Below are 48,701 nucleotides of genomic sequence, written 5' to 3'. Positions count from 1 at the left end.
CGGCTCCCGCGCCCGGCTGGACACCGGCGCCGGCCGGGCCGCCGCCCCCGCCCCGGCGGGGCCGTTCGCCGCGCTGACCGCGCGGGAGCGGGAGGTGCTGAAACTTGTCGCCGAGGGACGCAACAACAAGGAGATCGCGGCGGCGCTGTTCATCTCCCCGAAGACCGCGAGCGTGCACGTCTCCAACATCCTCGCGAAACTGAACGTCAGCGGCCGCACCCAGGCCGCCGCGCTCGTCCTCCGCGAAGGACTGTGAAAAAGGGGCCGGGAAACCGCACTTGAGAAATGCGCGCGGTTTGAGTAGGTTCGTTTCCGTGACTGCCGGGTCGGCCATGGGCCACGAGCGAGTGAGGCACCCGGCCTCCGAGTGAGCCGGAGGCGGGCGCGCGGCCCGCCCTGCCCTTCCCCTCCTTTCTCCTTCTCCGCATAGCGCGATGTCAGCGGCGTGCCCGCTGGGCGCCGCCGCCCGCGGACGCCTTCCCCTTTTCTCCACACGCCGTTCGGCGCGCTATTCCCTGCGCCGTTCCGCGTGCCGTTTCGCATGCCGTTCGACGGCCTGCGCGCATTCCCTTTCGATAGTCGATTCGCCATGCCCGGAAACAGAGAGGACGACCACCGCAGAATGGATTTCAACGAGCAGGTCATCGCGGAGTTCCGCGCGAACGGCGGCCGGGTCGGCGGCCCCTTCGAGGGCGGCCGGCTGCTCCTGCTGACCACCACCGGGGCGCGGACGGGCGCCCCGCACACCACGCCGCTCGGCTACCTGCCGGACGGCATCGGGCGCGTCCTCGTCATCGCGTCCGCGGGCGGCTCACCGAAGCACCCAGCATGGTTCCACAACCTCGTCGCGAACCCGCGCGTGACCGTGGAGAGCGGCGCGTTCAGGTACGAGGCGGAGGCGGTCGTCCTGGAGGGCGACGAGCGCGACCGGGCGTTCGCGCGGGCCGCGGAGAGCGACCCCGGCTGGGCCGAGTACGAGGCGAAGTCGGGCCGGACGCTGCCGGTCGTCGCGCTGGTGCAGACGGCCGAGGGCCCGCCGCCCGGGCCGGAGCGCCCCGGCGACATGCTCGTCGCGGTGCACGACGCGTTCCGCGACGAGCTGCGCCGGATCCGCGCGGAGGTCGCCGCGTCCGGTCCGGGGCTCGGCGCGCAGCTCCGCGTGAACTGCCTGGTGCTGTGCCAGGGGCTCGGCAACCACCACGCGGGCGAGGACCTGATGCTGTTCCCCGGCGTCGAGCGGGACCACCCCGGGCTGGCGCCGGCGCTGGCGCGGATGCGCGCGGAGCACGAGGCGATCAAGACGATCGTGGACCGGCTGCGCGACCTCGTCACCGACGGCGCGCCGGACCGCGCGGCCCTCGCCGCCGACGTGGACCGGCTCACCGCCGACCTGGAGGCGCACCTGGACCGGGAGGAGGACGTGCTCGTCCCGGTCCTGAACGCCGCCCCGGCCCCGCGCTAGAGCAGGCCGCGCTAGAGCAGGCCGCGGCCGGTGATCGGCGGCAGGTCGAGCGCGGTGAGCAGGCCGGGCGGCGCCGCGACGACCGCGGGGACCGCGTTGACCAGCCGCATCGCGGTCGCCTTCAGCCCCGCGGTGTTGTGGTCGCCGTCGCCGCCGAGGAGCTGGAGGTCGACGGTGTAGTCCGGCTCGCCGCGCACCTCGACCCGGTAGCAGCCGGCGCCGGCGGGCTGCGGCCAGTCGGGGGCGAGGTCGTCGCGCAGCCGCGTGACGTGCTCCAGGACGATCACGGGTTCGCCGCCGCGCATCCCGCGCACCTCGAAGCGGAGCGCGGCGGCGGTGCCCTTCTCGATCGTCCCGGAGGACACCTCGAAGGTCTCGGGGGCGGGCAGCCGGGTGTGGTGCTCGGTGACCTCGTCCAGCTCCACGCCGAGCCCGGCGGCGAGCTGGCGGACGACGCTGCCCCACGCCATCGTCAGGACGCCCGGCTGCAGCAGCATCGGCGTGTCGTCGAGGGACCGGCCGAACCCCATGATGTCGAACAGGACGGTGCCCTGGTCGTAGGTGGCGTAGTTGAGGATCTCCATGCAGCGGACCTGGTCGATCCGCTCGCTGATGCCGGTGACGGCGAGCGGCAGCGCGTCGTTGGCGAAGCCGGGGTCGATGCCGTTGACGAACAGCGACGCGCCGCCCGCCTCCGCCGCCTCCCGCACCGGATCGGACATCTCCGGCGGGACGACGCCGTCCGGGAACTGCAGGAACACCGGGCTGCTGGACACGACGTTGACCCCGGCGCGCAGGATGCGGCACAGGTCGTCGATCGCCTCCATCAGCCGGACGTCGGCCATCGAGGTGTAGACGACGCAGTCGGGGCGCAGCGCGAGCAGCTCCTCCTCCGACCCGGTCGCGGTCACGCCGAGGGTGCGGCCGAGCCCGGCGAGCTCCCCGGCGTCCTTGCCGATCTTGGCGGGGTTGGACACCCACACCCCGGCCAGTTCCAGGTCGGGGCGGGCGTCGATGCCCGCGATCGCGTGCCGGCCGACGTTGCCGGTGCTCCACTGGACGACGCGGTACGTCACAGGTCCTCCAGGCCGAGGTCGAGGTTCGGGACGTCGATGCCGCCGTCGACGCGCAGTACGGTGCCGGTGGTGTAGGCGGCCGCGGGCGAGGCGAGGTACAGCACGGCCGCCGCGACGTCCTCGGGGTCGCCGATGCGGCCGAGCGGGGTGCCCCGCTCCATCTGCGTGCGCAGCTCGTCGTTGGTCATGACGATGTCGAGCGCGGACGTCGCGACGGAGCCGACGGCGACCGCGTTGACGCGGATCCGCGGCGCGAGGTCGGTGGCGGCGAGCCGGGTGTAGTGGGCGAGGGCGGCCTTGGCCGTGCCGTAGGCGAGGTAGCCGCGGCCGGCGACCCGTCCCATCACCGAGGAGATGTTGACGACGGTGCCCGGCGCGGACGCGGTGGCGGACTCCAGGAGGTGCGGGACGGCGGCGCGGGTCAGCGCGTGCGCGGTGCTCACATTGAACTGGAACGCGTTCTCGAGGTATTCGGGCGTGGTGTCCAGGAAGGCGTTCGGGATCGTGCCGCCCATGTTGTTGACCACGATGTCGAGGCGGCCGAGGCCCTCGGCGGCGCGCGCGGCGAGCTCGGCCGCCGCGTCCGGCCGGCTCAGGTCGGCGGGCACGACCAGGGCGCGCCGGCCGGCCGCCTCGATCTCCGCGGCCACCTTGCGCAGCTGCTCCTCGGTGCGGGCGGAGATCGCCACGTCCGCGCCGGCCTGGGCGAGCGCCACCGCGGCGGCCGCGCCGATCCCGCGGCCCGCGCCGGTCACCACCGCGACCCTGCCCTCGATTCGGAACCGGTCCTGGATCACCGGCGTCACCTCCCGGTCGTTCGCCCGTGACCGCCCAGCCTAGACAGGAACTAGAACCTGTTTCAATACGCTGCGCGGGGCGGTGCGGTCACGCCAGGAAGTCGGTCTCCCGGCCCGTCCCCGCGGCGCGGGCGGCCCGGTAGGCCGTCCAGCTCAGCGCGAGGTCCTGCCAGGGCAGGCCGACCGGCGCGTACACCGTCACCTCGCCGTCCTTCACCCGGCCCGGCACCTCGCCGAGCAGCAGGTCGCGCAGCGTCCCGGCCGCGTGCTTGACGTCCAGGCCCGCGCCCGCGAGCACCCCCATCTCGACCGCGAGCGGCACGTCGTCGACCACCACCCGGGCGCCCTCCAGCAGGTCGGCCGCCAGCTCGGCCTTCCCGGGCTCGTCCGCGCCGAGCGAGGTGACGTGGGTGCCCGGCGCGACGTCGGCGGCGTGCAGCAGCGGGCGGCGCGCCCACGTCGCCACGACGACGATCCCGGCGCCCCGGACGGCGTCGCGCGGATCGGCCGCGACCGACGCCCGCGCGCCGAGCCGCTCGCCGTGCCGCTCCGCGAACGCGGCGGCGCGGTCGGCGTCCAGGTCGCAGACGGTCAGCCCGCGCACCGGCCGCAGCTCCGCCAGCCCCCGCATCACCAGCTCGGCCTGCGCGCCCGCGCCGATGACCGCGACCGTGTCGGCGGCGGGCCGGGCCAGGGCGTGCGTGCCGAGCGCGGCGGCGAGGCCGGTGCGCCACGCGGTGACGGTCGCCGAGTCCAGCAGCGCGAGCAGCTCGCCGGTGCCGAGGTCGTGCAGGCACACCACGCCGCGCAGCGCGGGCCGCGATCCCGGGAACTTGGCGTTCACCTTCACCGTGTAGGCGGGGATGTCCTCCACCACGCCGGGCAGCAGCGCCGTGGCGGTGCCCTGGCCCGGCACTTTCGCCACGACGCGCCGCGGCACCGTGCCGTCCTCGGCGGCGGTGAAGCCGCGGCGCAGCGCCTCGAGGCACGCGGCGGGGACGAGCAGCGATTCCAGCTCGGAACGGGACAGAAGCAATGTCACCGGATCATTCTCCCGTCCCCGCCGTCAGGTGTCACGTGCGTCGCGCCCGTCCCGGGCGTCACTCCGGACGGCGCCGGGCCGCGGTCAGCCGGTCCCAGTCCGCCAGCCAGTCGTTCCCCTGCCCGTCGATGAACGACCCGGGCGGCGGCGTCACGCCGTGCTGCCGCAGCCAGGCGCCGGGGCGGCGCATCGCGGGCCGGACGCTGCCGTCGCTCGGCATCAGCTGCGGCGGGATCGGCCCCGGCATCGCCTGCGGGACGTGCGCCTCGCTCTCCACGCCCGCCAGGTCCTTCTCCTCGGCCATCCCGATCGGGCCCTCGCGGCGCGCGTTGAAGAACTGGTTGACCGCCGGGTGCGTGCTGGACAGCACCATCTCGCGCGGGCCGAACATCACCAGCCCGCGGCGGAACAGCAGGCCGAGGTTGTCGGGCAGCACGCGGGCGGTGCCGATGTCGTGCGTGACGATCAGGAACGTCGCGCCCATCTCGGCGTTGAGGTCGACGAACAGCTGGTTCAGGTAGGCGGTGCGGACCGGGTCCAGGCCGGAGTCCGGCTCGTCCGCCAGGATGATGTCGGGGTCGAGGACGAGCGCGCGGGCCAGCCCGGCGCGCTTCTTCATCCCGCCGGAGATCTCGCCGGGCAGCTTGTGCTCGGAGCCGGAGAGCCCCACCATCTCCATCTTCTCCAGCACGATCCGGCGGATCTCCGACTCGCCCTTCCGGGTGTGCTCGCGCAGCGGGAACGCGATGTTGTCGAAGATGTTCATCGAGCCGAACAGGGCGCCGTCCTGGAACAGCACGCCGAAATGGCGGCGCATCTCGTACAGCCGGCCCTCGGCGAGCCGGGGGACGTCGCCGCCGCCGACGTAGACGTGGCCGCGGTCGGGGCGCAGCAGCCCGACGAGGTTCTTCAGGAACACCGACTTGCCGGTGCCGGACGGCCCGAGCAGCGCGGAGATCTCGCCCGCCGGGACGGTGAGCGACACGTCCTCCCAGATGACCTGCCGCCCGAACGACTTCCTCAGCCCTTCCACCCGGATCTCGACTCCCATGGGCACTCCCGTGCCGGGGAACCGGGGGCGGGGGATCCGCGTCATATGTCCGGTCCCCCGCCGCCTCGACCATACGACGCGGAGCGCCGCGCGGGGAGGCCCATTGGACTCCGCGTCCAGCCGCGCCCGCTCCCCCGCCCGCGACCGGGGGCGCGCACCCATGGTGACAAGACGATCACCAGCACTTAGGCACTTTCTTCCCTTTCGTCCCGGATGACGCTTCTTCCACGATGTGCGGAACCTCCGGTGCACCACACGGGTGTGCCCGCTCCCCCCTGGAGGCACAGTGAAGATCCGTCACGCACGCGTCGGCGGCGCCGTCACCCTGACGGCGACCGGCCTGCTGGCGACCGCCCTCGCCGGCGTCCCCGCGCACGCGGCGTCCCCGTCCGCCGCGTCCGCCGCCGGCACCGTGTTCGCCGCGAGCACCGCGGCCGGGCAGGAAGCCGTGGGCGCGGCGCTCGCGCAGCGGCTCGGCTCGCACACCGCCGGCTCCTACCTGAAGGGAGACCGGCTGGTCGTCACGGTGACCGACGCCGCGTCCGCGCGGGCCGTCCGCGCCGCCGGCGCGGTGCCGCAGACCGTCGCGCGCAGCGGCGCCGACCTGAAGAAGGTCATGGCCGCGCTCAAGCGCGACGCGACCGTCCCCGGCACCGCCTGGGCCGCGGACCCCGCCACCGACCAGGTCGTCCTGACCATGGACGGCAGCGTCAAGGGCGCCGCGCTGAAGAAGGTGAAGGCCGCCGCCGCCAAGCAGGGCGCGGCCGTCCGCACCGAGCGCGTCGCCGGGACGTTCCGCACGTTCACCCGAGGCGGCGAGGCCATCTACACGAGCGGCGCCCGCTGCTCGCTCGGCTTCAACGTCCGCAGCGGCAGCACCTACTACTTCCTCACCGCCGGGCACTGCACCAACATCGGCACGACGTGGACCGACTCGTCCGGCCGCACGCTCGGCCGCACCGTCCGCAGCGTGTTCCCCGGCCACGACTACGGGCTCGTCCAGTACACCTCCACCCCCGCCGACACCCAGGGGTCCGTGAGCCTCTACAGCAGCGGCACCCGCGACATCACCGGCGCCGCGAACGCCACGGTCGGGCAGACCGTGTACCGCAGCGGCAGCACCACCGGCCTGCACAGCGGCCGCGTCACCGCCCTCAACCAGACGGTGAACTACCAGGAGGGCAGCGTCAGCGGCCTGATCCGCACCACGGTGTGCGCCGAGCCGGGCGACAGCGGCGGCTCACTGTTCGCCGGGTCGAGCGCGCTCGGCCTCACCTCCGGCGGCAGCGGCAACTGCACCTCCGGCGGCACGACGTTCTTCCAGCCCGTCACAGCCGCGCTGAGCGCCTTCGGCGTCTCGATCTACTGAGTTGAACCACGGTCGGCGGCGGGGCGGTGTCCAGGGCCTCCTGGACGCCATTCCGCCGCCGGCCCGTGTCAGGCCGGGACTTCGAGCGTCCGGTGGATCTCCTTGATGACCTGCGGCTGGCGGGGCGTCAGGTAGAAGTGGTCGCCCGGCAGGACCGTCAGCGCGAAGCGGCCGCCGGTGACCGTCCCCCAGCCCTTCGCCTGCTCCTCGGTCACGTGCGGGTCGGCGTCCCCGATGATCGCGGTGATCGGGACGGTGAGGCGCGTCCCGTCCCGGTGCTCGTACGCCTCGATGAGCGCGAAGTCGTTGCGCACGTACGGCAGGACCAGCTCGCGCAGCTCCGGGTCCTGCAGCGCCTCGGCGTCGGTGCCGCCGAGCTCCACCATCGCCTCGACCACGCCGTCGTCGTCGCGGTCCGCCACCCGCTCGCCGCCCCGGTCGTGCGGGGGACGGGCGCCGGACGCGAACACGTGCACCGGCGGGGTGCCCCGCTCCTGGAGCAGCCGCGCCACCTCGTAGGCCAGCACGGCGCCCATACTGTGCCCGAACAGCGCCGCGGGGCGGTCCATCAGCGGCGCCATCGCGCCGGCGATCAGCCGGGCGAGCTGGTGCGCGTCGGTGACGAACGCGTCCGCCATCCGGTCGGCGCGGCCCGGGTACTGGACGGCCTGCACCTCGACGGCCGGGCTGACCGCCTGCGCCCACGGCCGGTAGAACACCGCGGACCCGCCCGCGTGCGGGAGGCAGAACAGCCGCATCGACGCCCACGGCCGGGTCTCCGGGCAGCGGAACCAGCTCACGTGATCAGCTCCTCCTCCTGGAACCGGCGGGACGCGGACCGCGGGTCGTGCGGCAGCGGCCACGGCGCGACCCGCGGGTCCGGGACCAGCTTCGGCCCGGTCGTCTCGGCCGCCACCTTGAAGCCGCGGCGCCGGTAGTTGGCCATCGCGTTCGGATGATCGAGCGTACTGGTGCGCAGCCAGACCCGCGAGGCGGGGCCGCTGCCGGCGGCCCACAGCTCGCCGCGCTGCCACGCCCGCCGGGTGCACTGCTCGACGAGGTAGCCGCCGTAGCCGCGGCCGACGAACGCGGGGGTCAGCCCGACGAGGTGGATCTCGGTGTCGCCGCCCGGCTGGGCCTCCAGCTCGAAGAACCCGGCGATCGTCCCCTCGGCCATCGCGAGCCAGGTGGACAGCTCGGGGCGCTCCACCCAGGCGCGCCAGTCGGCGTGCGTCCAGGGGAAGCGGTCCGTCCAGCAGACGCGGGCGCCGACCATCGCGTACAGGGCCCGGTTGACGTCCGCGGACGGCACCCCGGCCAGGGTGAAGGTCATCTCGACGCCGGGCAGCGGCGCGGGCCGCAGGTCGGCGGCGTCGAGCATCTCCATCGCCCACTCGGTGACCGCGGGGATCTCCAGGGCGCGCCCCGCCGCCGGGTCACTCACCCATGGCCTCGACGAGGCTCTTCGGCCGCATGTCGGTCCAGTTCTCCTCGATGTACTCCAGGCAGGCCTGCCGGGTGTCCTCGGCCTTGGCGACCGTCCACCCGTCGGGGACCTCGGCGAACGACGGCCACAGCGAGTGCTGGCCCTCGTCGTTGACGAGGACGACGTACGTGCCGTCGGCGTCCTCGAAGGGGTTCGTCATCGGCGTCCCTTTCCAGTGTTTCCAGGTATCTGGTCGTTGACGTGCAGTTTGTCGAGCTTGGCGGCGAGCACGGCGCCCATCTCGGCGGCCGGGCCGGGCTCCAGCAGGAAGTGGTGCTCGACGTCCAGGGGGTAGTCCTCGATCTGCCCCTCGACGAGCGGCCCCCAGTTGGACGGCCCGGTCGGCGAGTCCGCGGTGCGGCCCTGGAGGGCGGTGAAGAAGACGACGTCGCCGCGGTACCGGCCGGGCCGGTACCGCTCGGCCTGGCGCAGCCCGTTCTCGTAGTTGCGGTAGACGTTGACGAGGTCGTCCTCTTGGAGGGTGGCGAGGGCGTCGTCGCGTTCGGCGAGCACCGCCATGATCTGGGCCATGTCGGGGTTGCCGTCGTCGGCGACCATCTTCGCGTCGATCCCGATGGACTCCAGCAGCTCGGGCAGGATCTCCCGCTTCTCCGCCTCCAGGTCCTGCGTGTGGTAGGCGTCGATGAGCCCGAGCAGCCCGACGCGCTCCCCGGCCTCCTGGAGCCGGGCGGCCATCTCGTAGGCGATGAGGCCGCCGAGCGACCAGCCCACCAGGTGGTAGGGGCCGGACGGCCGCACGGCGCGGATCTGCTCGATGTAGTCCCGCGCCATCTCCTCGACGGAGCCGGGCAGGTCCTCGCGGGTGAACGCGCTGCCCTGGAGGCCGTAGATCGGCTGGTCGGGGCCGAGGTGGCGCTGGAACTGCAGGTAGCTCCAGGCGAGCCCGCCGGCGGGGTGGACGAAGAAGACCGGCGGCCGCGTCCCCGTGGTGCGGATCGGCAGGAGCATCTCGAAGCCGAGCCGGTCCTCCGGCTCCCCGGCGCGCAGGAGCCCCTCGACGGTCTGGTGGGTGAACACGTCGCGGGGCGTCAGCTCGATCCCGGCCTGGCGGGCGCGGGTGACGAGCTTCAGCGCGGCGATGCTGTCGCCGCCGAGGTCGAAGAAGCTGACGTCGGCGCCGACCCGGTCGAGGCCGAGGACGCCGGCGACGATCCCGCAGAGCGCCTCCTCCTCGGGGGTCGCGGGGTCGCGCCCGGCGGCGGCCTCGGCGTAGTCGGGGGCGGGCAGGGCGCGCCGGTCGAGCTTGCCGTTCGGGCCGACGGGGAAGGTGTCGAGCCGGACGAACGCGGGCACCATGTACTCCGGCAGCCGCTCGGTCAGGAACTCCTTGAGGCCGCCGGTCGCGGGCGCGATGACGTAGGCGACGATGGTCTTGACGCCGGGCGCGTCCTGGCGGGCGACGACGGCGGCGTTCGCGACGTCCGGGTGCGCGGTGAGGGCGGCCTCGATCTCGCCGAGCTCGATGCGGAACCCGCGGACCTTCACCTGCTGGTCGGCGCGGTCGACGTATTCGAGGGCGCCGTCGGGGCGGTGCCGGACGAGGTCGCCCGTCCGGTACATGCGGTACCCGGGCGGGCCGTACGGGTCGGGGACGAACCGCTCCCCCGTCAGGGACGCGCGCCGCAGGTAGCCGCGGCCGACGCCCGGCCCCGCGATGTAGGCCTCGCCGACGACGCCGGGCGGGACGGGCCGCAGCGCCGGGTCGAGGACGTACGTCCGCCGGTCGTCCATGGGGTGCCCGAGCAGCGCGGACGTCTCGCCGGGGGCGGCGAGCAGCCGGGGCCGCTGCCGGTCGATGGTGGTGTAGGTGGTCGCCTCGGTGGGCCCGTAGACGTTGCCGACCTCGGTGTCCGGGCAGGCGGCGAGGACCCGGCGGACCGCCGCCATCGAGCCGGACTCGCCGCCGGTGAGCACCTCGCGGAGCCCCGCGAACGCCTGCGGCCGCTCGTCGGCGATCAGGTTGAACAGCGTCGTGGTGAGGAACAGGCCGGTGACGCCGTGCGCGCGGGCCAGGTCCTCGACGGCCTCGCCGGTGAGGTGGCCGGGCGGCGCGACGACTGTGGCGCCGCCGTGCAGCAGCGGCGTCCAGATCTCGTAGATGTGCGCGTCGAAGGCGTGCGGCGAGTGGAACAGCACGCGGTCGTGGGCGCCGCCGCGCAGCTCGCCGTCGGTGGCGAGGCTGACGGCGTCCTGGTGGCGGAGCATGACGCCCTTCGGCACGCCGGTCGAGCCGGACGTGAACAGCACGCAGGCGAGCTGCTCGGGGTGGCACGGGACGTCCGGGGCGGTGGCGGGCTGCGCGGCCGTCTCCGGGTCGTCGTCCACGACGAGGACGTGCGCGGAGGTGTCGAGGCGGGCGACGCGGCCGCGCATGGCGGTGTCGACGAGCAGGACGGGCGCGTCGACCTCGTCGATCGCCCACGCCGTCCGCTCGGGCGGGTAGGCGTGGTGGATCGGCGCGTAGGTGCCGCCCGCCTTGAGGACGGCCAGGGACGCCACGACGCTTGCGGCCGACCGTTCGAGCAGGACGGCGACGGGCGTCTCGCGGCGGACGCCGAGCCCGATGAGGCGGTGCGCCAGCCGGTTCGCGCGCTCGTCCAGCTCCGCGTAGGTGAGCGACTCGGCGCCCGCGACGACGGCCTCCGCGTCCGGGGTCTGCGCGAGCTGCTCGGCGAAGCGGCCGGTCAGCGTGCCGGCCCGCCGCTGCGTATCGGCTCCCTGCCAGGCGCGCAGCACGAGGTCGCGCTCGTCGTCCTCCAGCACGTCAATGCGGCCGAGCGGCAGGTCGGGACGGTGCGCGACGGACTCCAGGATCCGCACGAACCGCCGCATCAGCCGCTGCGCCTCGTCCTCGCCGTACAGGTCCGTCCGGTAGTCCAGCCGCAACGACAGGCCCCGGCCGGGGACGGCGGCGAGCGTCAGCGGGTAGTGGGTGGCGTCGTGCCCGTCGACGTTGTGGAGGGTGAGGCCGCCGAGGTCGGTGCCTGCGGCGTCAGGGTCGAACGGGTAGTTCTCCAGGACGGTCATCGTGTCGAACAGCGGCCCGGTCCCGGCGAGCCGCTGCACGTCCGACAGGCCGAGGTGGTGGTGCTGCATCAGCGCGGCCTGCTCGTCCTGCAGGCGGGTGAGCGCGGCGGCGACGGTGTCGGCGGGCCGGACCCGCACGCGGATCGGCAGCGTGTTGATGAACAGGCCGATCATCTGCTCGACGCCGGGCAGCTCGGGCGGTCGCCCGGACACGGCGGCGCCGAACACCACGTCCGTCGCGCCGGTGAGGCGGCCGAGCAGGACGCCCCAGCCGAGCTGGAGCACCGTGTTGAGGGTGACGCCCTGGGCGCGGGCGCGCGCGGACAGCGCCGAGGTGAGGTCCTCGGTGAGCCGGATCCGGACGCGTCCGGGCGCCTCCGTGCCGGGTTCCGGGGCGGCGGGCGCGACGAGGGTCGGCCCGTCGACGCCGTCGAGCGCGCGGCGCCAGGCGGCCTCGGCGGCGGCGCGGTCCTGCGCGGCGAGCCACGCGAGGTAGTTCTTGTACGGGGCGACGCGCGGCATGCCGGTGTCGTCGCCCTTGGCGAGGTACAGCGCGAACAGCTCGGTCTGCAGGACGGGCGTCGACCAGCCGTCCAGCAGGATGTGGTGGTTGGTGAACACCATCCGGTGCAGGCCGTCCGCCAGCTTGATCAGCAGGAAGCGCAGCAGCGGCGGCCGGGTCATGTCGAACGGCCGGGTCCGCTCGGCCTCGGCCAGCTCCCGCGCCCGCGCGTCCCGCTCGGCCTCGGGCAGGCCGGTCAGGTCGGCGTCCTCCCACGGCAGCCGGGCCTCCCGGTGCACGACCTGGACGGGCGAGCCCTCCTTGCGCTGCCGGAACCCGGCGCGCAGGTTCGCGTGCCGTCGCAGCAGGGTCGCGGCGGCGGCGCGCAGCGCGTCCACGTCCAGGGGGCCGCGCAGGTCGAACACGATCTGCGCGGTGTAGACGTCGTGCCCCGAGTCGTAGAGGGCGTGGAAGAACAGGCCCTGCTGCAACGGGGACAGCGGGAGGATGTCCTCAAGCTGCGACTTGCTCAATCCAGCTCCCATTCACCGTCGAGTTCGGCGGCGAGCTCGTCGATCTCGTCCTGGCTGACGTCGACCAGGGACAGGTCGGAGGGGGTGAAGCCGCCCACGGGCCCGTCGGCGGGCGCGTCCACGACGTGCGCGACGAGGCCGCGCAGCGCGGCGAACCAGCGGTCGGCGAGGTCGCGGACGGCGTGCTCGTCGAACAGGCCGCCCGCGTAGGTCCAGGTGGCGGACAGTTCGGGGCCGTCCGGCAGGTCGCGGGTGTGCGCGTTGACCTCGACGGCGTGGACGAGGCCGAGCGCGCCGTCCTGCCCGCCGCCGAGCGCCTCGGCGTCGGCCTGCCCGGCGGGCCCCCAGTCGGTGGCCTCGGGGACCGCGGACCGGCCGAGGTAGTTGAACGCGATCTGCGGGTGCGGGCGCCCGGCGAGGCGCTTCCCGGTGGCCGGGTTGAGGTGGCGGAGCAGCCCGTACCCGATCCCGTTGTCGGGGATCTCGCGCAGCTGCTCCTTGACCCGCTTCAGCGCGGTGCCGACGGCCTGCCCGCCCTCGCGGACGTCGCCGGGCTCGACCCAGCCGGCGTCGAGCCGGACCGGGTAGATCGCGGTGAACCAGCCGGCGGTGCGGGACAGGTCGACGCCCGGCACGACCTCCTCGCGGCCGTGCCCCTCCAGGTCGATGAGGACGGCGGTGTCGTCGGACACGCCCCGGTCGCGGCGCCACTCGGCGACGGCGAGGGCGAGGCCGGTGAGCAGGACGTCGTTGGCGCGGCCGTGGAACGCGGCCGGGACGTCGGTGAGCAGCGGCCCGGTGACGTCGGCGGGCAGGTCGACGGTGAGGTGCCGGGCCGTCCCGAACGTGTCGGTCCCCGCGTCCAGGGCGCGTGCGCCCAGGGCGGGGTCGGGGGTGGCGAGGACGTCCTCCCACAGCGGCAGCTCGGCGGTGCGGGACGGGTCGGACGCCTCCGCGACCAGGCGCTGCGCCCAGCGGCGGAACGAGGTCGGGACGGGGTCGAGCGCCCCGCCCGCCCAGGCGGTGACGAGGTCGGGCAGCAGGATCCGCCAGGACACGCCGTCCACGACGAGGTGGTGCAGGGTCAGCAGGAGGCGGCCGGAGCGGTCGGGGCCCGCGTCGAACCAGACGAGCTGCGCCACCGTCCCGGCCTCGGGGTCGAGGCGGTCGCGGGCGGCGCGGGCCTGCTCGGCGAGGACGGCGCGCAGCGCGTCGCCGTCGAGGCCGGTCACGTCGACCCGGTGGACGAGCGGCGCCGCGTCGACGGTGCCCGGCTCGGCGACCTCGAACTCGCCGTCGCGCACGCGGAGCCGCAGCATGTCGTGGTGGTCGAGGACGGTCCGCAGCGCCGCCGTCAGCTTCTCGACGCCGAGGCCGGGCGGGACCTGGAGCAGCATCCGCTGGCTGTAGCCGGCGGTCGGGCCGTCCAGCTCCTGGAACCAGCGCATGATCGGCGTGGCCGGGACCTGCCCGACGCCCGCGCCGGGCGCCTCCGCCTCGACGCGCTCGCCCTCGCCGACGGGGCGCGACGCCGCCGCCAGCTCCTCGACCGTCTGGTGCTGGAACACCTCGCGAGGCGTGATGACCAGGCCGGACTGCCGGGCCCGGGACACCAGCTGGATCGCGATGATCGAGTCGCCGCCGAGGTCGAAGAACCCGTCGTCGATCCCGACCCGCTCCAGGTTGAGCACCTCGGCGAACAGCCCGGCGAGCGTCTCCTCCTCGGCGGTGCGGGGCGCGCGCGACGACGCCTTCGCGGCGAAGTCGGGCGCGGGCAGTGCGTTGCGGTCGAGCTTGCCGTTCGTGGTCAGCGGCAGCGCGTCCAGCATGACCACGGCGGCCGGGACCATGTAGTCGGGCAGTCCGCGGCCGGCGAACGCGCGCAGCTCCGCCGGGTCGACCTCGCCGGTGGCCACGACGTAGCCGATCAGGCGGTCGTCGCGGACGATCACCGCCGCGTCCGCCACGGCGTCGTGCCTGGTCAGCGCGGACTGGACCTCGCCCAGCTCGATCCGGAAGCCGCGCAGCTGCACCTGCTGGTCGGCGCGGCCGAGGTATTCGAGCGTCCCGTCCGCGCGCCAGCGGCCGAGGTCGCCGGTGCGGTACATGCGGGTGCCCGGCCTGCCGTGCGGGTCGGCGACGAACCGCTCGGCGGACAGCCCGGGACGGTTGAGGTAGCCGCGCGCCAGTCCCGGACCGGCGACGTACATCTCCCCCGCCACGCCGGGCGGGACGGGCTGCAGGCGATCGTCCAGGACGTAGACGCGCAGGTCGGGGATGCCGGCGCCGATGAGGCTGCCCGGCGCCGTCGCCGCGGTGACCCGGTCGAGCGCGACGTACGACACGTGGACGGTCGTCTCGGTGATCCCGTACATGTTGACGAGGGTCGGCGCGTCCTCGGCGTGCCGGGAGTACCAGTCTTCGAGGCGTCCGAGGTCGAGGGCCTCGCCGCCGAACACGACGTACCGCAGCGCCAGGTCGGCGCCCGGGTTCGCCTTGTCGGCGGCCATGAGCTGGTAGAACGCCGACGGCGTCTGGTTCAGGACGGTCACGCGCTCGTCCGCGAGGAGCTTCAGGAACTCGTCCGGCGACCGCGACGTCAGGTACGGCACCACCACGAGCCGCCCGCCGTGCAGCAGCGGCCCCCACAGCTCCCAGACCGAGAAGTCGAACGCGTAGGAGTGGAACAGCGTCCAGACGTCGTCGGGGCCGAAGTGGAACCACTCTTCGGTGGAGCGCAGCAGCCGGACGACGTTCTGGTGCGGGATGACCACGCCCTTGGGACGTCCGGTCGACCCCGACGTGTAGATGACGTACGCCGGGTTGTCGGGCGAGATCTCGACGCTCGGGTTCGCGTCGTCGTAGCCGGACGCGTCCAGGTCGTCCGGACGCAAGGTCAGGACGGGCTTGGCGTCCTCGACCATGTACGCGATGCGGTCCTCGGGGTAGTCGGGGTCGATCGGGACGTACGCCGCCCCGGCCTTCAAAACGGCGAGGATCGCGACGACGAGATCGGCGGAACGCGGCAGCGCGAGCGCGACGAACTGCTCGGGCCCGACGCCCTGGTCGGCCAGGCGGCGCGCCAGCCGGTTCGCCCGCGCGTTCACCTCGCCATAGGTCAGCGACGCGCCCTCGAACGACACCGCCACCGCGTCCGGACGCGCCGCCGCCTGCGCCTCGAACAGCGCCGGGATCGTCGACCGCTCCACCTCGGGCGCCTTGCCGCCGGCCCACCTGCGCAGGATGGTGCGGCGTTCGGCGCGTTCCAGGATCTCGGCGGTGCCGATGGGGGCGTCCGGGTCGGCGACGAGGTTGCGGACGAGCCGCTCGAACCGGCCGGCGATCGCGGCGGCGGTCGCCGGGTCGAACAGGTCGAGGGCGTATTCGAGGCCGGCCTCGATCCCGCCGGGCGCGCCGTCGCCGCCGTGCCGCTCCTCCAGGTAGAGGGACAGGTCGTACTTCGCCGTCCCGGCGGTGAGCGGTTCGGCGCCGCCGGTGAGGCCGTCCATCTCCAGCCGCGCCTCGGGGTTGTTCTGGAACGACAGCGCGACCTGGAACAGCGGGTGCCGGGCCATCGACCGCGCCGGGTTCAGCACCTCGACGAGCCGCTCGAACGGCAGGTCCTGGTGGGCGTAGGCGGCGAGGTCGGTCTCCTTCACCCGCGCGACCAGCTCGCGGAACGTCGGGTCGCCGGAGGTGTCGGTGCGCAGGACGAGCATGTTGACGAACATGCCGACGAGGTCGTCCAGGGCCTCGTCCGTGCGGCCCGCGATCGGCGACCCGACCGGCACGTCCGTGCCCGCACCGAGCCGCGTCAGCAGCGCGGCGAACGCGGCCTGCATGACCATGAACAGGCTCGCGCCGCTCTCGCGGGCGAGGCGCAGCAGGCCCGCGTGCAGCTCGGCGTCCAACTCGAAGGCGTGCGTGCCGCCCCGGTAGGACGCCTCCGCTGGGCGGGGCCGGTCGGTGGGGAGCCGCAGCTCCTCCGGCAGCCCGGCGAGCGCGTCCCGCCAGTACGCGATCTGCTTGGAGATCAAGCTGTCCGGGTTGTCCTCGGACCCGAACAGCTCGCGCTGCCAGAGCGTGTAGTCGGCGTACTGGACGGGCAGCGGCTCCCACTGCGGCGCCCGGCCCTCCGCGCGGGCCGCGTAGGCGAGGATCACGTCGCGGGCCAGCGGCGCCATCGACCAGCCGTCCGCCGCGATGTGGTGCAGCACCAGCACCAGGACGTGCGCGCCCCTGTCGTGCGTGTCACCGTCGAGGGCGAAGAGCCGGGCCCGCAGCGGCGGCTCCACGGAGAGGTCGAAGCCGCGCCCGACCTCGGCGGCGAGCGCCGCCGGCAGCGCCGCCTCGGTGACCGGGGCGACGTCGACGCGCGGCCGGGCGGCGGCCGGGTCCAGGACGAGCTGGCGGGCGCTGCCGGACCCGTCCGGGAAGATCGTCCGCAGCGACTCGTGCCGCTCCACGACGTCGGCGAGGGCGGCGCGCAGCGCGTCCAGGTCGAGCGCGCCGTCCAGCCGCAGCGCGACCGGCATGTTGAACGTCGCGGACGCGCCCTCGAACCGGTTGAGGAACCAGAGCCGCTGCTGCGCGTACGACAGCGGCACGACCTCGGGGCGGTCGGCGCGCCGCAGCGGCGGCCGCACGTCGCCGCCGGCCTCGGCGAGGCGTTCGGCGAGGCCCGCGACCGTCGGGGCCTCGAACAGGGCCCGGACAGGCAGCTCGGCGCGCAGCGCGGTGCGGATCCGGCCGACGAGGCGGGTGGCGGTGAGCGAGTCGCCGCCGAGGTCGAAGAACCCGTCGTCGACGCCGACGCGCGGCACGCCGAGGATCTCCGCGAACAGCCCGCAGAGGATCTCCTCCTGCGGGGAGCGCGGCGCGCGGCTCACCGGCGCGCCGGTGTCGGGCGCGGGCAGCGCGGACCGGTCCAGCTTCCCGTTCACGGTCAGCGGCAGCGCGTCCAGCGCGGTGAACGCCGGGACCATGTAGTCGGGCAGCCGCTCGGCCGCGAACCGCCGCAGCGCGGCGATATCGACGGTGGCGGGAACGACGTAGGCGGCGAGGCGCCTGTCGCCGGGCCGGTCCTCGCGGACGACCACGGCGGCGCGCGCGACGCCCTCGAACCCGGCGACCACGTTCTCGATCTCGCCGGGCTCGACCCGGAACCCGCGGATCTTGACCTGGTCGTCGGCGCGGCCGAGGTACTCGATGGTGCCGTCCGGGAGCCAGCGGGCGAGGTCGCCGGTCCGGTACATGCGGTCGCCGGGCGCGCCGAACGGGTCGGCGACGAACCGCTCGGCGGACAGGCCCGGCCGCCCGAGGTAGCCGCGGGCGAGCTGCGCGCCCGCGAGGTACAGCTCGCCGGGGACGCCGGGGGGCGCGGGCTGGAGCGCGGCGTCCAGCACGTAGGCGCGGGTGTTGCGGTGCGGCCCGCCGATGGAGACCCGCTCGGCCCGCGCGACGACCTGGTTCATCGTGTCGATGGTCGACTCGGTCGGGCCGTAGAGGTTCCGGGTGGTCAGGCCCGGGATCGCGCGCAGTTCCGCCCAGAGGGCGTCGCTGACGGCCTCGCCGCCGAGGAGCAGATGCGAGGGCAGGTGGCGGCCGTCGCCGCTGAGCAGGCCCGCTTCGCGGAGCGACGCGAAGTGCGACGGGGTGGTGTTGACCAGGTCGATCCGCGCGCGCGCCACGTACGCGGTGTACGCCTCGACGTCGCGGCGGGTCGCGTCGTCGATGAGGTGCAGCTCGTGGCCGTGCATCATCCACAGCAGGCCGTGGAACGAGGTGTCGAATGAGAACGACGCGAGGTGCGCGAACCGCATCCGCCTCCCGCCGGCGGCCTCGATCGCGGGGTCCATGAACGCGTCCCGGTGCGCCTCGAAGTAGTTCAGGACGCCGGTGTGCGGGATCGTCACGCCCTTGGGGCGTCCCGTCGATCCGGAGGTGTAGATGACGTAGGCGGCGTTGCCCTGCCGCAGCGGCCGGACGCGGTCGGCGTCGCCCGGGTCGTGCGCGGGCCCGTCCTCGCCCAGGGGCAGGTTGCCGGTGGTGATGGTGAAGGCGGGGCGGCAGTCGTCCAGCATGTACGCGATGCGGTCCGCCGGGTATTCGGGGTCGATCGGCACGTACGCGGCGCCCGCCTTGAGGACGCCGAGGATCGCCACGACGATCTCGGGCGTGCGCGGCAGGACGATCGCGACGCGGTCCTCGGCGCCGATCCCCCGCGCGATCAGCTCGTGCGCGAGGCGGTTGGCGCGCTCGTTCAGCTCGGCGTAGGTGAGGGACGTGTCACCGCAGACGAGGGCGGTCTCGCCGGGGGTGCGGGCGGCCTGGGCCTCGAACAGCGCGGGAAGGGTGCCGGCGGGGAGGTCGGCGGCGGTGTCGTTCCAGCGCGCCAGGGCCTCGCGTTCCTCGTCGCTCGCCAGCGCAACGGCGCCGATGAGCTGGGACGAGTCCTCCGCGAACGCTTCGAGGAAGCGGCGGACGCGGGCCAGCAGCGCCTCGACGACGTCGCGCTCGAACACGTCGGGCCGGTAGTGCAGGCGCAGCGACAGCCGGTCGTCCGGTACCGCGACGAACGACAGCGGGAAGTGCGTCGCGTCGTAGGAGTCGGCGGCGGCGATGCGGACCCCGTTCAGCGAGCCGTCCAGCATCGCCGGGTCGAACGGGTAGTTCTCCAGCACCGTCATCGTGTCGAACAGCGCGCCGCCGTGGCCCGCGACCCGCTGGATGTCGGTGAGGCCGAGATGGTGGTGCGCCAGCAGCGCGGTCTGCTCCTCCTGGAGCCGCTCCATCAGCGCGGCGAGCGACTCGTCCGGGCGGTGCCGGACGCGGATCGGCAGCGTGTTGATGAACAGGCCGATCATCTGCTCGATGCCGGGCAGCTCCGGCGGGCGGCCCGAGACGGTCGCGCCGAAAACCACGTCGTCGCTGCCGAGGAACCGGCCGAGGACCAGGCCCCACGCGCCTTGCAGGACGGTGCTGAGCGTGACGCCGTGCCGCCGGGCGGCGCGGGAGAGGCGGCGGGTGGTGCGCTCGTCCAGTTCGGCGATGGTGCGTTCCGGCGGGCGCGGCGCGCGCGCGGCCGCCTCCGGCGCGACGAGGCTCGGCTCCTCCACCCCGTCGAGGGCGCGGCGCCACGCCTCCTCGGCCGCGGCGCGGTCCTGCTGCGCCAGCCACGCCAGGTAGTTCTTGTACGGGGTGACGCGCGGGAACCCCGCGTCGTGGCCGCCCTGCACGTACAGCATGAACAGCTCGGTCGCCAGGATCGGCGTGGACCAGCCGTCCAGCAGGATGTGGTGGTTGGTGAATATCAGCCGGTACCGCTCCGGGCCCGTCCGGACGAGGACGAACCGCAGCAGCGGCGGCGCCGTCATGTCGAAGCCGCGCGCCCGCTCCCGCGCCACGATCGCGTCGGCCTCGGCGGCGTCCGCCGCCTCGGTCTCCTCCCACGGCAGCTCGACGGTGCGCGGGATCACCTGCACGGGCCGCGACAGGTCCTCGTGCCAGAACGCGGCGCGCAGGTTGGAGTGCCGGCGCAGCAGCGTCTCGGCGGCCGCCCGCAGCGCCCCGGCGTCCACCGGCCCTTCGAGGTCGAGCACGATCTGCGCGGTGTAGACGTCCCGGCCGTCAGCGCCGTCGCCGGTGCCGCCGTCGGCGTCGAAGAGCGCGTGGAAGAAGAAGCCCTGCTGCAAGGGAGACAGCGGCAGGATGTCCTCGAGGTCCCCCCGGTTCACGACTGGCCCCTCCACGCGTTCTGCAGCTTGTCGATCTCGCTCTGGTCCAGGTCCACGAGCAGGTCGGACGGAGTGAACCCGCCGGCGGGCGCGGCGTCGCCGCCGGCCGCGACGTGCGCGACGAGGCCGCGCAGCGCGGTGGACCAGCCGTCGGCCAGCTCCCGGACCGCGGCCTCCTCCAGCAGCCCGCCGGGCCACGTCCACGTCGCCGACAGCACCGGGCCGCCGGGCACGTCGCGGGTGATCGCGTTGATCTCCAGGACGTGCGCGACCGGCATCCGCGGGTCCTCGCCCGCGGGCGTCTCCTCGGGCGCGATCGTCCAGTCGCCGTCCCCGTCGCCGGGCGCGACGCGGCCGAGGTAGTTGAACGCGATCGGCGCGGCGGGCGGCTCGGCGAGCTCCTCGGCGGCCTCGCCGCCGCCGTAGCGCAGCAGCCCGTAGCCGATGCCGCCGTCCGGGACGGCGCGGAGCTGCTCCTTCACCTTCTTGATGGCGGTGCCGACGACCGCGCCGCCGTCGCGGACCGCGGCCCAGTCGGCGGTGCCGGCGTCGAGCCGGACGGGGTGGATGGAGGTGAACCAGCCGGCGGTGCGGGACAGGTCCACGCCGGGCACGACGTCCTCGCGGCCGTGGCCTTCGAGGTCGATGAGCACGTCGGTGCCGCGCCCCGCGCCGTGGTGGCGGCGCCACTGCGCGACGGCGAGGGCGAGGCCGGTGAGCAGGACGTCGTTGGCGCGGCCGTGGAACGCGGCCGGGACGTCGGTGAGCAGCGGGCCGGTGACGTCGGCGGGCAGCTCGACGGTCAGCGACCGGGCGCGGGCCGCGATGTCCACGCGCGGGTCGAGCGCGCGTGCGGCGAGCCGCTGCGGCGGGCCGTCCACGATGTCGAGCCAGTCCTCCAGCTCGTCCTCGCGGTCGGCGGCGGTCGCGGTGAGCCGCTGCGCCCACCGGCGGAACGAGGTCGGGACCGGGTCGAGGGCCCCGCCCGCCCAGGCGGTGACGAGGTCGGGCAGCAGGATCCGCCAGGTGACGCCGTCCACGACGAGGTGGTGCAGGACGACGAGGAGTCGGCCCTGGTCGCGGCCCGCGTCGAACCAGACGAGCTGCGCCGTCGTGCCGGCCTCGGGGTCGAGGCGGTCGCGGGCGGCGGCGGCCTGCTCGCCGATGACCACGGCGAGCTTGTCGGCGTCCAGGCCCGCGACGTCCACCCGGGTGACGAGGGCGGCGGCGTCCACGGCGCCGGGCTGCCGGACGACCGGCTGCCACCGGTCGCCGTCGGCGTCCAGGCGGAGCCGCAGGACGTCGTGGTGGTCCACGACGGTCTGGAACGCGGCCGCCAGCTCGTCGGCGCCGAGCGCGGGCGGGGTGCGCAGCAGCATCGACTGGTGGAAGCCCCTGATCAGGGACGCGTCGCCGCCGGCCCGCTCGCGGAGCCACGCGACGATCGGGGTGACCGGGACCGGTCCGACGCCCGCGCCGGGCGCCTCCGCCTCGACGCGCTCGTCCTCGCCGACCGGCCGGGCGACCGCGGCGAGCTCCTCGACGGTCTGGTGCTGGAACACGTCGCGGGGCGTGATGACGAGGCCGGACTGCCGGGCCCGGGAGACGAGCTGGATCGCGATGATCGAGTCGCCGCCGAGGTCGAAGAACCCGTCGTCGATCCCGACGCGCTCCAGGTTGAGGACCTCCCGGAACAGGCCGGAGAGGGTCTCCTCTTCGGGCGTCCGGGGCGCGCGCGACGACGCCTTCGCGGAGAAGTCGGGCGCGGGCAGCGCCTTGCGGTCGAGCTTGCCGTTGACGGTGAGCGGCAGCGCGTCCAGCTCCACGACGACGGCCGGGACCATGTGGTCGGGCAGGTCGCCGCCGGCGAACTTGCGCAGCTCGGCCGGGTCGACGGGCGCGGAGGCGACGACGTAGGCGACCAGGCGGTCGTCGCGGACGACGACGGCCGCGTCCGCCACCGCGTCGTGCCTGGTCAGCGCCGCTTCGATCTCGCCGAGCTCGATGCGGAAGCCGCGCAGCTGCACCTGCTGGTCGCTGCGGCCGAGGTATTCGAGGCGGCCGTCGTCCAGCCACCGCCCGACGTCGCCGGTGCGGTACATGCGGGTACCGGGGGCGCCGTGCGGGTCGGCGACGAACCGCTCGGCGGACAGGCCGGGACGGTTGAGATAGCCGCGCGCCAGCCCCGGTCCGGCGACGTACAGCTCGCCGACGACGCCCGGCGGGACGGGCTGGAGCCGGCCGTCAAGGGCGTAGACGCGCAGGTCCGGGATGCCGGTGCCGATGACGCTGCCGGGCGCGGTCGCGGCGTAGGCGCGGTCCAGGGCGATGTACGAGACGTGCACCGTGGTCTCGGTGATCCCGTACATGTTGACGAGGGTCGGCGCGTCCTCGGCGTGCCGCGAGTACCAGTCCTCCAGGCGGCCCAGTTCGAGGGCCTCTCCGCCGAACACGACGTACCGCAGCGCGAGATCCGAACCGGGGTTCGCCTTGTCGGCGGCCATGAGCTGGTAGAACGCCGACGGCGTCTGGTTCAGGACCGTGACGCGCTCGTCCACCAGCAGCTTCAGGAACTCGTCCGGCGACCGCGACGTCAGGTACGGGACGACGACGAGGCGCCCGCCGTAGAGCAGCGAACCCCACAGCTCCCAGACGGTGAAGTCGAACGCGTAGGAGTGGAACAGCGTCCACACGTCGTCGGGGCCGAAGTCGAACCAGTGCTCCGTGGAGCGCAGCAACCGGACGACGTTCTGGTGCGGGACCACGACGCCCTTCGGACGCCCGGTCGAACCCGACGTGTAGATGACGTAGGCGGGATGATCCGGCGAGATCGCCACGTCGAGGTTCGCGTCGTCATAGCCGGACGCGTCGAGATCGTCCGGGCCGATGGTGAGGACGGGCTTGGCGTCCTCGACCATGTACGCGATGCGGTCTTCGGGATAGTCCGGGTCCATCGGGACGTACGCCGCCCCGGCCTTCAAAACGGCGAGGATCGCGACCACGAGGTCCGCCGAGCGCGGCAGTTTCAGCGCGACGAACTGCTCGGGCCCGACGCCCTGCTCGGCCAGGCGCCGCGCCAGCCGGTTCGCCCGCGCGTTCACCTCCCCGTACGTCAGCGACACGCCCTCGAACGACACCGCCACCGCGTCCGGACGCGACGCCGCCTGCGCCTCGAACAGCGCCGGGATCGTCGACCGCTCCACCTCGGGCGCCTCGCCGCCCGCCCAGTCGCCGAGGATCAGGTCCCGTTCGGCGGGGTCGAGGACGGCGGCGGCGCCGATGGGCGCGTCCGGGTCGGCGAGGAGCGCGGTCAGGTACCGCTCGAAGCGGGCGACGAGCCGCTCGGCCGTGGCCGGGTCGTACAGGTCGAGCGCGTACTCCAGCTCGCCGTCGAGGCCGTCCTCCCGCTCGGTGAGGATCATCAGCAGGTCGAACCGGGACACGCCGGCGTGCAGCGGCTCCACCTCGGCGGTGAAGCCGGGCATCTCCAGCCGCGCCTCGGGGTTGTTCTGGAACGTCAGCCCGACCTGGAACAGCGGGTGCCGGGCGAGGTGGCGCGGCGGGTTGAGGACCTCGACGAGCCGCTCGAACGGGACGTCCTGGTGCGCGTAGGCGGCGAGGTCGGTCTCCTTGACCCGCCCGACGAGCTCACGGAACGTGGGGTCGCCGGAAGTGTCGGTGCGGAACACCAGCATGTTGACGAACATGCCGACGAGGTCGTCCAGCGCCTCGTCCGTGCGGCCCGCGATCGGCGACCCGACCGGCACGTCCGTGCCCGCGCCGAGCCGCGTCAGCAGCGCGGCGAACGCGGCCTGCGCGACCATGAACGGGCTGGCGCCGGTGTCGAGCGACAGCTTCCGCAGCGCCGCGTGAACGCCGGCGCCGAGGCGGAACCGGGCCGTCGCGCCGCGGTAGGACGCCTCCGCCGGGCGCGGCCGGTCGGCCGGCAGCTCCAGCTCCTCGGGGAGCCCGGCGAGCGCGTCCCGCCAGTACGCGATCTGCTTGGAGATCAGGCTTTCGGGGTCGTCCTCGGAGCCGAACAGCTCCTGTTGCCAGAGCGTGTAGTCGGCGTACTGGACGGGCAGCGGCGCCCATTCCGGCGCCCCGCCCTCCGCGCGCGCCGCGTAGGCGGTGAGGACGTCGCGGGCCAGCGGCGCCATCGACCAGCCGTCGCCGCCCACGTGCTGCAGGAGCAGCAGCACGACGTGCTCGTCCGGCCCGAGCCGGAACAGGTGGGTGCGCAGCGGCGGCTCGGCGGAGATGTCGAAGGCGTAGCCGGCGGCCATCGCCAGCCGTGCCGGCAGCGCGGCCTCGGTGGTCTCGGTGATCTCCAGTTCCGGCCGGGCCGCCGCCGGGTCCAGTACCTGCTGGCGCGGGACGCCGCCGCTGTCGGGCAGGATCGTGCGGAGCGTCTCGTGCCGCGCCACGATGTCGCCGACGGCGGCGCGGAGCGCGTCCACGTCGAGCGGGCCGCGGATGCGCAGCGCGATCGGCATGTTGTACGTCGCGGACGGGCCCTCGAACCGGTTGAGGAACCACTGCCGCTGCTGCGCGTACGACGGCGGCACGACCTCGGGCCGCTCGCGCCTCTCCAGCGCGGGACGTCCGGGCGCGGCGTCCCGGCGGTCCAGCAGCGCGGCGAGCCCGGCGACGGTCGGCGCCTCGAACAGCGCGCGGACGGGCAGCTCGGCGTCCAGCAGCCGGCGGACGCGGCTGACGACCCGCATCGCGATCAGCGAGTTGCCGCCGAGCGCGAAGAAGTCGTCGTCGGCGCCGACGCGGTCGAGGCCGAGCAGGTCGGCGAAGACGGCGGCGACGGCCTCCTCCGCCGCCCCGGACGGCGGCCGGTGCGCGGCGGCGGGGGCGGCGGGCGCGAGGTCCGGCTTCGGCAGCGCCTTGGTGTCGACCTTGCCGTTCGGGGTGAGCGGCAGCTCGTCCAGCACGACGACGGCGGCGGGGACCATCGCCTCGGGCAGGTTCGCGCGGACGTGCGCGCGCAGCTCCTCCGGGTCGACGGCCTGGCCGGGCGCGGCGACGACGTAGGCGACCAGGCGCTTCTCGACCGGCCCCGCGGCCGGTTCGGCGACCTCGACGAGGGTGACGCCGGGCAGGTCGAGGCCGTCCACGGTGACGGCGGCGCGCGTGGCGGCGACCTGCTCCAGCGTGGTCAGGTACCAGCCGGTGAGCCGCTCGGCGGTGCCGGCGTCGAACAGGTCCCGCGCGTACTCCAGGATGCCGGTGAGGCCGCCGTCCGGGGCGTCCTCCAGCAGGAACTCCAGGTCGAACTTCGCGACGCCCGGGTCCACCGGCTCGACCGCGACGTTCAGCCCGGGCAGCTCGACGGACGCCTCGGGGTTGTTCTGCAGGGTCAGCATGACCTGGAACAGCGGGTGCCGGGCCAGCGACCGGACCGGGTTCAGCACCTCGACGAGCCGCTCGAACGGGACGTCCTGGTGCGCGTAGGCGGCGAGGTCGGCCTCGCGGACCCGCGCGAGCAGCTCCGCGAACGACGGGTCGCCGGAGGTGTCGGTGCGCAGCACGAGGGTGTTGACGAACACGCCGACGAGGTCGTCGAGGGCCTGGTCGGTGCGGCCCGCGATCGGCGAGCCGATCGGCACGTCGGTGCCGGCGCCGAGCCGGGTGAGCAGCGCGGCGAGCGCGGCCTGCAGCACCATGAACACGCTGACCTGGTGGTCGCGGGCGACGGCGCGCAGCCCCGCGTGCAGGTCCGCCGGGACCTCGAACGCGGCCCGCCCGCCCCGGTAGGAGGCGCGCTCGGGACGCGGCCGGTCCAGCGGCAGGGCGATCTGGTCGGGGAGCCCGGCGAGGGCGTCCTTCCAATAGGCGATCTGGCGGGCGGCGAGGCCGTCCGGGTCGTCCTCGGAGCCGAGCAGCTCGCGCTGCCAGAGCGCGTAGTCGGCGTACTGGACGGGCAGCGGCGCCCACTCGGGCGCCTTCCCGTCGCGGCGCGCGAGATAGGCGGTGACGACGTCGCGGGCCAGCGGCGCCATCGACCAGCCGTCGCCGGCGATGTGGTGCAGCACGAGCAGCAGCAGATGCTCGTCCTCACCCGCGTCGTCCGTGCCGAGGCGGTACAGGTGGGCCCGGAGGGGCAGGTCGGACGCGAGGTCGAAGCCGCGCGTGGCGTCGGCGAACACCGCGCCGAACACGTCGTCCGGGTCGGCGTCGCCGACCGCCAGGGGCGGGTCGGCGTCGGCCGGGTCCAGGATGATCTGGACGGGTTCGCCGTCGGCGTCCCCGAAGACGGTGCGCAGCGACTCGTGCCGGGCGACGACGTCGCGGAGCGCGGCGCGCATCGCTTCGACGTCGACCGCGCCGGTCAGCCGCAGCGGGATCGGCAGGTTGTAGGTCGCGGTGAGGCCTTCGAGGCGGTTGAGGAACCAGAGCCGCTCCTGCGCGTGCGACACCGGCAGCGGGTCGGGCCGCTCCACCGGCCGCAGCGCGGGCCGCCGCGTCTCGCCGCCGGACGCGGCGATCCGCTCGGCGAGGCCCGCGACGGTCGGCGTCTCGAACAGCGCCCGGACGGGCAGCTCGACGTTCAGCGCGGCGCGGGCCCGCGCGACGACGCGGGTCGCCTTCAGCGAGTCGCCGCCGTGGTCGAAGAACCCGTCGTCGACGCCGACCCGCTCGACGCCGAGGACGTCGGCGAAGATCCCGCTGAGGATCTCCTCGCGGGCGTCGCGCGGGCCCCGCGCGGACTCCGGCGCGGCGAGGTCCGGCTCGGGCAGCGCGGCCCGGTCGAGCTTCCCGTTCGGGTTGAGCGGCATCGCGTCCAGCGCCACGATCGCCGACGGGACCATGTAGCCGGGCAGGGTCCTCCCGACGTACGCGCGCAGCTCCTGCGCGGGCACCGCCCGGGCGTCGGGACCGACGACGTAGCCGACGAGGACGGTGTCGCCGGCGGCGTCGCGGCGGGCGACGACGACGCTCTGCGTCACGGCGGGATGCGCCGACAGCGCCGCCTCGATCTCGCCCAGCTCGATCCGGAAGCCGCGGACCTTCACCTGGTGGTCGAGGCGGCCGAGGTACTCGATGTTCCCGTCGCGGTTCCAGCGGACGAGGTCGCCCGTCCGGTACATCCGCTCGCCGGGGCCGCCGAACGGGCACGCCACGAACCGGTCGGCGGTCAGCCCCGGGCGGCGCAGGTAGCCGCGCGCGAGGCCGTCGCCCGCCACGTACAGCTCGCCCGGCACGCCGACCGGGACGGGCCGCAGCCGCTCGTCCAGCACGTAGGCGCGGGTGTTGGCCATCGGGCCGCCGATGGGCGCCATCCCGGAGTCGTTGCCGTCGTCGAACCAGCCCGTCACGAAGACGGTCGCCTCGGTGGGGCCGTAGATGTTGGAGATCCGCGCCTCCGGCAGCAGCGCGCGGACGTCGCGCAGCAGCCGCGGCGAGAGCGCCTCCCCGCCGAGCGCCACGTCCCCGACCTCCAGCCGGAAGTCCTTGCGGGCGAGCAGCACCGACACCGCCGACGGCACGCCGCTGATCAGCGAGCCGGACCAGCCGCCGCGCTCGGCGACCTCCAGCAGGTCGCGGACGACCTCGATCTCGCCGCCGATCGTCAGCGGCACCAGCCACTCGAACAGCGACACGTCGAAGTTCAGCGACGTGGAGAACAGCACGCGGCGCATCCGCTCCGGGCCGTAGCTCACCATCGACTCGGCGCAGAAGTCGATCACGTTCGCGTGCGAGATGACGACGCCCTTCGGGCGGCCCGTCGAGCCCGAGGTGTAGATGACGTAGGCGGGGTTCTCCGGGCGGAGCGGCCGGACGCGGTCGGCGTCGGTGACGTCGTCGCCCGGCAGGCCGCCGAGGTCGAGGGCGTCGAGCTCGACGCGGGGCGTGCCGCCGGGCAGCTCGGCGGAGCGGGTCGTGATGACGCAGGCGGGCGCGGCGTCGTCCAGCATGTAGGCGATGCGGTCCGCCGGGTAGGCGAGGTCGATCGGCTGGTAGGCGGCGCCCGCCTTCAGCACGGCCAGCGCCGCGACGACGAGGTTCTCGTCGCGCGGGAGGGCGAGCGCGACGAAGTCCTCGGCGCCGACGCCGCGCGCGATCAGGTGCCGGGCGAGCCGGTTCGCGCGCGCGTTGAGGTCGGCGTAGGAGAGGCGGACGTCGCCGGCGACGACCGCGGCCCGATCGGGCGTCCGCGCCGCCTGCGCCTCGACGAGCTCCGGCGCGACCGCGGGTGCGACCGGGTGCGCCGTGTCGTTCCACCGCCGCAGGACGAGGTCGCGCTCCGCGTCGTCGAGCAGCTCCACGTCCCGCAGCGGGGTCGACGGGTCCACCGCGCCGAGCGTGCGCATGAACCGGATGTACCGGTCGTGGTGCGCCGCGACCTGCTCCTCGCTGTACAGGTCGGGGTGCGCCTCGAAGTCGACCCGGATCCCGGCGCCGTCGAGGTTGTCGTAGATGTTGATCGCGAGGTCGTCGATCGGGCCGATCGTGATGGCGTGCATCCGCGCCGGCAGCCCGGCGAAGTCGAGCCGGTAGTCGAACGCCATGATGTTGATGACGGGCCCGTACAGCCGGCGCCGCTCGCCGAGCAGCTTCAGGTCGCGCAGCAGGTCCTCGCGGCGGTACCGCTGGTGCCGCAGCGCCCGCGCGCTCGCCCGCGTCGCCGCGCGGACCAGCTCGTCCACCGTCATGTCCGGCCGGACGTGCACGCGCAGCGGCAGGATCGTCGACAGCATCGCCGGCGTCTCCCGGGCGACCTGCGTGGTGCGGCCGCTGACCGCGAGGCCGAGGATGACGTCCTCGGTGCCGGTCATCCGCGCCACGTACGCGGCGGTCGCCGCGATCGCGAGGCCCTGCGTGGCGGTGCGGAGCCGCCTCGCCCCCGCCGCGAGCGCCGCGGACTCTTCCGGCGGGACGACCTCGACCCGGCTGATGAAGTCGGCGGTCGGCTCGGCCATGTCGTCGGCCAGGCTCACCGCGACCGGCTTGTCGGCGAACCGCTCCGTCCAGTAGGCGCGGTCCCGCTCGAACCGCTCCGACGCCCGGTACTCCTCCTCCTCGGCGAGCACCCGGCGGTAGTCGCCCAGCTCCGCCGGGACGTACTCGCCGCCGTTCGCCAGCGACGTGTACACCTCCGCGGCCCGGTGCATGATCAGCGGCCCGCTGTGGCCGTCCTGGATCGCGTGGTGCGTACGGATGAACCACCGGTGCAGGACGGGCGACAGCCGCAGCATCGCGGTGACGAACAGCCGCTCGCCGTCCAGCGGCAGCGGCTCGGCCATCCGCGCCCTCATCCACGCCCGCGCCGCCGCGTCCGGGTCCGCCTCGCCGGACAGGTCCACCAGGGGAATCGAGACGCTCGCGTCCGGGTCGAGGATCTGCCGCACCGCCCCGTCCCGCTCGGCGAACCGGGCGTGCAGCGCCAGCACCTCGTGCGCCCCGATGCGCGCCACCCGGTCGAAGAGTTCGTGGTCGAGCGGACCCTCGATCTCGATGTACTGCGCGATATGGATCGGCGTTCCGGGCGCCAGCTGCTGCGCGTACCAGACGCTCTGCTGAGCGGCCGAAAGAGGGACGTACTCGGTGGACGACATCAAGTGCTTTCCCGGTCGAAGGGGGGTTGCTTTATGCCAGGCAACGGCGTCCGGAAGGCGCCGGCGGGCGGAAATTCAAAGAGAAAGACCACAGAACTGATCGGGCTGCTCCCCGTCCCCTTTCACCCGAGTCCCTTCCGGGAACGCGGCGGCACGCGGACCCCCGGGGGTACGACGCCCCGTGGTCCCGCCAATACAGAGCGCCGCCGCTTTCCGCCCTCGACCGGGACCCGCCCCGCGACCCATCGTCCTACTCAGGAGTAGCGGGGCCACAGTTAACCAGCCTGTCACATGCCTCGCAATCCCCTCGAAAGTAGAACTTGGCCCCCGCAATTGCTCACGGGAGTGACAAAAGACCCGGTCACCGGCATGGGCGCTCGCACACCGGACGCTCACCCGATGACAAAGGTTGACAACTCAACACGGACAATGCGATTACGGAGCGTTAAATGATCTCCGTGCGGGCGGTGCCGGCGGCCGCCCCGTCCCGGCCGCTACCTGGCCCGGTACTCGTGCACCACCACGGCCGCGGCGCGCACCCCGGGGTGCCGCTGCAGCACCGCCTCGATCTCGCCCAGCTCCATCCGCACGCCGGAGATCTTCACCTGCCGGTCGACGCGCCCCAGGTACTGCAGCGTGGGCCGGCCCTCGCCGCCCGCGCCCGCGGGCAGCAGCCGCACCGCGTCGCCCGTCCGGTAGAGCCGCCCCGTCGGCGACGCGCCGAACGGGTCCCGATAGAAGGCCTCGCGGGTCCGCTCGTCGTTGCCCAGGTAGCCGCGCCCGACGGCCACGCCGCCGACGAACAGCTCGCCGGTCTCGCCGACGTCGCAGGCGGTCCACGTGCCGTCGTCGCCCTCCCGCAGGACGTGCAGGCGCGCGTTCACGACGGGGGTGCCGATCGGCAGCCTCAGCAGGTCCAGGTCCCCGGCGGTCACCGTGTGGTGGGTGACGTCGTCGGAGCACTCGGTGGGGCCGTAGGCGTTGAGCAGCCGCGCGTGCGGCATCGCCTCCAGCCAGCGGCGCGCCAGCTCGGCGGGCAGCTCCTCGCCCGTCGCGATCATCCAGCGCAGCCCGCCCAGGCCGCCCTCCGGGGCGCCGGGCAGGTCGTCCAGCAGGTGCCGGACCATGGTCGGGACCAGCTCGACGACGGTGATGCCCTGCTCGTCGACCGCCCTCGCGAACGCGACCGGGTCGTGCGCGACCTCGTCGCCGATCACGTCCACCCTGCCCCCCACCAGCAGCGGGGCCAGCATCTGCCAGATCGAGATGTCGAAGCCGAGCGGCGCGGTGAACGCGAGCACGTCGTCCCCGGTCAGCCCCAGGTCGACGATCTTGGCCCAGAGGTGGTTGACCATCCCCTGGTGCTCGACGACGGCGCCCTTCGGCCGGCCCGTGGACCCGGACGTGAACAGCACGTACCGGGGGCGGTCCAGGCCGTGCAGGCGCGGCTCGCCCGCCCACGGCGCCAGGCCCGCCGCGTCCGCCGCGCGCAGCACCCGGCACCCCGCCGCGGCGGCGCCCTCCAGCAGCGCCGGGGCGCTCCCGCCCTCGTCCACCGCCACCAGCACCGACGCGCCCGCCTGGTCGAGGACGTCGCGGACGCGCCCGGCCGGCCAGGTCTCGTCGGCCGGCACGTACAGCGCGCCGACCAGCTCGATCGCCAGGAACGCCGCCACCACCGCGGCGCAGCGCCCGCCGCCGACCCCGACCACGGTGCCGGGCTCGACGCCCGCGCCCTCCAGCAGCGCGGCCAGCCGGCGGGCCTCCGCCGCGAGCCCGGAGTAGGACAGCGACCGGGACCGGTCGGCCACCGCGGGCCGGTCCCGCTCGGCGGCGAACCGCTCCACCCGGGTGATCAGCGGGTCGGCCAGGTCGACGCCGTGCTCGCGCACCAGGCCGTGCCGCGCCGCCAGCTCCCGCGCCCGGTCCGCCTCGCCGGCGGGCACGGCGAGGACGGGCAGGCCGTCCAGGGGCAGCAGCCGATCCACGGCCGGGCCGCGAGCGCTCATCTTCACTCTCCGTGATGTCGTTCTTCTCCACCGTCATCGGCAAAAGAAGTGGGGGCCATAGCTTATGTCCGGCTCCGGTCCGCACCGCTCCGGATTCCCCGGATTGGACCCTACTCGCAGGTAATCGGGGGTTGCGACGGAACATGCCCGAAGGTACGGTGAGGCTCCGCCATGGTCTGGCGTGAGGCCCGCGGCGACTTCGGGGGAAGATGAGGGAATTGTTTCTTCAGTCCAGGGTGACAGCGTGCCGATAATCACCTCGCCGCAGGATTTCAATGTGGACGACCTTTACGTCGATCTGCGCCACGTCCTCGACCGTCCACTCTTCCTCAAATGCGAGGGATTCAATTTCGCCGGCTCGGTGAAACTGAAGGCGGCGGCCGCGATGGTGGAGGCCGCCGAGCGGGAGGGCGTGCTCTCCCCCGGCTCGACGATCGTCGAGTCGTCCTCCGGCAACCTCGGCATCGCGCTCAGCCTGATCGCCGCCGACCGCGGCCTGCGGTTCGTCTGCGTCACCGACCCGCGCTGCAACCCCGCCTCGGTGCGGGTCATGCGCGCCCTCGGCGCCGAGGTCCGCGTCGTCGCCGACAAGGACGCCAACGGCGGGTACCTCGGCGGCCGCATCAGGTACGTCCAGGACCTGTGCGCGTCCGGCGACGGGTACGTCTGGCTGAACCAGTACGCGAACCGCAACAACTGGCTCGCCCACTACCGCGGGACCGCGCCGGCGATCGACCGGCAGTTCCCCGACCTGGAGGTCCTCTTCGTCGGGGCGGGCACCACCGGCACCCTCATGGGCTGCGCCCGCTACTTCCGCGAGCACCACCGCCCCGTCACGATCGTGGCGGTCGACGCCGTCGGCTCGGTCACCTTCGGCGGCATCCCCGAGCAGCGCATGGTCCCCGGCCTCGGCACCAGCGCCAAGCCCGCGCTCGTCGACGAGTCCTACATCGACGACGTCGTGCACGTCGCCGAGCCCGACACGATCCGCACCGTGCACGCGCTGTCCTCGCGCGGGTTCCTGTTCGGCGGCTCGACCGGCACCGTGGTGTCCGGCGCGTCCCGCTGGCTGGACGCCAAGTACCCCGGCGAGCAGCCCGTCGCCGTCGCCATCGCGCCCGACCTCGGCGAACGCTACCTCGACTCCATTTACGACGAGGGCTGGCTCGGCGAGCACTTCGGCGAACTGCTCCCCGGCCTCGATCTCCCGGCCGCCGGTATCCTCGGCGTCTGATCATCCCCCGCAGCGCGAAAAGGACACGGAGTTCCCTCATGACGCAGGCCCCCACGTTCGCCGTGATCTCCGGCGCCCAGGTCCACGACGCGATCGCCGGGCGCGAGCGGCAGGTCATCGGCATGGTCGAGGCGGCCTACCGGCTGCACGGCGAGGGCGCGACCGTCAACCCCGACTCCTACTTCCTGCGCTTCCCGGACCGGCCGTCCGACCGGATCATCGCGCTGCCCGCCTCGGTCGCGGGCGACGTCGGCGTGCACGGCATCAAGTGGATCTCCAGCTTCCCCGGCAACGTCGCGAACGGCATCCCCCGCGCGTCCGCCGTGCTGGTCCTCAACGACGCCGAGACCGGCTACCCGTTCGCGTGCCTGGAGAGCTCCATCATCTCCGCCGCCCGCACCGCCGCGTCCGCCTCGCTCGCCGCCGCGACCCTCGCCGACAAGCGCGGCGACCGGCCCCGCCGCGTCGGCTTCGTCGGCGTCGGCCTCATCGCCCGCTACATCCACACCTACCTGGCGGGCAACGGGTTCGCGTTCGACGGGCTCGGGATCCACGACCTGTCGCGCGAGCACGCCGAGGGCTTCAAGGGCTACCTCGAGCGGTCCGAGAAGGGCACGGTCACGATCCACGACTCCGCGGAGTCGCTGATCCGCTCGTCCGACCTGATCGTGTTCGCGACCGTCGCGGGCGAGCCGCACGTCACCGACCCGGCCTGGTTCGCGCACAATCCGCTCGTGCTGCACGTCTCGCTGCGGGACCTCTCCCCCGAGATCATCCTGTCCGCGTACAACGTCGTGGACGACGTCGAGCACTGCATGAAGGCCAACACGTCCCCGCACCTGGCCGAGCAGCAGGTCGGCAACCGCGACTTCGTCGCCGGCACCCTGTACGACGTCCTCACCGGCGCGACCACCCCGCCCGCCGGCAAGCCGGTGGTCTTCTCGCCGTTCGGCCTCGGCGTCCTCGACCTCGCCGTCGCCAAGTACGTCCACGACCAGGTCACCGCCGCCGGGACCCTGAACACGATCCCCGGCTTCTTCCACGAGATGAAGCGCTACGGCTGACGCCTCGCCCCCGGTGGGACGCCCGTCCGCGCGGCGTCCCCCCGGCTCACGCGAACTCGGCCGTGTCCAGTTCGAACCCGAACGGCTCCGGCAGCGCCAGCCCCTTGCCGAACTGCACCTGATGTGCCTGGCCGTAGTCCCTGCCGTCGGGCTCGCCGAACAAGATCGTCTTCTGCTCCCCACGATCCACCAGCAGGTAGAGCGGGATGCCCGCGCGCGCGTATCCGTACCGCTTGGCCTCCCGATCCATCTGGGGTCGAGAGGACGTCACCTCGACGACCATGCAGACCCCGTCGGGCTCGAGCCACGAGTCTTCGTTGTCAAAGACATTGAGTTCGCGAGGGGCGAAGGTCGCGTCCGGAATCGCCATGTTAGTCCTGTTCCCCATGCCACCGGGGACCGAGATCCCCCTGCCGGGGGCGTACTCCATCACCGTCGAACTCTTGAGCGCGACCTGGAAGACGATCTTGCCGTTGTTCCGGTCGTGCCTGTTGCTGAGGGGTGGGGACACGAAGATCTCTCCGTCGATCAGCTCGGCTCGATGACCCTCGGGAGGGTCCAGCGAGAGGAAGTAGTCCAGGAGTACGTCCCTCTGGCTCTCGGGCTCATGAACCATCGTCGTCATGCCCTGCTCCTTTCCTCGCGAGCGAGGATATGAGCGGAGCGCCACCTTTCACATACAGATCGTGGTCATCGGTGCGTTCGTCCTCAGCCTACGGTCCCCGTGCGCCGGCGTCCGCACACTCGCCGGGCAAATAGATCGGCGTGGAGCGGGCACGTTCTCGCCATGGACGAGCGAGACGATCCGCGTGGGGACGTTCAGGAGCTGAGCGACTTCGAGCTGGCGGTGTACGAGACCGTGGCGGAGATCGACGTCGAGGGCCGCGCGGCGGACTTCGAGTCGATCGAGCGGCTCATGGAGGCGCCCGAGGAGGACCTCTGGGCCGCGCTGGGCCACCTGGTGTCGATCAACCATCTGCACTCCACCCCGAAGGGCTACGTGCTGGGCCCGCACGACTGGGACGCGTGACCTGCGGGGCGTCCCGGTGAGCGGGAGCGGCGGGGCCGCCCGGGGCGCGGGACGGGAGGATGGTCGACCGTCGTACACGTGTGCCGCGTCAGGGAGGCCGCCGGATGGAGCTCGTCGTCACCGAGGAACAGCGGGAGCTGCGCGACGCGCTGCGGCGGTTCTTCGCCGACCGGTCGCCGTCCGCCGAGGTGCGGCGGCTGATGGAGACGGCCGAGGGCCACGACCCGAAGATGTGGGCGCAGATGGCCGAGCAGCTCGGGCTGCAGGGCCTGGCGATCCCGGAGGAGCACGGCGGCGCGGGCTTCGGCGTGCGGGAGCTGGCGGTCGTGTTCGAGGAGATGGGGCGGGCGGTCGTGTGCGCGCCGTTCCTCGCGACGATCACCGCGGCGGCGGCGCTGCGGGCCGGGGACGGCGGGCACGACCTGCTGCCCGGCATCGCGGACGGCACCACGATCGCGACCCTCGCCGTCGCTGAAGACGGCGGGAGCTGGGATCTCGGTGCTGTGGAGACGCGGGCCGAGGGCGGTGTTCTGCGCGGGGCCAAGAGCTTCGTGTTGGACGGGTGCGTCGCCGGGCTCGTGCTCGTGGCGGCGCAGGACGAGGACGGCGTCGGGCTCTACGCCGTGGACGCCGGCGCCGAGGGCATGACCCGGACGTCCATGCCGACGCTCGACCAGACGCGCAAGCTCGCGCGGATCGGGTTCGACGGGACGCCGGCGCGCAAGATCGGCGGCGCGGACGCGATCCGGCACGCGCTGGACGTCGCGGCGGTGGCGCTGGCGGCCGAGCAGCTCGGCGGCGCGCAGCGGACCCTGGACATGACGGTCGAGTACGCGAAGGTGCGGCACCAGTTCGGCCGCCCGATCGGGTCGTTCCAGGCGATCAAGCACCGGTGCGCGGACATGTTCGTGCTGGTGGAGTCGGCGCGGTCGGCGGTGCTGTACGCGGCGGCGGCCGCCGACGGGAGCCCGGAGGAGCTGCCGCGGGCGGCGGCGCTGGCGAAGGCGTACTGCTCGGACGCGTTCTTCCACACCGCGGGCGAGGCGATCCAGCTGCACGGCGGCATCGGGTTCACCTGGGAGCACGACGCGCACCTGTACTTCAAGCGGGCGCAGTCGTCGCGGCAGCTGTTCGGGTCGCCGGACGCGCACCGCGAGCGGCTCGCCGCGCTCGCCGGCATCACGGGTGCAGCTTGAGGCCCTTCAACGCCTTGTCCACGCCGTTCTTCGGCCCGTGGACGGCGAACCCGACGAGCGGCATGTCCTCGGCGGTGACGGCGCGGACGGTGGCGCGGTTGGCCTCGTCGTGGCCGGTCTTGAACATGTCCTCGATGTAGACGGCGATGTCCATCCCGCGGGCGAGGGCGCGCGCGTGCGCCGCCTTGACCCCCGCCGCGTCGGCCTCGTAGACGAGGACGGGCTGGCGGAACATCGCGAGGTAGCCGTTGCCGGACGCGTCCTCGTACGGGTCGCCGATCACGCCGGGCACTCCCCCGGCCACCGCGCTCGCGAGGAACGCGGTGACGTTGAGCCGCTGCCAGGCGGCCAGGTCGTCGCGGACCACGATGCCGATCTTGGTGTCGAAGCGCATGCCGTCCAGGCTGGCGCGGCGGGCGGGCGGCGGTCTTGAACGCTCGTGCGGCGCGCGAGACTGGGAGCGTGGACTGGAGCAGGTACTGGCGGTCGCCGGACCGCCCGCTGGAGGCGATGCACGCGCACTTCGAACGGCACGCCTACCACCGGCACAGCCATGAGACGTACTCGTTCGGCGTGACCGAGGACGGCTACCAGGCGTTCAAGTGCCGGGGCGGCGCCCATACGAGCGCGGCCGGGATGGTCATCGCGTTCAACCCGGACGACCCGCACGACGGCCGCCCGGCGGACGCGCTCGGCTTCACCTACCGCATCGTGCACATCGGCCCGGAGCTGGTGGCGAGGGTGCTGGCCGACATCGGGGGGCGTCCGGCGGGGCTCCCGCTGTTCGACGCGCCGGTGGTCGGCGATCCCGTCCTCGCCGGGAACCTGCGGGCCCTGCACGCCGCGCTGCTCGGCGGGGCGCCCGCGCTGCGCCGGGACGAGCTGCTCACGGCGGCGGTCGGCGCGATGGTGAACCGCGCCGCGTCGGGGCGGCTACGCGTCGGGCCGTCGTCCGGTGCCGCCGCGCGGGCCCGGCGCCGCCTGGAGGACCGCTACCTGGACGACGTCGGGGCGGACGAGCTGGCCGAGGCGGCGGGGTGCAGCAGGTTCGCGCTGTACCGGGCGTTCCGGCGGGCGTACGGGATGGCGCCGAGCGACTACCAGCGGCAGCTGCGGCTGCGGGCGGCGCGCGTCCGGCTGGCGCGCGGCGAGCCGATCGGGGAGGTCGCGGCGGCGACGGGGTTCGCCGACCAGAGCCATCTGACGCGCTGGTTCGTCCGCTGCTATGCGATGACGCCTGGGAGATTTCGTGGTGCGTGCGGTTGATCGAGGAACGTGGTGATTGAGGAACAATGTCGCCCATGATGCGGGCGAGCGGAGCGATGTTCGGGCTGGCGTACGGGGACGCGCTGGGCGCCCCCACCGAGTTCCTCACAATGAAGCAGATCGGGCGGCGCTTCGGTGAGTTCGACCCGGCGGAGCCGGAGGGCGATCCCGCGCTCGTCACCGACGACACGCAGATGGCGATCGCGGTGGGCCTCGCCCTCCTGGACGCCCTGGCGAACCCGCCGTTCACTCCCGACCTGGTCGCGCCGATGTGGCGGCGGCGGTTCGTCGACTGGCTGAACAGCCCCGACAACAACCGCGCGCCGGGCAACACGTGCCTGCGGGCCTGCCGGGGCCTGGCGGCCGGGCGGCCGTGGGTGGAGGCGACCGTCGCGGGCTCCAAGGGCTGCGGCGCGAACATGCGGGTGGCGCCGGTCGGGCTCGCGCCGGGCCTGACGGACGAGACGCGCGCAGGGGCGTCCCAACTGCAGGCGGCGATGACGCACGGGCACCCGACCGGGCTCGCGGCGAGCGAGCTGACCGCGTTCGCCGTCCGGTGGCTGGCGGACGGCTTGGCGCCCGCCGACCTGCCCGCCGCGCTGCGCGACCGCTGCCACGAGCAGCGGGCCGTCTACCACGAGCGGTGGCTCGGCACGCTGTGGCAGTGGCCCGGCATCGACTCCCCCGGGACGTTCATCGCGCGCGGCTGGGACGAGTGCCTGGACGTCCTCGACCGGCTGGACGAGGCGCTCGCGCGGGGCGACCGCGCGTCCGACCCGTGCGAGGTCACCGGTGCGGGCTGGTGCGCGGAGGAGGCCCTCGCCACCGGGCTGCTGTGCTTCCTGCTGTTCCCCGACGAGCCCGTCGCGGCGATCCGGCGCGGCGCGGCGAGCTCCGGCGACTCCGACTCGATCGCGTGCCTGGCGGGCGCGTTCGCGGGCGCGCACCTCGGCATGGACGCCTGGCCGGGCGAGTGGGCCGGGCGCATCGAGTACGCGGATCAGCTGACCAGGCTCGGGAGTGCCTGGGACTAGCACCCGGGCGACGGGCACGGGATCTCTCCGGACGAGCCCCTTGACCTCGCCGCACCCAAAAGCTAATCTCATTAGCCATAGGGCTACACCGAACAAACTGGAGCGCGCCATGAGCGACCAGACGCAGTACCTCGACCTTCCCGGCGGACGCCTCGCCTACGACGACGAGGGCGACGGCCCGCTCATCGTGTGCCTGCCGTCGATGCTCGACCTGCGGTCGCAGTTCCGGTTCCTCAGGCCGCGGCTGCTGGAGGCCGGCTACCGGGTCGTCACCGTCGACCAGCGCGGGATGGGCGAGAGCAGCGCGGACTGGCCCGAGTACGGGAGCACGCCGCTGGCGCACGACCTGATGGCGCTGCTGCGGCACCTGGACGCCGGACCGGCCCTGGTCTACGGCTGCTCGAACGGCGCCGCGGCGGCCGTCTACGCCGCCGCGGAGGCGCCCGAGCTGGTCAAGGGCCTGGTCCTGGCGGCGCCGTTCGTCCGGAACGCGCAGGGCGGCCTGGTCATGAAGCTGACGATGTCGCTCTTCCGGATCCCCGGGCTGGCGCTGCCGCTGTACATGTCGTACTACCCGAAGTGGGAGCCGAAGCGCCCCGCGGACTTCGACGAGCACGCGGCGCTGCTGAAGGCGAACTTCAAGGAGCCGGGACGCGGCAAGGTCATCGCGTCGTACATGGGCATGTCGCACGACGAGGCCGAGGCGCGGCTGGACAAGGTCACCGCCCCCGTCCTGGTCATCATGGGCACCGCGGACGTCGACTGGCCCGACCCGGCCGCCGAGGCGCGGTGGGTCGCCGGACGCCTGAACGGCGAGGTGGTCATGCTGGACGGCGCCGGCCACCACCCGCACGTGGAGTTCCCCGCCGAGATCACCGAGGCCGTCCGGACCTTCGACGCGGGGCTCTAGGCGGACGCGGCCGTCCAGCCCGTCCAGGCGTCGATGGTGATCGCGATGACCGGGCCCTCGGGCGGACGGTCCCGGTACTGGGCGTAGCGGGCGGCGAGGAGCCGGACGGGCTCGGCGCGGCGCGCGTCGTCCTCCACCACGGCGGCGTGGCCGTCGACGCGGACCCACCAGAGCCGGTCCCAGTCGTCCTCGTAGTGGTCGGCGAGCAGCGCGACGCGCGGGTTGGCGCGTATGTTCGCCAGCCGCCGCAGGTCCCGCGTGCTCTTCGGCTTGTGGTCGACGGCGGTGTAGACCGACCCGCGGTACACGGCGAACGTGACGGGGACCAGGTGCGGGCGGCCGTCCTCCCCGACGGTCGCGAGCCGCGCGACGGGCGCGCTCGCGAGCAGCCGGCGCGCGCCGTCCGGTGAGAGCTTGGGCACGGGGTGCAGCCTGCCACGGCGCGAGCCCGGATCCCAGGCTCCCCCGCGCGGGCGAGGCGGATCGCTCCCCGGCGGGAGGCCCGCCCCGGCCCCGCCCGGAAGGCTCGGACGCATGGGAACGATCATCAGACGGTGGCCGGCGTGGGCCGGGTACGCGGCCGGCGCGTGGGCGGCGGGCGCGGCGGCACTGGCCCTCTACTGGGCCGCCGGTGGGACGGCCGGCTACCCGCTGCGGGACGTGCGGGACGCGGCCGCGGCGGCCTGGCCGATCGGGGCGGTCCTGCTGGTGGGCGGGATCATGGCGGTGTCGAGCGTCCGCGACGTCGGGCGGCTCATGCCGCGTGCGTGGCCCCTCGCGGGGCTCTGGGCGGCCTGCGCGGTGGCGGGCGCCGGCACGTTCGGGATCGTCATGAGCGCGCTCCAGCTGCTGTTCACCGGGACGGTGGACGACTGGCCGGTGTTCGGCGTCGAGGTGTCCTGCGCGGTCGGCGCGGCCCTGCTCGCGGGAGCGGCCGTGGCGTTCCGGCGCCGGACCGAGGGGACGTGTGCGCGCTGCGGGCTCGTGCACGCCGCGACGGGCGTCGCGAAGGTGGCGGCGCCGGTGACGGACGCGCCGCGTGGCGTCCGGCGGGCGGCGTGGGCGGGCGTGCTCGCGTTCGTCCCGTACATGGCGATGAAGACGACGTGGGCGTTCGGCGGGACGTTCGCAGGGATCCCGGGTGACGAGGTCGTCGCGGAGTTCCGCCGCAACGGCGCGTCGGGGCTGATCCTGACGCTGGAGCGGTACGGGCTGGACTTCACGACGCTGTCCGCGCTCGCCGGGATCTTCCTGCTGCTCGGGCTGACGCACCGGTGGGGGCAGGTGTTCCCGCGCTGGGCGCCGCCGCTCACCGGGCGCCGGGTGCCGCGCTGGCTCCCGCTCGTCCCGGCGTGGCTCGGCGCGGCGACGCTCGGCCCGTACGGGGTCGTCGGGACGCTCGCCTACCTGCTGCCGATCGCGGCCGGCGTCCGCGACCTCCCGCACGACGGGCTCATGAGCGGCTGGTCCGGGTGGACGGTCGCCGCGTGCGGGATCGGCGCGTTCGGCGTCTACGGGATCGCGCTCGGCGCCGCCGCGCTCTCCTACCAGCGCCGGACCCGGCCCCGCTGCGCCGCCGCACTTCCGGGAGACGCCGTCCGGGCCGCCGCGCCGGAGGTCAGTCCTTGAAGTCCGGCGGGCGGTTCTGCTTGCGCGCCGCGATCGCCTCGTCGAAGTTCTGCGTGGTGAGCCGGACGTACAGCTGGCCGAGGCCCTCCTGCCCCATGTGCGCGTCGAGGCTCGACGCGTCCAGCCCGGACCACAGCGACCGCTTGGTCAGCTCGACGCCGGGACGGCTGAACCCGGCGATCCGCTCGGCGAGGTCGTAGCAGGCGCCGAGCAGCTTGTCGCCGGGGACGGTGCGGGAGACCAGGCCGATCCGCTCGGCCTCGGCGGCGTCCACGTCCCGGCCCGACAGCATGATCTCGAACGCGCGGGACGCGCCGATCGCGCGCGGCAGCAGGTAGCTGAGGCCGAGCTCGCTCGCGGTCAGCCCGTTGTTGATGCCGGCGGCGCGGAACAGCGCGGTCTCGGACGCCAGCCGGATGTCGGCGGCGAGGCTCAGGCACATCCCGCCGCCGATCGCCGGCCCGTTGATCGCCGCGATCACCGGCTGGTGGACGCGGCGCATCGCGCGGACGACGTCGTCCAGCAGCTCCATGGAGCGCAGCGCGATCGTCGACAGCGTCAGCCCGTCGATGCCGGGGGGCGCGCCGGCCGACTCCAGGTCGGCGCCGGAGCAGAAGCCGCGCCCGGCGCCGGTGATGACGACGGCGCGGGTGTCGTTGTCGCGGCTCACCTCTTCGAGTGCCTCGCGGAAGGGCACCATGACGTCGAACGCCATCGCGTTCATCCGCTCGGGCCGGTTGAGGGTGATGAGCGTGACGTGCGGGCGCGGCTTGTCGATCAGGACGAACGGCAACGGGACCTCCTGGGTGGCCTAGCAAGCGCTAGGTTACACAGGCGGGAACTCGGGCGGCGTGAGGCCCCGCTCGACCACCTTCGTCAGCTGCTCGTCGGTCAGGATCCGCGGCTCGCCGATCATCTTGGCCCGCACGTACACCCCGCACAGCCACTCCAGCAGCCGCGCGTTCTCGTACGCCTCGTCCAGGTCGCGGCCGATCGTGACGCCGCCGTGGTTGGCCATCAGCGCGGCGCGCTTGCCGCCCTCCATCGCGGCCCGCACTTTCCCGGCCAGCTCCGGCGTCCCGTAGGTGGCGTACTCGGCGACCTTCACCACGCCGCCCAGCAAAAGCGTGTTGTAGTGGATCGGCGGCAGCTCGGTCATGGTCGTCGCGACGACGGCGCCGTACGTCGAGTGCGTGTGGACGATCGCCGCCGCGGGCGTCTCCGCGTACAGCGCGAGGTGCATCGGCGTCTCCGACGACGGCGCGCGGTCGCCCTCGACGAGCCGGGCGTCGAGGTTCACGATCGGGCAGTCCTCCGGCCGCATCCGGTCGAGCATCATTCCGCCCGGTGTCACCGCCACCAGGTCCCCCGAACGTACGCTGACGTTGCCGGACGCGCCCGTCACCAGGCCCGTCTCGGCCAGCCTGCGGCCCACCGCGCACAGCGCGCGCCGCTCGTCCTCCAGCAACATGCGAATCCCTCTCACGTTCTAGCCCCTGCCCGTCGTACGCTACGGCCCTGACGATCACGAGGGAGAACCCGGCATGGCAACTGTGGTCACGGTCGGAGCGCACATCCTGGACGTGCTGGCCCGGCCCGTCGAGGGCATCCCGGGCGGCCAGGACACCGTGGTCGTCGACCAGATCAGGGTGACCGCGGCCGGCGCCGCCGCCGGAACCGCCGTCGCGCTCGCCCGGCTCGGCAACCGGGTCGTCTCGGTCGGCGCGATCGGCGACGACGACCTCGGCGACCTGCTCGTCACGATCATGAACCGGAACGGGGTGGACGTCACCGGCCTCGTCCGCCGCACCGCCGAGCAGACCAGCGCGTCGATCCTGCCGATCCGCCCGGACGGCGGCCGGCCGAGCTTCCACGTCCCCGGCGCGAACCTCACCCTCACCGCGCACGCGGTCGAGCCCGGCCTGCTCGCCGCCGCGAACGCCGTCCACCTCGGCGGCCCCGACGTCACGTTCGGGCTGAACGACCCGGAGTTCTTCGCCGCCCTCGACGCGGCCCGCGCGTCCGGCACCGTCGTCACCATGGACCTGCTGTCCAACATGCCCGACCTGGTGCGGGGCGCCGCCGCGTTCCTGCCGCACGTCGACCACTTCCTGCCCAACGAGGAGCAGGCCACGGCGATGACCGGCGAGGACGACCCGGAGAAGGCCGCGCGCGCCCTGCTCGCCGAGGGCCCCGCCACGGTGGTCGTCACGCTCGGCGCGGAGGGCAGCCTCGTCGCCACCGCCGGCGGCGTGCACCGGCTGCCCGTCCTGCCCGTCGAGGTCGTCGACACCACCGGCTGCGGCGACGCCTACTGCGCCGGGTTCATCACCGGCCTCGGCCGCGGCGAGGACGTCCTGGAGTCGGCCCGCTGGGGCACCGCCGCCGCCGCGACCGTCGCCCAGGGCCTCGGCTCCGACGCCGGCCTCAAAGACCTCGACTCCGTCCTGGCCTTGCTGGCCTAGATCTTCTGCGCCCGGTCCTGCCAGTAGGGGTCGCGGAGGAGGCGCTTGTAGAGCTTGCCGGTGGGAGTGCGGGGCATCTCATCGACGAAGTCGACCGAGCGCGGCGCCTTGTAGCCGGCGAGGGACGCGCGGACGTGCCCGATCAGCTCGTCCGCGAGCGCGGCGGACGGCTCCACGCCGTCGGCGAGCTCGACGGCGGCCTTCACCTGCTCGCCGAACTCCTCGTCCGGGACGCCGAACACCGCCACGTCCCGGACGGCGGGATGGGTGATCAGCACGCCCTCGATCTCGGCCGGGTAGATGTTCACCCCGCCGCTGATGATCATGTCGATGACCCGGTCGGCGAGGAACAGGTAGCCGTCCTCGTCGAGGTAGCCGGCGTCGCCGGTGGTGAACAGCCCGTCGGAGCGGTGCACCGAGCGGGTCTTCTCCTCGTCGCCCCAGTACTCCACGTCGTCGCCGCTGGCGTAGCGGAACCAGATCTGGCCGCGCTCCCCCGGCGCGGCGGGCTCGCCGTCCTCGCGCAGGACGTGCACCTCGGTGGTGGGCAGCGGGCGGCCGACGCTGCCGGGCCGCTCCAGCCACTCGGACGCGGTGATCACGCTGTTCACCGACGCCTCGGTGGACCCGTAGTACTCGTGCACGATCGGGCCGAACCAGTCGATCATCGCGCGCTTGACGTCCGGGGAGCACGGCGCGGCGCCGTGCCACACCGCCTTCAGGGAGGAGCCGTCGAACGCCTTGCGGGTCGCCTCGTCCAGCCGCAGCAGCCGGACGAACTGGGTCGGCACCAGGTGGACGTTCGTGATCGCGTGCTCGTCGATGAGCCGCAGCGTCTCGGCGGCGTCGAAGCCGCGGCGCATCACCACCGACCGCCCGCCGAGCAGGAACACGTGCGACCACAGCCACTGCGCCGAGTGGTAGACGGGCCCGACGAGCAGGGTGCGGCCCTGCTCGGGGATCTGCAGGACGCCCGCCATCAGGTCGCCGAGCAGCCGCGCGTTCTCGATCGGCCCGCCCGCGTCGGTGAGCTTGCGGGTGACGCCCTTCGGACGGCCGGTGGTGCCGGAGGTGTAGAACATCGGCAGCCCCGTGGACGGGTCCGCGATCTCCTCCTCGGCGCCCGTCGCGAGGAACTCCTCGTACGGGGTGAAGCCGTCGACCGGCTCGCCGAACGCGACGCGGGCGGTGAGGCCGAGGCCGGCGGACGCCTCGCGCGCGACGTCCCCGAAGGCGTCCTCGGTGAACAGCACGCGGGCCCCCGCGTCCTGGAGGACGTAGCGCAGCTCGTCCGCCGTCCAGTGCCAGTTGACCAGGACGTAGCGCAGGCCGATGTGCCCGGCGGCGCACATGGCCTCGAAGAACTCGCGGCGGTTGCCGGAGTGGATCGCGATCACGTCGCCGGTGGCCGGCCCCAGGCCGCGCAGCGCGTTCGCCAGCCGGTCGGTCCTGGCGTCGAGCTCGCGCCAGGTGGTGGTGCCGCGCTCGTCGGTCAGCGCGGGCTCGTCCGGACGGGCGTCGGCGTGCGGGCGGAGCAGTTCGGCCATCGGTCGCCTCCTGGAACGGGACAAATCCTAGAATTCGACTCTAGAACTTTCCGCGCCGCGATGGCCAGAGCCGGGTCACGACGTCCGGACGAGATCGGTGGCCAGCACCGCCTCCGCCGCGTTCACCAGCTGCTCCAGCCGCAGCACCTCCGTCCGGTGGAACGGCGGCGCGCCCTTGCGCGCGACGACCAGCGCGGCGCGCCCCTCCGACAGCGGGCAGACCGCGTACTCGGTGCCGTCCGCCCCGGCGAAGGCGCGCGGCCGCAGCGGCGGCAGCACCGGCAGCTCGGCGCCGGTCAGCCCGCCGACGCTGGCGTGCACCAGCACCGCCGCGTCCTGCTCCCCCAGCTCGGCGATCCCCGCCCAGTCGGCGCTGAGGATGCCGGGCACGGCGTCGGCCAGCGTCGCCGCGCCGCGCTCGGGCACCGCCGCGACCTGCCCGATCACGGCGGCGTCCGGGTGGGCGCCCTGCGGCTCGACGGTCGGCCAGATGCCGACGATCTCCACCCCGTTCACCGAGCCGAGCCCGTCGCGCAGCCGCTCGACGCCCGCGCCCGCGGGCCACGTCACGGTGAAGTCGTCCAGGGCCCGCCCGTTGTCGCGCTCCAGCACCGCCATCTGCGCCACGTCGGCGCCCGCGGCGCCCAGCGTGCGCGCCACCTGGCCCAGCGAGCCCGGACGGTCGGGCAGCCGGACGCGGATCCGCAGCAACATCGCCACCTCCTTCTTCCATGTCCCCTCAGCTTCCGGGAGACCCGTTTCCCACGTGTTACCCATTCGTGTCGACGCGAAGAAGTCGGTGCTGGAACGGCGGGGAGGCGTCAAACTAGAGTCCAATGAAGGTCAACAGCAGACCTATCGCCTCTGCCGCCTCATCATTAAGGTGACTGCACGTGTCGAGCGACGGGGATCGCACAGTCAACGACGGGGCCGACTCCGGCATGGACGGCGCCGTGCCGGGGGCGGACGGCGCCTCCGCGCCCGCCGGGACGGCGCCCGAGGCCGCGTCCGTGGCCGCGCCCGTGGCCGCGCCCCAGGCGGTGTCCGCCGAGGTCGCGGGGGAGGGCCGCGCCGCGTTCGAGGCCGAGATCAGAGACGCCCTCGCGGCGCTGACCGCGCGGCTGGACCGCGAGCACGAGCGCGCCGCGCACCGGGAGGCGGTCATCGACCGGCTCCACGAGGAGAACCAGCGGCTGCGGCGCGGGGAGCTGCAGGCGATGCTGGAGCCCGTCCGGACCGCGCTGTACCGGCTGCACGACCAGGCCCGCCGCGAGGCCGACCGGCTGGCGGGGCCGGGCGCCGCGGAGCCGCCCGACCCGGTCCGCACCGCCGGGCTGCTCGGCGCCGTCGCCGACGACGTCGCCGACGCGCTCGCCCGGCTCGGCGTCGAGCGGTTCGGCGTGGCGCCCGGCGAGCCGTACGACGCGTCCCGGCACCGGCCCGTCGCCGTCACCCCGGTCACCGACCCGGGCCGCGACGGCCTGGTGACCGGCGTGCAGGCGGACGGCTTCGAGCAGGGCGGCAAGGTGCTGCGCAAGGCGGCGGTCAGCGTCGGCCGCCTCGACCCGGCCGCGAACGGCACCGCGAACGGCACCGCGAACGGCACGGCGAACGGCACCGCGGACCGCGCCGAGCCCGCCGCGAGGGCCGGGTCGGGCCGCCACCGCGCGGCCGGCCGCGGCGAGACGACGAACAACCGACTCGGCACCGATGGGTGAGAGGGACATGGCTGTCTACGGGATCGACCTGGGAACCACGTACTCCTGCATTGCCTCCATCGACGACGTGGGGCGGCCGGCGGTCCTGCGGAACCTGGAGGGCACCGACACCACGCCGTCGGTGGTGTACTTCGAGAGCGGCGAGAACGTCGTCGTCGGCGCCACCGCGAAGGACACCGCGGTGCTGGAGCCCGACAACGTCGTCAGCCTGATCAAGCGCGACATGGGCCGGGACGTCACCCGCCCGATCCACGGGATCGACTTCACCCCCGAGGAGCTGTCGGCGTTCATCCTGCTGAAGCTCGCGACGGACGCGCGGACGACGACGGGCGAGGAGACCCGGGACGTCGTCATCACCGTCCCGGCGTACTTCGGCGCGGCGGAGCGGGACGCGACCCGCAAGGCGGGCCGGATCGCGGGGCTGAACGTCATCGACATCGTGTCCGAGCCGATCGCCGCCGCGATCACCTACGGGGTGCTGAACCCCGACGCCGACCGGACGATCCTGGTCTACGACCTCGGCGGCGGCACGTTCGACACGACCGTCATCGCGCTGCGCGGCGGGCACATCGAGGTGATCTGCACCGACGGCGACCACGAGCTCGGCGGCGCCGACTGGGACGCGCGGCTGGTGGAGTACCTGGCGGAGCGGTTCCGCGCCGAGCACCCCGACGCGGGCGACCCGCTCGACGACAAGCAGACCGAGCAGCAGCTGCGCCGCGACGCCGAGGACGCCAAGAAGGCGCTCACGACCCGCACGGCGCACACCGTCCGGGTGATGCACGCCGGGCGGGTCGCGGCGATCGAGGTGACGCGGGAGAAGCTGGAGGAGCTGACCAAGGACCTGCTCGACCGCACCGTGGAGATCACCGGGCGGACGCTGTCGACCGCCGCCGAGAAGGGCGTGCACGACTACGACGACCTGGTGCTGGTCGGCGGGTCCACGAAGATGCCGGTGGTCGCGTCGCGGCTGGAGACCGAGCTGGGGCTGTCGCCGCGGCTGCAGGACCCGGACCTCGCCGTCGCGAAGGGCGCCGCGCTGTACGCGTTCGAGGAGACCTACCGGCGGCTGATGCGGGAGGGCGCCGCCGAGCGCGCGGAGGAGATGGCGAGCCGGGCGGGGCTGTCGGCCGAGCAGCAGAAGCAGATCGCCGGGCGGCAGATCCGCACGGTCGCCTCGCACGCGTTCGGGATCGTCGTGGTCGACCGCGACTCCGGCGCCGAGCACGTCGCGCACCTCGTGCACGCCAACGACGAGCTGCCGGCGGCCCGCACCGAGGACTTCTTCACCGTCTACGACGACCAGACCTCCGCCGACGTCCGGGTGATGGAGCAGGCGGGCAGCGTCGAGTCCGCCGAGCTGATCGACAACACCGAGATCGCGACCGGGGAGATCCGCGTCCCGCCGGGCAAGAAGGCGGGCTGGCCGATCGGCGTGACGTTCGCGCTCGACGCGTCGGGGCTGCTGAACGTGACGGCCGTGGAGAAGGAGTCCGGCGAGCGGCTGGAGCTGAAGGTGGACGTCGGGGGGATGTCCGAGGAGGAGGTCGAGCGCTCCCGCAAGGCCCTCTCCCGGGTCCAGGTGAGCTGAGGGCCGGCGCGCCGCGGTGACGTTCGACGAGGAGTACCGGCGGGAGGTGCTGGAGCCGGCGCGGGCCGCGGGCGACCAGCCGCCCGAGGACCTGCGCGTCCGGTACGCGCTGGCCGACCCGCTGTCCGGGCCGGGCGTCGAGGCGCGGGTGAAGCAGGTGCGGCAGTGCTGGCGGCGGGCGCGCGGCCAGCTGAAGTACCGCAAGCTGATCGACCGGCTGGAGGCCGAGCACCGGGAGCTGGCACCGCTGTTCGCCGCCGCCGGGCGCGGCGACCTGCGGGCGCTGCAGGAGCGCCTCGCGGGCGGCCGGGAGCGCGGCGAGCGGCGCCGCGCGCAG

General features: G+C 74.0%; 32 protein-coding genes and 1 pseudogene. 15 read left to right on the top strand and 18 right to left on the bottom strand.

The annotated features are described in order from the left end of the window. The coding region (locus F9B16_RS19965) for a response regulator transcription factor (RefSeq protein WP_225991789.1) at nt 1-256 on the top strand (256 nt) is incomplete at its 5' end. A gap of 333 nt (nt 257-589) precedes the next feature. Beyond that, nucleotides 590-1,462, top strand: a complete 873-nt coding sequence (locus F9B16_RS19960) for a nitroreductase/quinone reductase family protein (protein WP_225991788.1) — start codon at nt 590-592, stop codon at nt 1,460-1,462. An 11-nt stretch (nt 1,463-1,473) separates the two neighbouring features. Here F9B16_RS19960 and F9B16_RS19955 read toward each other — a convergent pair whose 3' ends face one another. The 4 genes from F9B16_RS19955 to F9B16_RS19940 all read right to left on the bottom strand — a co-directional run bounded on the left by F9B16_RS19955 (nt 1,474) and on the right by F9B16_RS19940 (nt 5,428). Continuing rightward, nucleotides 1,474-2,538, bottom strand: coding sequence for an NAD(P)H-dependent amine dehydrogenase family protein (locus tag F9B16_RS19955; RefSeq protein WP_151541608.1), 1,065 nt, complete (start codon nt 2,536-2,538; stop codon nt 1,474-1,476). Further along, nucleotides 2,535-3,344 carry an SDR family oxidoreductase gene (locus tag F9B16_RS19950; RefSeq protein WP_225991787.1) on the bottom strand — a complete coding sequence of 270 codons (810 nt, stop codon included), beginning with the start codon at nt 3,342-3,344 and terminating at the stop codon, nt 2,535-2,537. The genes F9B16_RS19955 and F9B16_RS19950 overlap by 4 nt, the downstream gene beginning before the upstream one ends. Before the next feature lie 79 nt (nt 3,345-3,423). Next, complete coding sequence (locus F9B16_RS19945) at nt 3,424-4,377, bottom strand: ornithine cyclodeaminase family protein (protein ID WP_151541607.1); 954 nt, start codon at nt 4,375-4,377, stop codon at nt 3,424-3,426. A gap of 58 nt (nt 4,378-4,435) precedes the next feature. Beyond that, nucleotides 4,436-5,428, bottom strand: coding sequence for an ABC transporter ATP-binding protein (locus F9B16_RS19940; protein ID WP_151541606.1), 993 nt, complete (start codon nt 5,426-5,428; stop codon nt 4,436-4,438). Nucleotides 5,429-5,714: 286 nt separating this feature from the next. On the opposite strand from F9B16_RS19940, the gene F9B16_RS19935 reads away from it, so the two are divergent. Next, complete coding sequence (locus tag F9B16_RS19935; RefSeq protein ID WP_151541605.1) at nt 5,715-6,797, top strand: S1 family peptidase; 1,083 nt, start codon at nt 5,715-5,717, stop codon at nt 6,795-6,797. A gap of 68 nt (nt 6,798-6,865) precedes the next feature. Here the strand turns inward: F9B16_RS19935 and F9B16_RS19930 are convergent, their stop codons facing one another. From F9B16_RS19930 to F9B16_RS19900, 7 genes are all read right to left on the bottom strand, one after another. Further along, nucleotides 6,866-7,597 (bottom strand): thioesterase II family protein, encoded by a 732-nt coding sequence (locus tag F9B16_RS19930; protein ID WP_151541604.1) that lies wholly within the window; start codon nt 7,595-7,597, stop codon nt 6,866-6,868. Continuing rightward, nucleotides 7,594-8,241, bottom strand: coding sequence for a GNAT family N-acetyltransferase (locus F9B16_RS19925; protein ID WP_225991786.1), 648 nt, complete (start codon nt 8,239-8,241; stop codon nt 7,594-7,596). Before F9B16_RS19925 ends, F9B16_RS19930 begins: the two co-directional genes overlap by 4 nt. Continuing rightward, a complete protein-coding gene (locus tag F9B16_RS19920) occupies nt 8,234-8,443 on the bottom strand; it encodes an MbtH family protein (protein ID WP_151541603.1) in 210 nt (69 codons plus the stop codon). The genes F9B16_RS19925 and F9B16_RS19920 overlap by 8 nt, the downstream gene beginning before the upstream one ends. After that, complete coding sequence (locus tag F9B16_RS19915) at nt 8,440-12,366, bottom strand: non-ribosomal peptide synthetase (protein ID WP_225991785.1); 3,927 nt, start codon at nt 12,364-12,366, stop codon at nt 8,440-8,442. Before F9B16_RS19915 ends, F9B16_RS19920 begins: the two co-directional genes overlap by 4 nt. Beyond that, nucleotides 12,363-20,102, bottom strand: coding sequence for a non-ribosomal peptide synthetase (locus F9B16_RS19910; protein ID WP_151541601.1), 7,740 nt, complete (start codon nt 20,100-20,102; stop codon nt 12,363-12,365). Before F9B16_RS19910 ends, F9B16_RS19915 begins: the two co-directional genes overlap by 4 nt. Continuing rightward, the gene (locus tag F9B16_RS19905) at nt 20,099-29,671 is read right to left on the bottom strand and encodes a non-ribosomal peptide synthetase (protein WP_151541600.1); all 9,573 of its coding nucleotides are present in this window, start codon (nt 29,669-29,671) and stop codon (nt 20,099-20,101) included. The genes F9B16_RS19910 and F9B16_RS19905 overlap by 4 nt, the downstream gene beginning before the upstream one ends. A gap of 494 nt (nt 29,672-30,165) precedes the next feature. Then, nucleotides 30,166-31,680 (bottom strand): amino acid adenylation domain-containing protein, encoded by a 1,515-nt coding sequence (locus tag F9B16_RS19900; protein ID WP_151541599.1) that lies wholly within the window; start codon nt 31,678-31,680, stop codon nt 30,166-30,168. Between the two features lie 277 nt (nt 31,681-31,957). Between F9B16_RS19900 and sbnA the strand changes: the two genes are divergently transcribed. Continuing rightward, on the top strand, nt 31,958-32,914 hold the full coding sequence (sbnA, locus tag F9B16_RS19895) for a 2,3-diaminopropionate biosynthesis protein SbnA (protein WP_264159740.1): 957 nt from the start codon (nt 31,958-31,960) through the stop codon (nt 32,912-32,914). Between the two features lie 38 nt (nt 32,915-32,952). Further along, on the top strand, nt 32,953-33,978 hold the full coding sequence (gene sbnB, locus F9B16_RS19890; protein WP_151541597.1) for a 2,3-diaminopropionate biosynthesis protein SbnB: 1,026 nt from the start codon (nt 32,953-32,955) through the stop codon (nt 33,976-33,978). A gap of 46 nt (nt 33,979-34,024) precedes the next feature. Here sbnB and F9B16_RS19885 read toward each other — a convergent pair whose 3' ends face one another. After that, nucleotides 34,025-34,603, bottom strand: a complete 579-nt coding sequence (locus tag F9B16_RS19885) for a Uma2 family endonuclease (protein WP_151541596.1) — start codon at nt 34,601-34,603, stop codon at nt 34,025-34,027. 162 nt (nt 34,604-34,765) lie between these two features. On the opposite strand from F9B16_RS19885, the gene F9B16_RS19880 reads away from it, so the two are divergent. After that, nucleotides 34,766-35,008, top strand: coding sequence for a hypothetical protein (locus F9B16_RS19880; protein ID WP_151541595.1), 243 nt, complete (start codon nt 34,766-34,768; stop codon nt 35,006-35,008). A 104-nt stretch (nt 35,009-35,112) separates the two neighbouring features. Beyond that, nucleotides 35,113-36,204 carry an acyl-CoA dehydrogenase family protein gene (locus F9B16_RS19875; RefSeq protein ID WP_151541594.1) on the top strand — a complete coding sequence of 364 codons (1,092 nt, stop codon included), beginning with the start codon at nt 35,113-35,115 and terminating at the stop codon, nt 36,202-36,204. Here the strand turns inward: F9B16_RS19875 and F9B16_RS19870 are convergent. Beyond that, entirely contained in the window at nt 36,188-36,598 is a 411-nt protein-coding gene (locus tag F9B16_RS19870; RefSeq protein ID WP_151541593.1) for a DUF2000 domain-containing protein, read from the bottom strand. The genes F9B16_RS19875 and F9B16_RS19870 overlap by 17 nt on opposite strands. A 68-nt stretch (nt 36,599-36,666) precedes the next feature. Between F9B16_RS19870 and F9B16_RS19865 the strand changes: the two genes are divergently transcribed. The 3 genes from F9B16_RS19865 (at nt 36,667) to F9B16_RS19855 (ending at nt 39,414) form a co-directional block, all read left to right on the top strand. Then, a complete protein-coding gene (locus F9B16_RS19865; protein WP_225991784.1) occupies nt 36,667-37,470 on the top strand; it encodes a helix-turn-helix transcriptional regulator in 804 nt (267 codons plus the stop codon). 35 nt (nt 37,471-37,505) lie between these two features. Continuing rightward, a complete protein-coding gene (locus F9B16_RS19860; RefSeq protein WP_225991783.1) occupies nt 37,506-38,504 on the top strand; it encodes an ADP-ribosylglycohydrolase family protein in 999 nt (332 codons plus the stop codon). Nucleotides 38,505-38,613: 109 nt separating this feature from the next. Then, nucleotides 38,614-39,414 carry an alpha/beta fold hydrolase gene (locus tag F9B16_RS19855; protein ID WP_151541592.1) on the top strand — a complete coding sequence of 267 codons (801 nt, stop codon included), beginning with the start codon at nt 38,614-38,616 and terminating at the stop codon, nt 39,412-39,414. On the opposite strand, the gene F9B16_RS19850 is transcribed toward F9B16_RS19855, so the two are convergent. Then, nucleotides 39,411-39,836, bottom strand: a complete 426-nt coding sequence (locus F9B16_RS19850; RefSeq protein ID WP_225991782.1) for a TIGR03668 family PPOX class F420-dependent oxidoreductase — start codon at nt 39,834-39,836, stop codon at nt 39,411-39,413. The two genes, F9B16_RS19855 and F9B16_RS19850, sit on opposite strands and share 4 nt — an antisense overlap. 112 nt (nt 39,837-39,948) lie before the next feature. Here F9B16_RS19850 and F9B16_RS50975 point away from each other — a divergent pair, with 112 nt between their 5' ends. Continuing rightward, nucleotides 39,949-41,043 (top strand): hypothetical protein, encoded by a 1,095-nt coding sequence (locus F9B16_RS50975; protein WP_192808875.1) that lies wholly within the window; start codon nt 39,949-39,951, stop codon nt 41,041-41,043. Here the strand turns inward: F9B16_RS50975 and F9B16_RS19840 are convergent. Further along, on the bottom strand, nt 41,033-41,836 hold the full coding sequence (locus F9B16_RS19840) for an enoyl-CoA hydratase (protein WP_151541590.1): 804 nt from the start codon (nt 41,834-41,836) through the stop codon (nt 41,033-41,035). The two genes, F9B16_RS50975 and F9B16_RS19840, sit on opposite strands and share 11 nt — an antisense overlap. Before the next feature lie 33 nt (nt 41,837-41,869). Continuing rightward, nucleotides 41,870-42,514, bottom strand: coding sequence for a class II aldolase/adducin family protein (locus F9B16_RS19835; protein ID WP_151541589.1), 645 nt, complete (start codon nt 42,512-42,514; stop codon nt 41,870-41,872). Between the two features lie 73 nt (nt 42,515-42,587). On the opposite strand from F9B16_RS19835, the gene F9B16_RS19830 reads away from it, so the two are divergent. Then, entirely contained in the window at nt 42,588-43,508 is a 921-nt protein-coding gene (locus F9B16_RS19830) for a carbohydrate kinase family protein (RefSeq protein WP_151541588.1), read from the top strand. On the opposite strand, the gene F9B16_RS19825 is transcribed toward F9B16_RS19830, so the two are convergent. Together F9B16_RS19825 and F9B16_RS19820 are read right to left on the bottom strand one after the other, a co-directional pair. Then, a complete protein-coding gene (locus F9B16_RS19825) occupies nt 43,505-45,055 on the bottom strand; it encodes an AMP-binding protein (protein WP_151541587.1) in 1,551 nt (516 codons plus the stop codon). The genes F9B16_RS19830 and F9B16_RS19825 overlap by 4 nt on opposite strands. Before the next feature lie 75 nt (nt 45,056-45,130). After that, a complete protein-coding gene (locus F9B16_RS19820; RefSeq protein ID WP_151541586.1) occupies nt 45,131-45,769 on the bottom strand; it encodes an ACT domain-containing protein in 639 nt (212 codons plus the stop codon). A 179-nt stretch (nt 45,770-45,948) separates the two neighbouring features. On the opposite strand from F9B16_RS19820, the gene F9B16_RS19815 reads away from it, so the two are divergent. From F9B16_RS19815 to F9B16_RS19805, 3 genes and pseudogenes are all read left to right on the top strand, one after another. After that, on the top strand, nt 45,949-46,773 hold the full coding sequence (locus tag F9B16_RS19815) for a nucleotide exchange factor GrpE (RefSeq protein ID WP_225991781.1): 825 nt from the start codon (nt 45,949-45,951) through the stop codon (nt 46,771-46,773). A gap of 7 nt (nt 46,774-46,780) precedes the next feature. After that, nucleotides 46,781-48,364, top strand: coding sequence for an Hsp70 family protein (locus F9B16_RS19810; RefSeq protein ID WP_151541585.1), 1,584 nt, complete (start codon nt 46,781-46,783; stop codon nt 48,362-48,364). A 16-nt stretch (nt 48,365-48,380) separates the two neighbouring features. Continuing rightward, nucleotides 48,381-48,701 (top strand): annotated as a pseudogene (locus F9B16_RS19805) (hypothetical protein); the annotation flags it as partial.

It is taken from the genome of Actinomadura montaniterrae (assembly GCF_008923365.1).
GTDB lineage: Bacteria > Actinomycetota > Actinomycetes > Streptosporangiales > Streptosporangiaceae > Spirillospora > Spirillospora montaniterrae.
This window is presented reverse-complemented; position numbering and strand designations above follow the sequence as displayed.

Excerpts from the sequence above, each read along its gene's own strand:
- F9B16_RS19960 (WP_225991788.1), top strand. The coding sequence starts at position 590 with ATGCCCGGAAACAGAGAGGACGACCACCGCAGAATGGATTTCAACGAG.
- F9B16_RS19940 (WP_151541606.1), bottom strand. The coding sequence starts at position 5,428 with ATGGGAGTCGAGATCCGGGTGGAAGGGCTGAGGAAGTCGTTCGGGCGG.
- F9B16_RS19920 (WP_151541603.1), bottom strand. The coding sequence starts at position 8,443 with ATGACGAACCCCTTCGAGGACGCCGACGGCACGTACGTCGTCCTCGTC.
- F9B16_RS19905 (WP_151541600.1), bottom strand. The coding sequence starts at position 29,671 with ATGTCGTCCACCGAGTACGTCCCTCTTTCGGCCGCTCAGCAGAGCGTC.
- F9B16_RS19900 (WP_151541599.1), bottom strand. The coding sequence starts at position 31,680 with ATGAGCGCTCGCGGCCCGGCCGTGGATCGGCTGCTGCCCCTGGACGGC.
- sbnB (WP_151541597.1), top strand. The coding sequence starts at position 32,953 with ATGACGCAGGCCCCCACGTTCGCCGTGATCTCCGGCGCCCAGGTCCAC.
- F9B16_RS19885 (WP_151541596.1), bottom strand. The coding sequence starts at position 34,603 with ATGACGACGATGGTTCATGAGCCCGAGAGCCAGAGGGACGTACTCCTG.
- F9B16_RS19880 (WP_151541595.1), top strand. The coding sequence starts at position 34,766 with ATGGACGAGCGAGACGATCCGCGTGGGGACGTTCAGGAGCTGAGCGAC.
- F9B16_RS19875 (WP_151541594.1), top strand. The coding sequence starts at position 35,113 with ATGGAGCTCGTCGTCACCGAGGAACAGCGGGAGCTGCGCGACGCGCTG.
- F9B16_RS19870 (WP_151541593.1), bottom strand. The coding sequence starts at position 36,598 with ATGCGCTTCGACACCAAGATCGGCATCGTGGTCCGCGACGACCTGGCC.
- F9B16_RS19860 (WP_225991783.1), top strand. The coding sequence starts at position 37,506 with ATGATGCGGGCGAGCGGAGCGATGTTCGGGCTGGCGTACGGGGACGCG.
- F9B16_RS19855 (WP_151541592.1), top strand. The coding sequence starts at position 38,614 with ATGAGCGACCAGACGCAGTACCTCGACCTTCCCGGCGGACGCCTCGCC.
- F9B16_RS50975 (WP_192808875.1), top strand. The coding sequence starts at position 39,949 with ATGGGAACGATCATCAGACGGTGGCCGGCGTGGGCCGGGTACGCGGCC.
- F9B16_RS19835 (WP_151541589.1), bottom strand. The coding sequence starts at position 42,514 with ATGTTGCTGGAGGACGAGCGGCGCGCGCTGTGCGCGGTGGGCCGCAGG.
- F9B16_RS19830 (WP_151541588.1), top strand. The coding sequence starts at position 42,588 with ATGGCAACTGTGGTCACGGTCGGAGCGCACATCCTGGACGTGCTGGCC.
- F9B16_RS19825 (WP_151541587.1), bottom strand. The coding sequence starts at position 45,055 with ATGGCCGAACTGCTCCGCCCGCACGCCGACGCCCGTCCGGACGAGCCC.
- F9B16_RS19820 (WP_151541586.1), bottom strand. The coding sequence starts at position 45,769 with ATGTTGCTGCGGATCCGCGTCCGGCTGCCCGACCGTCCGGGCTCGCTG.
- F9B16_RS19810 (WP_151541585.1), top strand. The coding sequence starts at position 46,781 with ATGGCTGTCTACGGGATCGACCTGGGAACCACGTACTCCTGCATTGCC.